The sequence below is a fragment of the Paractinoplanes bogorensis genome (genome assembly GCF_018829635.1).
GTDB lineage: Bacteria > Actinomycetota > Actinomycetes > Mycobacteriales > Micromonosporaceae > Actinoplanes > Actinoplanes bogorensis.
The window spans coordinates 341,741-397,780 of sequence record NZ_JAHKKG010000005.1; the positions used below are offsets into that span (position 1 = coordinate 341,741).

The 56,040-nt window shown below is 70.5% G+C and carries 56 protein-coding genes (2 of these 56 only partly in view); 30 read left to right on the forward strand and 26 right to left on the reverse strand.

Annotated features, from left to right (window positions below; genetic code table 11):
• Together KOI35_RS16955 and KOI35_RS16960 are read right to left on the reverse strand one after the other, a co-directional pair.
• Positions 1–185: the 5' portion of a DUF4873 domain-containing protein gene (locus KOI35_RS16955; RefSeq protein WP_308121040.1), read on the reverse strand. The gene continues 133 nt to the left of window position 1, outside the view; the window shows 185 of its 318 coding nt (coding positions 1–185); it begins with the start codon at positions 183–185; its stop codon lies beyond the left edge, outside the window.
• A 192-nt stretch (positions 186–377) separates the two neighbouring features.
• Positions 378–1,055 carry a TetR/AcrR family transcriptional regulator gene (locus tag KOI35_RS16960; protein WP_215788420.1) on the reverse strand — a complete coding sequence of 226 codons (678 nt, stop codon included), beginning with the start codon at positions 1,053–1,055 and terminating at the stop codon, positions 378–380.
• 53 nt (positions 1,056–1,108) lie between these two features.
• On the opposite strand from KOI35_RS16960, the gene KOI35_RS16965 reads away from it, so the two are divergent.
• Positions 1,109–1,987 (forward strand): AurF N-oxygenase family protein, encoded by an 879-nt coding sequence (locus KOI35_RS16965; protein WP_215788421.1) that lies wholly within the window; start codon positions 1,109–1,111, stop codon positions 1,985–1,987.
• Here KOI35_RS16965 and KOI35_RS16970 read toward each other — a convergent pair.
• Entirely contained in the window at positions 1,984–3,090 is a 1,107-nt protein-coding gene (locus KOI35_RS16970; RefSeq protein ID WP_215788422.1) for an alpha/beta hydrolase-fold protein, read from the reverse strand. The genes KOI35_RS16965 and KOI35_RS16970 overlap by 4 nt on opposite strands.
• A 51-nt stretch (positions 3,091–3,141) precedes the next feature.
• Positions 3,142–3,633 (reverse strand): GyrI-like domain-containing protein, encoded by a 492-nt coding sequence (locus KOI35_RS16975; protein ID WP_215788423.1) that lies wholly within the window; start codon positions 3,631–3,633, stop codon positions 3,142–3,144.
• A gap of 209 nt (positions 3,634–3,842) precedes the next feature.
• Here KOI35_RS16975 and KOI35_RS16980 point away from each other — a divergent pair, with 209 nt between their 5' ends.
• From KOI35_RS16980 to KOI35_RS17065, 18 genes are all read left to right on the forward strand, one after another.
• On the forward strand, positions 3,843–4,028 hold the full coding sequence (locus KOI35_RS16980) for a hypothetical protein (protein WP_215788424.1): 186 nt from the start codon (positions 3,843–3,845) through the stop codon (positions 4,026–4,028).
• Positions 4,028–4,216 (forward strand): hypothetical protein, encoded by a 189-nt coding sequence (locus tag KOI35_RS16985; protein ID WP_215788425.1) that lies wholly within the window; start codon positions 4,028–4,030, stop codon positions 4,214–4,216. Before KOI35_RS16980 ends, KOI35_RS16985 begins: the two co-directional genes overlap by 1 nt.
• 78 nt (positions 4,217–4,294) lie before the next feature.
• Positions 4,295–5,404, forward strand: a complete 1,110-nt coding sequence (locus KOI35_RS16990; RefSeq protein ID WP_215788426.1) for a uroporphyrinogen-III synthase — start codon at positions 4,295–4,297, stop codon at positions 5,402–5,404.
• Positions 5,392–6,027, forward strand: a complete 636-nt coding sequence (locus KOI35_RS16995; RefSeq protein WP_215788427.1) for a sirohydrochlorin chelatase — start codon at positions 5,392–5,394, stop codon at positions 6,025–6,027. The genes KOI35_RS16990 and KOI35_RS16995 overlap by 13 nt, the downstream gene beginning before the upstream one ends.
• A 68-nt stretch (positions 6,028–6,095) precedes the next feature.
• Complete coding sequence (locus KOI35_RS17000; protein ID WP_215788428.1) at positions 6,096–8,153, forward strand: molybdopterin oxidoreductase family protein; 2,058 nt, start codon at positions 6,096–6,098, stop codon at positions 8,151–8,153.
• Positions 8,153–10,609 carry a nitrite reductase large subunit NirB gene (nirB, locus tag KOI35_RS17005; RefSeq protein ID WP_215788429.1) on the forward strand — a complete coding sequence of 819 codons (2,457 nt, stop codon included), beginning with the start codon at positions 8,153–8,155 and terminating at the stop codon, positions 10,607–10,609. Before KOI35_RS17000 ends, nirB begins: the two co-directional genes overlap by 1 nt.
• A complete protein-coding gene (locus KOI35_RS17010) occupies positions 10,606–10,905 on the forward strand; it encodes a Rieske (2Fe-2S) protein (RefSeq protein WP_215788430.1) in 300 nt (99 codons plus the stop codon). Before nirB ends, KOI35_RS17010 begins: the two co-directional genes overlap by 4 nt.
• Positions 10,902–12,221, forward strand: coding sequence for a nitrate/nitrite transporter (locus tag KOI35_RS17015; RefSeq protein WP_215788431.1), 1,320 nt, complete (start codon positions 10,902–10,904; stop codon positions 12,219–12,221). Before KOI35_RS17010 ends, KOI35_RS17015 begins: the two co-directional genes overlap by 4 nt.
• A 113-nt stretch (positions 12,222–12,334) precedes the next feature.
• The gene (locus KOI35_RS17020) at positions 12,335–14,521 is read left to right on the forward strand and encodes a sensor histidine kinase (RefSeq protein ID WP_215788432.1); all 2,187 of its coding nucleotides are present in this window, start codon (positions 12,335–12,337) and stop codon (positions 14,519–14,521) included.
• Positions 14,518–14,943, forward strand: coding sequence for a roadblock/LC7 domain-containing protein (locus KOI35_RS17025; protein WP_215788433.1), 426 nt, complete (start codon positions 14,518–14,520; stop codon positions 14,941–14,943). The genes KOI35_RS17020 and KOI35_RS17025 overlap by 4 nt, the downstream gene beginning before the upstream one ends.
• Entirely contained in the window at positions 14,940–15,362 is a 423-nt protein-coding gene (locus KOI35_RS17030; protein ID WP_215788434.1) for a DUF742 domain-containing protein, read from the forward strand. Before KOI35_RS17025 ends, KOI35_RS17030 begins: the two co-directional genes overlap by 4 nt.
• Positions 15,346–15,942: a GTP-binding protein gene (locus tag KOI35_RS17035; RefSeq protein WP_215788435.1), complete on the forward strand. Its 597-nt coding sequence runs from the start codon at positions 15,346–15,348 to the stop codon at positions 15,940–15,942. The genes KOI35_RS17030 and KOI35_RS17035 overlap by 17 nt, the downstream gene beginning before the upstream one ends.
• Positions 15,936–16,898: an ABC transporter substrate-binding protein gene (locus KOI35_RS17040; RefSeq protein WP_215788436.1), complete on the forward strand. Its 963-nt coding sequence runs from the start codon at positions 15,936–15,938 to the stop codon at positions 16,896–16,898. The genes KOI35_RS17035 and KOI35_RS17040 overlap by 7 nt, the downstream gene beginning before the upstream one ends.
• A gap of 11 nt (positions 16,899–16,909) precedes the next feature.
• The gene (locus KOI35_RS17045; RefSeq protein WP_215788437.1) at positions 16,910–18,301 is read left to right on the forward strand and encodes a pyridoxal phosphate-dependent decarboxylase family protein; all 1,392 of its coding nucleotides are present in this window, start codon (positions 16,910–16,912) and stop codon (positions 18,299–18,301) included.
• A complete protein-coding gene (locus KOI35_RS17050; RefSeq protein WP_215788438.1) occupies positions 18,283–18,807 on the forward strand; it encodes an AAA family ATPase in 525 nt (174 codons plus the stop codon). Before KOI35_RS17045 ends, KOI35_RS17050 begins: the two co-directional genes overlap by 19 nt.
• The gene (locus tag KOI35_RS17055) at positions 18,801–19,541 is read left to right on the forward strand and encodes a DEAD/DEAH box helicase family protein (protein ID WP_215788439.1); all 741 of its coding nucleotides are present in this window, start codon (positions 18,801–18,803) and stop codon (positions 19,539–19,541) included. The genes KOI35_RS17050 and KOI35_RS17055 overlap by 7 nt, the downstream gene beginning before the upstream one ends.
• A 107-nt stretch (positions 19,542–19,648) precedes the next feature.
• Positions 19,649–20,008 carry a hypothetical protein gene (locus KOI35_RS17060; protein ID WP_215788440.1) on the forward strand — a complete coding sequence of 120 codons (360 nt, stop codon included), beginning with the start codon at positions 19,649–19,651 and terminating at the stop codon, positions 20,006–20,008.
• A 255-nt stretch (positions 20,009–20,263) separates the two neighbouring features.
• Positions 20,264–20,452 (forward strand): hypothetical protein, encoded by a 189-nt coding sequence (locus KOI35_RS17065; protein ID WP_215788441.1) that lies wholly within the window; start codon positions 20,264–20,266, stop codon positions 20,450–20,452.
• A 42-nt stretch (positions 20,453–20,494) separates the two neighbouring features.
• Here the strand turns inward: KOI35_RS17065 and KOI35_RS17070 are convergent, their stop codons facing one another.
• Complete coding sequence (locus KOI35_RS17070) at positions 20,495–20,926, reverse strand: MmcQ/YjbR family DNA-binding protein (protein WP_215788442.1); 432 nt, start codon at positions 20,924–20,926, stop codon at positions 20,495–20,497.
• 80 nt (positions 20,927–21,006) lie between these two features.
• Here KOI35_RS17070 and KOI35_RS17075 point away from each other — a divergent pair, with 80 nt between their 5' ends.
• Entirely contained in the window at positions 21,007–21,513 is a 507-nt protein-coding gene (locus tag KOI35_RS17075; protein WP_215788443.1) for a hypothetical protein, read from the forward strand.
• A 23-nt stretch (positions 21,514–21,536) separates the two neighbouring features.
• Here KOI35_RS17075 and KOI35_RS17080 read toward each other — a convergent pair whose 3' ends face one another.
• The gene (locus KOI35_RS17080; protein WP_246613247.1) at positions 21,537–22,490 is read right to left on the reverse strand and encodes a beta-ketoacyl-ACP synthase 3; all 954 of its coding nucleotides are present in this window, start codon (positions 22,488–22,490) and stop codon (positions 21,537–21,539) included.
• A 68-nt stretch (positions 22,491–22,558) separates the two neighbouring features.
• Positions 22,559–24,784: a putative bifunctional diguanylate cyclase/phosphodiesterase gene (locus tag KOI35_RS48945; protein ID WP_215788444.1), complete on the reverse strand. Its 2,226-nt coding sequence runs from the start codon at positions 24,782–24,784 to the stop codon at positions 22,559–22,561.
• Between the two features lie 170 nt (positions 24,785–24,954).
• On the opposite strand from KOI35_RS48945, the gene KOI35_RS17090 reads away from it, so the two are divergent.
• Entirely contained in the window at positions 24,955–25,446 is a 492-nt protein-coding gene (locus KOI35_RS17090) for an anthrone oxygenase family protein (protein WP_246613248.1), read from the forward strand.
• On the opposite strand, the gene KOI35_RS17095 is transcribed toward KOI35_RS17090, so the two are convergent.
• From KOI35_RS17095 to KOI35_RS17110, 4 genes are all read right to left on the reverse strand, one after another.
• Positions 25,443–26,066 (reverse strand): response regulator, encoded by a 624-nt coding sequence (locus KOI35_RS17095; RefSeq protein ID WP_215788445.1) that lies wholly within the window; start codon positions 26,064–26,066, stop codon positions 25,443–25,445. The genes KOI35_RS17090 and KOI35_RS17095 overlap by 4 nt on opposite strands.
• Positions 26,063–27,223: a GAF domain-containing sensor histidine kinase gene (locus tag KOI35_RS48950; RefSeq protein ID WP_215788446.1), complete on the reverse strand. Its 1,161-nt coding sequence runs from the start codon at positions 27,221–27,223 to the stop codon at positions 26,063–26,065. Before KOI35_RS48950 ends, KOI35_RS17095 begins: the two co-directional genes overlap by 4 nt.
• Positions 27,213–27,584, reverse strand: a complete 372-nt coding sequence (locus KOI35_RS17105) for a hypothetical protein (protein WP_215788447.1) — start codon at positions 27,582–27,584, stop codon at positions 27,213–27,215. Before KOI35_RS17105 ends, KOI35_RS48950 begins: the two co-directional genes overlap by 11 nt.
• 115 nt (positions 27,585–27,699) lie before the next feature.
• Positions 27,700–28,137, reverse strand: coding sequence for a hypothetical protein (locus KOI35_RS17110; RefSeq protein ID WP_215788448.1), 438 nt, complete (start codon positions 28,135–28,137; stop codon positions 27,700–27,702).
• Between the two features lie 183 nt (positions 28,138–28,320).
• Between KOI35_RS17110 and KOI35_RS17115 the strand changes: the two genes are divergently transcribed.
• Positions 28,321–28,710 carry a DUF6855 family protein gene (locus KOI35_RS17115; protein WP_246613249.1) on the forward strand — a complete coding sequence of 130 codons (390 nt, stop codon included), beginning with the start codon at positions 28,321–28,323 and terminating at the stop codon, positions 28,708–28,710.
• Between the two features lie 50 nt (positions 28,711–28,760).
• On the opposite strand, the gene KOI35_RS17120 is transcribed toward KOI35_RS17115, so the two are convergent.
• Positions 28,761–31,685: a 3-keto-alpha-glucoside-1,2-lyase-like domain-containing protein gene (locus tag KOI35_RS17120; RefSeq protein ID WP_215788449.1), complete on the reverse strand. Its 2,925-nt coding sequence runs from the start codon at positions 31,683–31,685 to the stop codon at positions 28,761–28,763.
• 180 nt (positions 31,686–31,865) lie between these two features.
• Between KOI35_RS17120 and KOI35_RS17125 the strand changes: the two genes are divergently transcribed.
• Positions 31,866–32,834: a hypothetical protein gene (locus KOI35_RS17125; protein WP_215788450.1), complete on the forward strand. Its 969-nt coding sequence runs from the start codon at positions 31,866–31,868 to the stop codon at positions 32,832–32,834.
• A gap of 4 nt (positions 32,835–32,838) precedes the next feature.
• Here KOI35_RS17125 and KOI35_RS17130 read toward each other — a convergent pair whose 3' ends face one another.
• Positions 32,839–34,737, reverse strand: coding sequence for a Na+/H+ antiporter NhaA (locus KOI35_RS17130; protein WP_308121041.1), 1,899 nt, complete (start codon positions 34,735–34,737; stop codon positions 32,839–32,841).
• A 179-nt stretch (positions 34,738–34,916) separates the two neighbouring features.
• On the opposite strand from KOI35_RS17130, the gene KOI35_RS17135 reads away from it, so the two are divergent.
• Positions 34,917–36,014, forward strand: a complete 1,098-nt coding sequence (locus KOI35_RS17135) for a diguanylate cyclase domain-containing protein (RefSeq protein ID WP_215788451.1) — start codon at positions 34,917–34,919, stop codon at positions 36,012–36,014.
• 18 nt (positions 36,015–36,032) lie between these two features.
• Here the strand turns inward: KOI35_RS17135 and KOI35_RS17140 are convergent, their stop codons facing one another.
• Positions 36,033–36,344: a hypothetical protein gene (locus tag KOI35_RS17140; RefSeq protein ID WP_215788452.1), complete on the reverse strand. Its 312-nt coding sequence runs from the start codon at positions 36,342–36,344 to the stop codon at positions 36,033–36,035.
• Positions 36,345–36,510: 166 nt separating this feature from the next.
• Between KOI35_RS17140 and KOI35_RS17145 the strand changes: the two genes are divergently transcribed.
• Positions 36,511–39,147 carry an AfsR/SARP family transcriptional regulator gene (locus KOI35_RS17145; RefSeq protein ID WP_215788453.1) on the forward strand — a complete coding sequence of 879 codons (2,637 nt, stop codon included), beginning with the start codon at positions 36,511–36,513 and terminating at the stop codon, positions 39,145–39,147.
• Between the two features lie 155 nt (positions 39,148–39,302).
• Here KOI35_RS17145 and KOI35_RS17150 read toward each other — a convergent pair whose 3' ends face one another.
• Positions 39,303–39,743 (reverse strand): hypothetical protein, encoded by a 441-nt coding sequence (locus KOI35_RS17150; RefSeq protein ID WP_215788454.1) that lies wholly within the window; start codon positions 39,741–39,743, stop codon positions 39,303–39,305.
• A gap of 129 nt (positions 39,744–39,872) precedes the next feature.
• Positions 39,873–40,529, reverse strand: coding sequence for a TetR/AcrR family transcriptional regulator C-terminal domain-containing protein (locus tag KOI35_RS17155; protein ID WP_215788455.1), 657 nt, complete (start codon positions 40,527–40,529; stop codon positions 39,873–39,875).
• A gap of 53 nt (positions 40,530–40,582) precedes the next feature.
• Here KOI35_RS17155 and KOI35_RS17160 point away from each other — a divergent pair, with 53 nt between their 5' ends.
• Positions 40,583–41,251 carry a DUF4386 domain-containing protein gene (locus KOI35_RS17160; protein ID WP_215788456.1) on the forward strand — a complete coding sequence of 223 codons (669 nt, stop codon included), beginning with the start codon at positions 40,583–40,585 and terminating at the stop codon, positions 41,249–41,251.
• Here the strand turns inward: KOI35_RS17160 and KOI35_RS17165 are convergent.
• Positions 41,194–41,802 (reverse strand): DUF4232 domain-containing protein, encoded by a 609-nt coding sequence (locus tag KOI35_RS17165; protein WP_215788457.1) that lies wholly within the window; start codon positions 41,800–41,802, stop codon positions 41,194–41,196. The two genes, KOI35_RS17160 and KOI35_RS17165, sit on opposite strands and share 58 nt — an antisense overlap.
• Positions 41,803–41,867: 65 nt before the next feature.
• Here KOI35_RS17165 and KOI35_RS17170 point away from each other — a divergent pair, with 65 nt between their 5' ends.
• A complete protein-coding gene (locus KOI35_RS17170; protein WP_215788458.1) occupies positions 41,868–42,638 on the forward strand; it encodes a hypothetical protein in 771 nt (256 codons plus the stop codon).
• A gap of 122 nt (positions 42,639–42,760) precedes the next feature.
• Here the strand turns inward: KOI35_RS17170 and KOI35_RS17175 are convergent, their stop codons facing one another.
• A complete protein-coding gene (locus KOI35_RS17175) occupies positions 42,761–42,946 on the reverse strand; it encodes a hypothetical protein (protein ID WP_215788459.1) in 186 nt (61 codons plus the stop codon).
• The gene (locus KOI35_RS17180) at positions 42,940–43,095 is read right to left on the reverse strand and encodes a hypothetical protein (protein WP_215788460.1); all 156 of its coding nucleotides are present in this window, start codon (positions 43,093–43,095) and stop codon (positions 42,940–42,942) included. The genes KOI35_RS17175 and KOI35_RS17180 overlap by 7 nt, the downstream gene beginning before the upstream one ends.
• Positions 43,096–43,118: 23 nt before the next feature.
• Here KOI35_RS17180 and KOI35_RS17185 point away from each other — a divergent pair, with 23 nt between their 5' ends.
• Positions 43,119–44,681, forward strand: coding sequence for a dolichyl-phosphate-mannose--protein mannosyltransferase (locus KOI35_RS17185; RefSeq protein WP_215788461.1), 1,563 nt, complete (start codon positions 43,119–43,121; stop codon positions 44,679–44,681).
• Between the two features lie 191 nt (positions 44,682–44,872).
• Positions 44,873–45,835, forward strand: coding sequence for an AraC-like ligand-binding domain-containing protein (locus KOI35_RS17190; protein WP_215788462.1), 963 nt, complete (start codon positions 44,873–44,875; stop codon positions 45,833–45,835).
• A 77-nt stretch (positions 45,836–45,912) separates the two neighbouring features.
• On the opposite strand, the gene KOI35_RS17195 is transcribed toward KOI35_RS17190, so the two are convergent.
• The gene (locus tag KOI35_RS17195) at positions 45,913–47,700 is read right to left on the reverse strand and encodes a carbohydrate-binding module family 20 domain-containing protein (protein WP_215788463.1); all 1,788 of its coding nucleotides are present in this window, start codon (positions 47,698–47,700) and stop codon (positions 45,913–45,915) included.
• A 9-nt stretch (positions 47,701–47,709) separates the two neighbouring features.
• Entirely contained in the window at positions 47,710–50,061 is a 2,352-nt protein-coding gene (locus tag KOI35_RS17200; protein ID WP_215788464.1) for an alpha-amylase family glycosyl hydrolase, read from the reverse strand.
• A gap of 277 nt (positions 50,062–50,338) precedes the next feature.
• Here KOI35_RS17200 and KOI35_RS17205 point away from each other — a divergent pair, with 277 nt between their 5' ends.
• Positions 50,339–50,815 (forward strand): Rv0361 family membrane protein, encoded by a 477-nt coding sequence (locus KOI35_RS17205; RefSeq protein ID WP_215788465.1) that lies wholly within the window; start codon positions 50,339–50,341, stop codon positions 50,813–50,815.
• 3 nt (positions 50,816–50,818) lie between these two features.
• Here the strand turns inward: KOI35_RS17205 and KOI35_RS17210 are convergent, their stop codons facing one another.
• From KOI35_RS17210 to KOI35_RS17230, 5 genes are all read right to left on the reverse strand, one after another.
• Entirely contained in the window at positions 50,819–51,400 is a 582-nt protein-coding gene (locus tag KOI35_RS17210; RefSeq protein WP_215788466.1) for a helix-turn-helix domain-containing protein, read from the reverse strand.
• Between the two features lie 84 nt (positions 51,401–51,484).
• A complete protein-coding gene (locus tag KOI35_RS17215; protein WP_215788467.1) occupies positions 51,485–52,480 on the reverse strand; it encodes a hypothetical protein in 996 nt (331 codons plus the stop codon).
• A 73-nt stretch (positions 52,481–52,553) separates the two neighbouring features.
• Entirely contained in the window at positions 52,554–53,459 is a 906-nt protein-coding gene (locus KOI35_RS17220; protein WP_215788468.1) for a GNAT family N-acetyltransferase, read from the reverse strand.
• A 106-nt stretch (positions 53,460–53,565) separates the two neighbouring features.
• A complete protein-coding gene (locus KOI35_RS17225) occupies positions 53,566–54,111 on the reverse strand; it encodes a hypothetical protein (protein ID WP_215788469.1) in 546 nt (181 codons plus the stop codon).
• On the reverse strand, positions 54,108–56,040 hold the 3' portion of the coding sequence (locus KOI35_RS17230; RefSeq protein WP_215788470.1) for a galactose oxidase early set domain-containing protein. It continues 167 nt past the right edge of the window; the window shows 1,933 of its 2,100 coding nt (coding positions 168–2,100); the start codon falls outside the window, past its right edge; the stop codon is at positions 54,108–54,110. The genes KOI35_RS17225 and KOI35_RS17230 overlap by 4 nt, the downstream gene beginning before the upstream one ends.

Below are 56,040 nucleotides of genomic sequence, written 5' to 3' on the forward strand. Positions count from 1 at the left end.
GCCGCACGCGTTCCGCCGGTCACCAGCTCGCTCAGCACCGGATCGGGCGACGTGCGGCCGGCCCACCGGAACCGGCCCTCGATCGGCTCGAAACGCGCCCACATGCGAACCTCGACGGCGTGCCGGTCGTCCCCGATCACCAGGACCGCCGCCCCGCGATACTCCTCGTCGCCGATGTCGTCCACGCTGCCTCCTTCACACAGGGTCCCGCTTGGCATCGATGGGTTTGCCTTGGGGCGTGACCACTCACGCACGTCGCCGCGGCGCGATGAGCGTTCTGGACGCGCCAGCGGCCAGCTCATCGTGTCGTGGTCCCCGCGGGAGCGACGGTCTGCACCCACCACCCCGCCGGGACAAAAAGCTCTTGATCTGACCATCTACGTCCCTTCGGAACGGAACGCCGCCAGCCCACCGGGAATATCGGCCGCGATCTGGATGCCCGCCACGCCGCCCCACAGGAACGTCGTCAGGTAATCGCCCAGCGCCTCCCGGCTGATCGGCTGCTGCTGCCGCAGCCACCAGTCGCCGACGGCCTGCACGTAACCCACCACCCCGTACGCCCACGGCAGCGCGGCCCCCGAGTCGAGCCCCCGCGCCCGCAGCCGGTCGCCGAAGATCCGGGCCAGGCCGCTGGCGACGGTGTCGACGACGTCGGCGACCACGTCGCGGCCCCGGGTGACGTCGGGCTGGTGGACGACGAACTGGTACAGGTTGGTGTCGGCGGCGATGTGGGCCAGGTAGGCGTCGATGGCGGCCCCGATCGCGGCGCGTTCCTCGCGGACGGCGGCCACGGCGGGAACGATCGCGTCGAGCACCAGGGTGCCGGATCGCTGCCCGACGGCCAGCCACAACTCGGACTTGTCGGCGAAGTAGCGGTAGAGCACCGGCTTGCTGACCCCGGCGTGCGCGGCGATGGCGTCCATGCCCACGTCGGGGCCGTGCCGGCGGATGGCCTCGATGGCGGCGTCGGTGAGTTCGGCCCGGCGCTGTTCGCGGTGACCGGCCCAGCGTCCGCGCCGCCCATCGGTATTGACCGCTGTCTCGCCGTTTTGCATAGTACTAGAAGTAACTGTTACCGCCGGTAACGTCAAGCCTCGGGAGGGCACTCGTGTCTGATGGCGACCGCACCGCGACCCGCCTCCTGCAGTCCTCGGCCTCGCATTCCTACGATCCGGCGATCGAGATCGACTGGGATGCCGCACTTTCGGCGGGCAAGTATTTCGTGCCGCCGCACCGCTCGTCCCTCTACGGCACGACGATCTGGGACGGGCTCAGCGAGGAGCAGCGGATCACCCTGACCCGGCACGAGGCGGCCAGCATCGCCGGGCTGGGCATCTGGTTCGAGACGATCCTCATGCAGCTTCTGATCCGCTCCTACTACGGGCAGGACCCGACGACGGCCCACGCCCAGTACGGGCTGACCGAGGTCGCCGACGAGTGCCGGCACTCGGTGATGTTCGGCAAGATGATCGAGAAGCTGGGCACGCCGGTCTATCGGCCCGACGGCGTCAACGCGGCCCTGGGCAAGTGGATCGGCGCGACCGCGACCGGGCCGCGGATGTTCGCCGCGATCCTGATCTGCGAGGAGATCCTGGACACGCTGCAGCGCGAGGCGATGGCCTCCGAGCAGGTCGAGCCGCTGGTCCGGATGGTGTCGCGGATCCACGTGGTCGAGGAGGCGCGGCACGTCCGGTACGCCCGCGAGGAACTGGCCCGGCAGGTACGCGCGGCCGGCCCGCGCCGGTTGATGCTCGACAAACTGGTGATCGGGCGGGCCGCCTACCTGTGCGGGACCCGGCTGATCCATCCGGCCGTGTACAAGTCGATCGGCGTACGCCCGTCCGACGGGTGGCGCGCGGCCCGGGCCAACCCGCACTTCCGCGAGACGATCCGGTGGGCCGGGGAGCGGGTGGTGGCGTACCTGGGCGAACTCGATCTGATCGACGGCCCGGGCAAGCCGTTGTGGAAGCGGTCGGGCCTGCTCTAGGCGTTCAGGGCGATCAGCGCCCCGGGGAAGTCGTAGCGCCAGTTCACATAGTCGTGCCCGCCCGGATATTCGACGTAGGCCGGTTCGCAGCCGCGCGAGCGCAGGGCTGCGCGCATCTCGCGGACCGAGTCGAGCTGCGACGGCGCGCCACCCGGCCCGGGCATCGTCTCCATGCGGCCCACGTCGAGGAACCAGCCGACCTCCGGGGTGGCGTGGACGGCGGCGTCGCGGATCACCTGACCCGGGGTGCCGTCGCCGGGTTCGGGCCACCAGAAGCTGCCGGACTGGGCGATCACCCCGCGGAACAGGTCGGGCCGCCGCAGACCGAGGTGGGCCGCGACCAGGCCACCGCGCGACGACCCGGCGACAAGATGACGGCCTTTCCAGCGTGTGACCAGGTCACCGATGAGCCGCTCGACGTCCGGTCCGGGTGTCAGGTCGCGCAGGCGGTTCTCCTCCCGGCCGCGGACGAAGAGCGCGGCACAGGGCGGGATCCGCCGCTCGGCGATCAGATTGTCGAGCACGGTCGGGATCCGCATCAGCGTCTGCCCGAGGTAACCGTCGAGAACAACCAGCAGATCTTCACTTCTTTCCCCGTACGGGGTATAGACCGTCACCTGGCCTTCCTTCGTCAGACGCCCGGCCGGCACTCCGGGGCGCGGCACGGTCCACGGCGAGCGCGGCGCACCCGGCAGCCGCAACTCGGACGCCCAGCTGCTCTCATCGGTCGGATCGTCCGGGTCGGCCTCGAAGTGCACGGTCAGCGGGTTGTCCCGGTCGAGCTGGGCCGGGCCGTGGTCGTCCGGGGTGGCGGGCAGATCCTCCGTGTCGTCCAGCACCAGGCCGTAGATCGTGCGCAGATCGGACGGGAACACCTCGGACCCGTGCCAGATGTCGGTCCCCGGGATGCGGGTCAGCGGCACGTCGATGTTCCACCAGGCCCGCACACGATTCGCCTGGCCCCGCCACAGAAAGGTGACCAGCGTCCGGCCGTCGTCCCAGGGCTCGATCAGCGGGGTGCCGGCCGCGGTCAGCTCCGCCCACAGCCGGTCGGCGTCGCCGCGGGCAGACGCGAGAAGGCCGTCGACGCGAGGACTACGCATGACGGCCACCCTCCCACACTTTCCGGGTCCGGTCCGCTGTGGACGGCTGATTCAACGTTCGAGGCGGATGCCGATCTCGATCTGCCAGCGCGTCTTCATGCGCTCGGTTCGCGGATCGGTCAGATACATCTCGTAACGCGCCCCGAACCGGTCGCCCGCCGGATTCTCGTCGACGTCCATCCGGCGGTCTCCGGCGCGGATCCAGTTCAGCAGCTCGCCGCTGCCCCGCCGCGTGTTTCCGATGAACCGCAGAGTCGCGTAGTCGCCGGCCGGCAGGACGCCCGCGGTCACTCGCCCGTCGCCGTCCAGCGGCTTGTCCAGCAGGACGCCGACCTCGATCTCCATGTCGCTCTCCATGGCGACCACGTGCAGGCGCAGGAAGGTCTCGCCATGGGAAATACCGCGGTCGTCGAGCCAGGCGTACAGCTCCTTCATCAGCTGGTCGCGCACCGCGAACATGCCCCGGAAACCGGTGACCAGCCGGATGCCGGCCGTGTGCCGCTCAGGGTGGCGGACCACCGAGGGGCCGTCGAGGATATTCACGCGGGCATATTAACAATCCACGAATGGTCACCACTCCATCGCGGAGCGTGATTCTGTGACTTGCAATATTGCCTGGTTGTCGACTTGACCTGGGACTTTAGGAAAACGGGGTCGGCGAATCGGCCGGTGGGAAAAGAGGGGCCGGCGTGTGAGATTGGTTCGCGGTGTCGGCGCTCGAACGCGCGGCAGAAGCGTTCGAGGAGGACGGCATGGACAGCGCGGACTTCGCCCTGCGGGCGTACGACGAAGGCCGCGCCGACGGTGTCGCCGGGCGCAAGGACCTCGCGCGGACCGGCGACGCCGACTACCGGGTGGGTCTCAACGACGGGCAGCTGGCCGCGTTCGAGGCCGAGCTGATCGCCGCGATCCGCAAGGCGATGGACGACAAGCGCTGATGGATGACGAGATCCTCGCGTACGACACCGGGCGGGCCGACGGCATAGCGGGCCGGCGCGATCACCTGCGGGCCGGGCACCCGGCCACCGGCGCCGACTACCGGATGGGCTTCCTGGACGGCCGGATCGAGGTGTTCCACCTGCTGGCCGCCGTCCGCCGGATCGTGGACGAGCACGACGGCCGCTAGCCGGAAGTGACGTCGGCTTATCGGCCCGGAAACACGACGACGACCTCGCCGAAACCCGCCGTGGGAACCCTGACCGGCATGACCGAGGGTGTGCTGACGGGTTTCACCGTCGCCGTGACCGCCGAGCGGCGCCGCGACGAGATGGCCGCGCTGCTCGCCCGCCGGGGAGCCCGGGTGGTCACCGCGTCGGCGATCACGATCGTCCCGCTCGCCGACGACGACGCCCTGCACGCCGCCACCTCGGCCTGCATCGGCCTGGCACCCGACCTGGTCGTGGCCACCACCGGGTTCGGCTTCCGGGGCTGGCTGGAGGCGGCCGAGGGCTGGGGCCAGGGCGACGAGCTGCGCGCGGTTCTGGGCCGGGCCCGCATCATCGCCCGCGGGCCCAAGCCGTGCGGGGCGATCCGGGCCGCCGGGCTCACCGAGGAGTGGGCCGCCCCGACCGAGTCGTCCGACGAGATCCTCGAGCGGCTGCTGGCCGAGGGCATCGCCGGCCTGCGCGTCGTGGTGCAGGAGCACGGCGAGCCGCAGGCCGAGTTCGTGGCCGCCCTGCGCGGTGCGGGCGCGGCGGTGGTCGAGGTGCCGGTCTACCGGTGGGTACTTCCCCACGATCTTTCCCCCGTACGCCGTCTGGCCGACCAGATCGTCTCCGGTCAGATCGACGCGGTGACGTTCACCAGCGCCCCGGCCGCGAAGGCGTTCCTGAGCGTGGCCGGCACGGCCCAGCCCGGCGTGCTCGACCGGCTCGCCTCGGGGCAGGTCCTGGCCGCCTGCGTCGGTCCGGTCACCGCGGGCCCGCTGACCGGTCGCGGGATCCCGGTCGTGATGCCCGAGCGCTACCGGCTGGGCGCGCTGATCCGGACGGTGACCGACGAGTTGCCCCGCCGGGCGGTACGGCTGCGGGTGGCCGGCACGACCCTCGAGTTGCGCGGCCACGCCGTCCTGATCGACGGCGTCGCGCATTCCCTGGCCCCGGCGGCGATGGCCATCCTGGCCTCCCTCGCGGTCCGGCCCGGTGTGGTCGTCAGCAAGGACCAGCTGATCGCCGCCCTGCCCCGGGGCAACGACGGCCACGCGGTCGACGTGGCCGTGGCCCGGCTGCGCACCGCCCTCGGTTCCAGCCGGCACATCGAGACCGTCATCAAGCGGGGTTACCGGCTTCGACTGGACGACGAATGCCCACGCTGATCGCCGTCGCCCACGGCACCCGCAGCCCGGCCGGTCAGGCGCAGATCCGCGACCTGGTCGCCCGGGTCGCGGCCCGCGGCATCGACGTCCGCCTCGGTTACGTCGACGTGCAACAGCCGAGGGTCGCCGACGTCGTCCGGGCCGTTCCCGACGCTGTCGTGGTCCCGCTGCTGTTGTCGGCCGGCCACCACGTCCGCGTCGATATCGCCGACGCTGTCGCCGGCACCGGCATCCCGGTCACCGCGCCTCTCGGCCCCGACGACGTGCTGCTGGAGAGCCTGATCCGGCACCTCCCGCCGGACGCCGACGCCGTGGTGCTGGCCGCCGCCGGCTCGTCCGACCCGCTGTGGCGGGCCGACGTGGAGTCGCTGGCCGTCCGGCTGGGAGCGAGCGTGGGCTATGTCTCCGGGCCCGGCCCGCGGGTGGCCGACGTCGCGGCCGATCGGCGGCGGCAGGGCGCGCGGAGCGTCGCGATCGCGGCCTACCTGCTGGCCGACGGCCTGTTCTATCGCAGCCTGCGTAAGGCGGGCGCCGACCACGTGACCCCGCCGCTGTGCCTCGATCCGGCCGTCACCGATCTGGTCGCGCGGCGCTTTCTCACAACGGCCTCCGCTCGTTTGTAGGAATTTCCGTACGCCGATGCAACGGCGACGGCGACGTCGCAAAACAATCGCCGCCAAGCATCTGGGGTGTGACGGCGACCGATACGCATTGCCCCTACTGCGCGTTGCAGTGCGGCATGACCCTGACCCCGGAGAGAAAGCTCGAGCCGCGCGACTTCCCGGTCAACAAGGGCGGGCTCTGCGCCAAGGGTTTCACCGCGGCCGAACTGCTCGACCACCCGGACCGGCTGCTCACCCCGCTCGTGCGCACGGAGCCCGGCGATCGCACCAGCCCGTTCCGCGAGGCGACCTGGGACGAGACCTTCGACCTGATCGTCGAGCAGATCGAGAAGGCCCAGCGGACCTACGGGCGGGACAGTGCCGGCGCGTTCGGCGGCGGCGGTCTCACCAACGAGAAGGCGTACGCGCTGGGAAAGTTCGTCCGGGTCTCGCTGAAGAGCGCGTCGATCGACTACAACGGCCGGTTCTGCATGTCGAGCGCCGCCACCGCGGCCAACCGGACCCTGGGCATCGACCGGGGCCTGCCGTTCCCGCTCGAGGACGTCGCCCGCGCCCGGACCGTGCTGCTGGCCGGCGCGAACCCGGCCGACGCGATGCCGCCGAGCATGCAGTATCTGGACGCGGGCCGCGAGGACGGCGCCCGCCACATCGTCGTCGACCCGCGCCGCACCGCGACGGCCGCCGGCGCCCACCTGCATCTGCAACCGTTGCCCGGCACCGATCTGGCCCTGGCCAACGGCCTGCTGCACATCGCGATCCGCGAGGGCTACGTGGACGAGGACTATGTCCGCGACCGCACCACGGGCTTCGACGCGGTCCGGAGCGCCTGCAACTCGTACTGGCCCGATCGGGTCGAGCGGATGACCGGTGTGCCGGAGAACCGGCTGCGGGAGACCGTGCGCCTGATCGCCACCCAGGGCCCGGCGATGATCCTCACCGCCCGCGGTGCCGAGCAGCACAGCAACGGCACCGATACGGCCCAGGCCTACCTCAACCTGGCGCTGGCCCTCGGACTCGTGGGAAGACCCTTCTCCGGGTACGGGACCATCACCGGCCAGGGCAACGGGCAGGGCGGCCGCGAGCACGGGCAGAAGGCCGACCAACTGCCCGGCTACCGCAAGCTCGACGACCCGGCGGCCCGGGCCCACGTCGCGAGTGTGTGGGGCGTCGACCCGGACGAGCTGCCCGGTCCGGGTAAAAGCGCGTACGAGATGCTCACCGACGACGCCCTGCGGGTGCTGATCGTGCTGGCCAGCAACATCGCGGTGAGCGCGCCGCACAGCAACCACATCCGGCGCAAGCTCCGGGCTCTCGACTTCCTCGTGGTCAGCGACATTTTCCTTTCCGAGACGGCCGAGCTGGCCGACGTCGTGCTCCCGACCGCCCAGTGGGCCGAGGAGGAGGGCACGATGACCAACCTCGAGGGCCGGGTGATCCGCCGTCGCCGCGCGCTGCCACCGCCGCCCGGCGTGCGGACAGACCTGGAGATGCTGGCCGAGCTGTCCCGCCGCCTCGGCCGCGAGGAGTCCAGCGACCCGCGCACGGTCTTCGAGGAGCTGCGCCGGGCCAGCGCCGGCGGGATCGCCGACTACGCCGGAATCACGTACGAGCGGATCGAGAAGGAGGACGGCGTCTTCTGGCCCTGCCCCACCGAGGACCACCCCGGCACGCCTCGGCTCTTCGAGCACAGTTTTCCCACGAAGGACGGCCGCGCCGCCATGCGAGCCGTGGTCCACCGCGACCCGGCCGAGATGCCCGACCAGGCTTTCCCGTACGTGCTCACGACCGGCCGCAACATGCAGCAGTACCAGAGCGGCAACCAGACCCGGCGGGTCAGGACGCTCACGGCGGCGCTGCCCGAGGCCCGCGCCGAGATCCACCCCGACCTGGCCCGCCGGCACGGCATCGCCGACGGCGACCTGGTCGAGCTGCGCAGCCGCCGGGGCACCGCGGTGCTGCGGGCCCGGCTCACCGACGGGATCCGCCCGGACACCGTCTTCGCCCCCTTCCACTGGCCCGGCGCCAACGCGCTGACCGATCCGGCGCTGGACCCGCATTCCCGGATGCCCGCGTTCAAGGCGTGCGCGGTCGCCATCACCCGGCACGAGAGAGGAGCGGAGACCTGATGCCCCGCAATCTGGTGGTCATCGGCAACGGCATGGCCGGCGCCCGCACGGTCGAGGAGATCCTGGCCCGCGGCGGCGACTTCGCCATCACGATGTTCGGCGACGAGCCGTACGGCAACTACAACCGGATCATGCTCTCCAACGTCCTGGCCGGCGTGGAGGACGAGTCCGGCATCTTCCTCAACGACCTTTCCTGGTACGCCGACCACGGCATCACGCTGCACACCGGCACCCGGATCGAGCGCATCGACCGGTTCGCCCAGCGGGTATATGCGGCCGACGGCACCGAGGCCGGGTACGACAAGCTGATCATCGCCACCGGCAGCCGGGCGTTCGTGCCGCCGATCGCCGGGATCCACCGGCCCGGACGCGGCTATCACCAGGGCGTGTTCGCGTTCCGCACGCTCGACGACACCCGGGCGATGATCCGGTACGCCCGCGAGCACGAGCGCGCCGTGGTGATCGGCGGCGGCCTGCTGGGTCTCGAGGCCGCCCGGGGGCTGCAGAACCACCTGTCCCACGTCACCCTGGTCCACTCCGCCGGACACCTGATGAACGCGCAGCTCAACGAGGTCGCCGGCGGCATGCTCAAGCAGAGCGTCGAGTCCCGGCTCGGCATCGAGGTTGTCGTCAACGGCCGTACCACCGAGATCCTCGGGAAGCAGGCGGTGACCGGCGTGAAGCTGGACGACGGCCGGGTCATTCCGTGCGACGTGGTCGTGGTGGCGGCGGGCATCCGGGCCAACGCCGAGATGGCCGCGGCAAGCGGGCTGGTCGTGGAGCGGGGCATCGTCGTCGACGACCAGATGCGGGCGCAGGACGAGGACGACATCTACGCGGTGGGGGAGTGCGCCCAGCATCGTGGTGAGACCTACGGTCTGGTCGCCCCGCTCTGGGATCAGGCCAAAGTCCTCGCCGATCACCTGACCGGCGCGAACCCGCTCGCGGAGTATCAGGGCTCGCAGGTCGCGACGAAGCTCAAAGTGGCCGGGGTCGACGTGGCCTCGATGGGACTCAAGGAACCGGAACGCGACGACGACGAGTCGCTCACCTTCACCGAACCGGGGAAGGGCGTCTACAAGAACGTCATCATCCGCGACGGGCGGCTGGTCGGTGCCACGCTGATCGGCGACGTCAGCAAGGTCGCCTTCCTCATGCAGGCCTTCGACCGGGGCCTGGCGCTGCCCGAGGAGCGGGCCGGGCTGATGTTCGACCTGGGCGGTCCGACGGGCGAGGCCAAGGTCGAGGACATGCCGGACGACGAGCAGGTCTGCAACTGCAACGGTGTCAGCAAGGGCGCGATCTGCGCCACGGTGAAGTCCGGCTGCCGGACCGTATCCGGAGTCATGGACCGGACCCGGGCCGGTAAGGGCTGCGGGACCTGCAAGCCGATCGTGCAGCGGATCGTCGAGTGGGCGGCGGGCGGCGACGTCGAGGAGGATCCGGCGGCGTCGTACTACGTGCCGGGGATCGCGATGCCCAAGCCGGAACTGATGAACGCGATCCGGCAGCACGGGCTCCGGTCGGTGTCGTCGGTCTTCGCCACGCTCGGGGGCGAGGAGGATGCCAGGAGCAAGATGGGCCTGGCCTCCCTGCTCAAGATGATGTGGGGCGGCGACTACGTCGACGAACGCGACGCCCGGTTCATCAACGACCGGGTGCACGCCAACATTCAGCGCGACGGCACGTTCTCGGTGGTGCCGCAGATGAGGGGCGGCGTCACCACCCCGGCTCAGCTCAGACGGATCGCCGAAGTGGCCGAGAGACACGACGTGCCGATGGTGAAACTGACCGGCGGCCAGCGCATCGACCTGCTCGGGGTGCCCAAGGAGAAACTGCCACAGATCTGGGCCGACCTCGACATGCCGTCCGGATGGGCGTACGGGAAGAGCTTCCGCACCGTCAAGACGTGCGTCGGGTCGGACTTCTGCCGATTCGGGGTCGGCGACTCGACCGCGCTGGGGATCGCGATCGAGGAGCGGTTCCAGGGCATCGAGGGGCCCGGGAAGATGAAGCTCGCGGTCACCGGCTGCCCGCGTAACTGCGCCGAGGCGTACGTGAAGGATCTCGGGGTCGTCGCTATCGACGGCGGCAAGTGGGAGATCTATGTCGGCGGTGCGGCCGGCGCCCACGTGCGCAAGGGAGACCTGCTGGCCACGGTCGACAGCGCGGCCGAGGTGATCGTGCTGACCGGCCGGTTCCTGCAGTACTACCGCGAGAACGCGAACTGGCTGGAACGGACCTACGCGTTCGTGCCCCGGGTCGGGATCGGACGCGTACGGGAAATCGTGGTCGACGACAAGGACGGCGTCGCAGCCGCCCTGGACGCGGCCATGGACGCCTCGGTCGCCGCCTACCGTGACCCGTGGAAGGACCGCGACGAACCGGCGACCCCGGGCCAGTTCCGGACGTCGCTGCCGCTGACCGTGCTGCCGCAGGTGCCGGTGCGGGCATGAGGCCGATCGGTTCGATTCACGAGATCCCGCCCGGTGAGGGCCGCACCTACGCCGTGGACGGGCGCATGATCGCCGTCTTCCGGCTGCGCGACGGCTCGGTCCGCGCTACGCAGGCCGTCTGCCCGCATCGCGGCGGCCCCCTCGCGGACGGCCAGATCGACCTCCGGCAGGTCATCTGCCCGCTGCACCTCAACGCCTGGGACCTCACCACCGGCTGCTCGCTGAGCGGCCAGCCCGACCTGACCGTCTATCCCGTGCGCATCGACGACAACGAGATCCTCCTGGGGGACGAATGACCGCCACGCTACCCGCCACGACCGCAATCCGGGGAAAGTGGATCGACGACTGGCGGCCCGAGGACCGCGAGTTCTGGGACACCACCGGCGGCCCGATCGCCCGGCGCAACCTGATCTTCTCGATCACCTCCGAGCACATCGGCTTCTCGGTGTGGTCGCTGTGGTCGGTGCTGGTGCTGTTCCTCGGCCCCGAGTACGGCATCGACCCGGCCGGCAAGTTCCTCCTCACCGCCGTGCCCACCCTGGTCGGGGCGGTGCTGCGGATCCCGTACAGCTTCGCCGTGGCCCGGTTCGGCGGCCGCAATTGGACCGTCTTCAGCGCCGCGCTCCTGCTCGTCCCGTCAGTGGCGGCCGCCTTTTTGATCCGGCCCGGCGTCGACTTCCCGACGCTGCTGATCATCGCGGCGGTGGCCGGGGTCGGTGGTGGCAACTTCGCCTCGTCCATGACCAACATCAACGCGTTCTATCCGGACCGGCTCAAGGGCTGGGCGCTCGGCGTCAACGCGGGCGGCGGCAACCTCGGCGTGGCCGCGGTGCAACTCGTCGGCCTGTTCGTGCTGGCCGTCTTCGGCGCGGGCCACCCCGGCATCGTCGCCGGCATCTACATCCCGCTGATCGTGCTGGCCGCCTTGGGCTCGGCGTTGTCCATGGACAACCTGTCGCAGGCCCGCAACGAGAAGCGGGGCATGCGTGACGCCGTCCGCGAGCCGCACACCTGGGTGATGTCGCTGCTCTACATCGGCACATTCGGCTCGTTCATCGGCTTCGGGTTCGCGTTCGGCCAGGTGCTGCAGGTGCAGTTCGCCGACGTGTTCAGCACGCCGGTCAAGGCCGCCTACCTGACCTTCCTCGGGCCGCTGCTGGGCTCGCTGATCCGCCCGGTCGGTGGGGCAATGGCCGACCGGCTCGGCGGCGCCAAGGTCACCTTCGTCACCTTCATCGCCATGGCCGCCGGTGCTGCCGTCGTGCTGCTGGCCGCGCAGACGAGGTCGCTGCCGCTGTACCTCGTCGGGTTCATCGCGCTGTTCGCGTTCAGCGGGATCGGCAACGGGTCGACGTACAAGATGATCCCGGCCATCTTCAAGCGCCGGCACCCGGGCGACGAGCACGAGGCCCGGCGGCTGTCCGGCGCGGTGATCGGGATCGCGGGCGCGATCGGGGCGCTCGGCGGCGTGCTGGTCAACCTGGCGTTCCGGCAGTCGTTCCTGTCCACCGGGGAGGCGGACGCGGCGTACATCGCGTTCATCGCCTTCTACGCGCTCTGCGTGGGCGTCACGTGGGCGGTCTACCTGCGCCGCGCAGATCAGTACGTCTGAGTTCCTCTTTCGGGTTGTCTTGGCCTCCGGGCGTGGACTACTACTCACCCCCGTCGATAGCGTTCCGACGCCGTTCGAACACGGCCTGTCGAGATCGACTGGGGTGAGTTCCCGTGACCACCATTCGCCGCCGCGTGGCGCGGACGCTCGCACTGCCGGTGGTCGCCGCACTGCTGCTGCTGGCCGTGGTCGTCGCCATCGAGGCGGCCGGCTACCGCCGGGCCGTCAGCTCGGCCGGGGCCGTCACCCGGGCCCTCGCCGTGCAGGATCTGGTGCAGGAACTGCAGAACGAGCGCGGTCTGGCGGCCGGTCTGCTCGGCGGCAACGCGAGTTTCCGGGCCGAGCTGGGGCCGGCCCGGGCCCGCGTCGACGACCGCCGGGCCCGGGTCGCGGCCGGCCCGGAGTTGCAGGCGCTGCCCGGTGTGCGTACCGGAACCGACACCGGCACCATCACCCGGGCCGACGCGTTCGCGTTCTACACCGGCCGGATCACCGACCTGAACCGTCTCGACACCGGCCTCGGCAGCTCCGGCGACGACGAGCTGCGCCGCGGCCAGGCCGTGCTGCAGGCGCTCGGTGACGCCAAGGAGGCCCTGGCCCAGGAACGCGCCTTCCTCAACGGCGTCTTCTCGGCGGGTGGCTTCCGGACCGGCGAGTTTCTGCAGTTCGTGACCATGCGGGCGGCCAAGGACACGGCCCTGGCCGGGTTCGTGCGCTATGCCACCGGCGACCAGCGCGCGTCGGCCGACTACGTGTTCGGCACCGGCGCCGGGCAGATCGTCCGCTACTTCGAGGGGGTCGCGCTGGCCTCCGGCGACGGCCGGGACCTGCAGGTCAACCCGCAGTCGTGGTGGTCGGCGCTGACGACCGTGCTGGACGACCTGCTGCGCCTGGAGCAGCACGTCGGCTCGGTGATCAGAGCCCGCGCGCTGCTGCTGCGTGACCAGGCGGCCCGGCGGATGGGCGGGCTCGGCGCCCTGGTGCTGTTGTGCCTGGCCGGGGCGGCCTGTCTGGCCGTCGCCGGGTCCCGGTCGATCGCGCGTCCCCTGGCCCGGCTGGCCACCCAGGCCGACGAGCTGGCGATCAAGAGCCTTCCCGATGCCGTACGCCGGGTGGCCGCCGGCGACCACGAAACCGGCCCGCCGCCCGTCGTCCCGCCGTCCGACGCCACGGCCGAGGTGCGCTCGCTGGCCGGCGCGCTCGACCGGGTCCAGGCCACCGCGTACGCCCTGGCCACCGAGCAGGCGCAACTGCGGCACGGCACCACCGAATCCCTCGCCGACCTGGGCCGCCGCCACCAGAACCTGCTCCGCCGCCAGCTGGCCCTGATCACCCGGCTCGAACGGGAGGAGACCGACCCGGCCGGGCTGGCCGACCTGTTCGAGCTCGACCACCTGGCCACCCGCATGCGCCGCAACGCCGAGAGCCTGCTCGTGCTGGTCGGGGCGACCGGTCCGCGTACGTGGTCGGAGCCGGTGCCGGTCGAGGACGTCATCCGGGCCGCCGTGTCCGAGGTGGAGGAGTACCGCCGGGTCACACTGCGCCGGGTCGACGAGACGAGGCTGACCGGGGCCGGGGCGACGGCGGTGGCGCACCTGCTGGCCGAGCTGGTCGAGAACGGTCTGGCCTTCTCGGCCCCCGAGGTCGACGTCGAGATCCAGGGCCGGCTGGTCGGGGAGCAGTACCTGATCGCCGTGGTCGACCAGGGGATCGGGATGACCGCGACCGACCTGGCCGAGGCCAACCGGCGGTTGCGCGGGGAGGCCGACTTCCTGACCGCGCCGGCCCGCTACCTCGGGCACTACGTGGTCGGCCGGCTGGCCCGCGACCTGGGCGCCGAGGTGGTGCTCACACCGTCGCCGGTGACCGGGGTGACGGCCCGGGTGGTGCTGCCGGCGTCCCTGGTCGCCGAGGCGCCCGCGCTGGCCGGTCCCGCGTTCCCGGGCGCGCCCGGATCCGCGCTGCCGGTGGCGGCCGAGCCCGCGCTTCCGGTTGCCGGGCCGGTCACCCGGGACGAGGAGCGTCTGCGCCCCGCCTCGGTCGAGTATCTGACCGCCCCGGCGTTGCCTCAGCAGCGCCCGGCGCCGATTGCCGAGACCGACTCCTCCCGTACGCCCAATGGCCTGCCCCGCCGGCCGCCCCGCACCCCGCGCGTGACCCGGCTCCACCCGGTGCCGGCTCCACCGCCCGGCGACGAGCTGGCGGACGATCCCGAAGAGGTGCGGTCGCGGCTCGACGCGTTCCGCGGAGGCGTGGCCCGGGGTGCGGACACTCTCGAGCAGGAGGATTCTCACCGATGAGCGTGCAGGCCACCGCCGACCGGCACCAGTTCAACTGGCTGCTCGGCAATTTCGTCCAGCACACCGACGGCGTACGGGACGCTGTGGCCGTTTCTTCGGACGGGCTGCTGATCGCGGCCTCGGACGGTCTGGACCGCGGCGACGCCGACCACCTCGCGGCGATCGTGTCCAGCCTGGCCAGCGTGGCCCGCAGCGCGTCCCGGCGCTACGACTTCGAGGCCCTGAAACTGATCATGATCGAGATGCGGCGCGGGTTCCTGCTCGTGTCGGTGATGGGCGGCGGCAGCTGCCTGGGGGTGGTGGCCGGCGCCGAGAGCGACATCGGCCTGGTCGGCTATGAGATCTCGCGGCTGGCCGAGCGGTTCGGCGCCCTGCTCACCCCGGCCCTGATCGCCGACTCCCGGCGCCACCTCCGGCCATGAGGGGCAACTCCCGCTGGGGGCCCGATCCGCGGATGATCCCGCCCTCGTCGCCGGTCCCACCGCCGGAAGCGCCGGTGGCGGACGCGGTGGGCGGGGACGAGGTGTTCCTGCGGCCGTTCATGGTCACCGGCGGGCGGACCACGCCCCGGCACGCCGGGCTGCGGGTCGAGACCCTGTTGCACGCCACCCCGGACGCGCTGGTGGCGCCGCTGCGGTTCGAGGCGCGGCGGATCGTCGAGCTGTGCCGGGAGCCGAAGGCCGTGGCCGATGTCGCGGTGGCGCTGCGGCAGCCGCTCGGCGTGGTGCGGGTGCTGGCCGACGATCTGGTCGACGAGGGGCACCTGCGCATCGAGGACCAGCTCGGCGAGCTCCCGCTCGCGTTGATCGAGAGGATCGTGGACCGTGTCAGCGCGCTCTGAGCCGGTGCTGTCGCCGGTGGCCGTCAAGATCGTGATCAGCGGCGGGTTCGGGGTCGGCAAGACCACCTTCGTCGGGGCCATCAGCGAGATCGAGCCGCTGGTGACCGAGGCCGAGCTCACCGAGCGGTCGGTGGGGATCGACGACACCACGGCCGTACGGGGAAAGACCACGACGACCGTGGCCCTGGACTTCGGTCGCATCACGCTGGACGACGAACTGCTGCTCTATCTGTTCGGGACGCCGGGGCAGGACCGGTTCGCGTTCCTGTGGGACGACCTGGTCGACGGGGCGCTGGGCGCGATCGTGCTGCTCGACACGCGCCGGCTCGAGGACTGTTTCGCGGCGGTCGACTATTTCGAGGACCACGACATCCCGTTCCTGGTCGGGGTGAACGCGTTCGACCACACGCGGCGGTTCGCGCTGGACGAGGTGCGCGACGCGCTCGGCATCGACCCGCGGGTGCCGGTGATCGAGTGCGACGCGCGCCGCCGCGACTCGGTGAAGGGGGTGCTGATGGCCCTGACCGAGGAGGTGCTGACCCGGCGACTCGCGCGGGCGTCGGCGGGGTCGGCATGGTGACGGCCTGGTGGCGTACGGGAAACGCGGTCTTGATCTTGGCTCTGCTGGCCGGATGTGGAGCCACGCCGGCCGCGATCGTCCCGGCACCGGGCGTGTCCCGGGCCGCCTCCTGCGGAACCGTGCGGATCGCGGTGAACCCCTGGTCGGGCTATGCGGCCGACGTCGCGGTCGTCGCCTACCTTCTTCGCCAGGAACTCGGCTGCACCGTCGTCACCCGCGACCTGACGGAAGACGCGTCGTGGCAGGGGCTGGCCCGCGGCGACCTCGACGTGATCCTGGAGAACTGGGGGCACGACGATCTCAAGAAGCGTTACATCGACGACCAGCGGGTCGCGGTCGAACTCGGGCTGACCGGCAACCGGGGCGTGATCGGCTGGTACGTGCCGCCGTGGCTGGCCGCCGCGCATCCGGACATCACCGACTGGCGGAATCTGAACAGGTACGCGGAATTGTTCCGCACTCCGGCTTCCGGACGACGCGGCCAGTTTCTCGCCGGTGATCCGTCCTTCGTGACCAACGACGCCGCCCTCATCCGCAATCTCAAGCTCGATTACACGGTCGTGTACGCGGGCAGCGAGGACGCGCTGATCGCCACGTTCCGCCGGGCCGAGCTGGAGAAGAAGCCGCTGATCGGCTACTTCTACGCGCCGCAGTGGCTGCTGTCCGAGATCGGGCTGGTGCACGTGCCGCTGCCCCGCTACACGCCCGGGTGCGACAGCGATCCCAAGAAGGTCGCCTGCGACTACCAGCCGTACGACCTCGACAAGATCGCGCGGAAGGCCTTCGCCGAGTCGGGCAGCCCCGCGGCCGAGGTGATCAAGCGCTTCTCGTGGACCAACGAGGACCAGAACGCGGTGGCCCGCGACCTCACCGTCGGTAAGCAGACGCCGGACCAGGCCGCGCGGCGCTGGCTCGACGCGAACCGGCCGGTCTGGCAGGAGTGGCTTCCGCGGTAGATGCTGCTCGCATGGACCTTCTCTCTCAGGTACATGCGGCGGCCGGACCGTATCTGCAGTCGCTCTCCTCCCGGCACGTGCTCGATGCTGATGCCCAGTCGCTGCTGGACGAGCTCGGCGGGCCGCTGCCGGAGAAGGGCGCGGACCCGGCCGAGGTGATCGAGCGTCTGCTGCGAATCGGGACGGCGGCCGGCACCGCGTCGTCCGGGCCGCGGTTCTTCCACTTCGTGACCGGGGGAGTGACCCCGGCGGCGCTCGCGGCCGACTGGACCGCGGCGCTGCTCGACCAGAACGCCTTCTCCAAGGTGTCGTCGCCGTTCGCGCACGAGGTCGAGACGGTCGCCCTGCGCTGGCTGTGCGAGCTGTTCGGGCTGCCCTCGACGTGGGGCGGGGCGCTGGTGGGGAGCGCGACCTACGCCAACTTCACCTCGCTCGGCGTGGCCACGCACTGGTGGGGCGCACGGCACGGGGTGGACACGGCTGAGGACGGCCTGGCCGGTCTGCCGCGGATGCCGGTGCTCTCCTCCGGCTACGTGCACGCCAGCGCCCGCAAGGCGTTGCAGATGCTCGGGCACGGCCGTTCGCAGGTGAGCGTGCACGCCCGCGACGGCGTCGGCCGGGTCGACCTGGACCGCATGCGGCAGCACCTGGCCTCTCTGAACGGTGCACCGGCGGTGATCATCGCCAACGCCGGTGAGGTCAACGCCGGCGACTTCGATCCGATTGCCGACCTGGCCGACCTGGCTGAGGAATTCGGGGCGTGGTTGCACGTGGACGGGGCGTTCGGGCTGTTCGCGGCGCTGTCACCGCGTACGGCGGGACTGGTCGACGGCATCGAGCGGGCCGACTCGATCGCGGCCGACGGGCACAAGTGGCTCAACGTCCCGTACGAGAGCGGCTTCGCCCTGATCCGCGAACCGGCCCGGCTGGGTGCCGCGTTCGGCATGCCCGGCGCGGCCTACCTGCCCGGCCCCGGCGACCCGGGCGCGGGCTACGGGCTGCTGGGCCCGGAGTCGTCCCGCCGGGCCCGGGCGTTGCCGATCTGGGCGACCCTTTCCGCGTACGGGAAAGAAGGTCACCGCACCATGGTCGAGCACCACCTCGATCTGGCCCGGCACCTGGCCGCTCGCATCGACGACGCGCCTCGGCTGGAGCGCCTGGCCGACGTGCCGTTGTGCATCGTCTGCTTCCGCGCCGTGCCGGCGGGCGTTTCCGACCTGGACGACTTCAACCGCCGCCTGGGCGCGGCCCTCATCTCGGACGGGCGTGTGTACGCGGGCACGACGGTCTACGACGGGAAGGTCGCGCTCCGCCCGGCGATCGTCAACTGGCGCACCACGGCCGCCGACATCGACTTCTTCGTGGACGTGATCGAGGAGCTGGTGTGGCGCGCCACATCCTGACCGGCACGCCCGGCTCCGGGAAGACAGCCATCCTGCGGCGCCTGGAACTTTTCGGCCATGCGGTCGTCGAGGAGGCCGCGACCGATGTGATCGCCCTGTCCCAGGCGACCGGAACCGAGGAGCCGTGGCGTGATGCGTCGTTCCTCGACCGCATTGTCTCGCTGCAACGACGGCGGTCGTCCGCCACCGGCCCGGGCCTGACCTTCTTCGACCGGTCGCCGGTGTGCACGCTGGCGCTGTGCCGTCATTTGGGGCTGTCGGCGCCGGCCACTCTCGTGGCCGAGGTGGACCGGGCGCGTGACTTCTATTCGCCGGCGGTGTTCTTCGTGCGGAACCTGGGCTTCGTGCGGCCGACGGCGGCCCGGCGGATCAATTTCGAGGAGTCGCTGGCGTTCGAGCGCATCCACGAGGAGGTCTATCGGGAGGCCGGCTTCACTCTGATCGAAGTGCCGGCCGGGCCGCTCGAGACCCGGGCCGCGCTCATCCGGGAGGCCGCCGCATGCTGATGTTCTGGGTCGGCGGCACACCCGGTTCCGGCAAGACCACGATCGTCCGGCGGCTGGCCCACGAACTCGACCTGGCGCTGCACCCGATCGACGCCTACACCTACGACCACTACGAACGGCTCGGCCCGCTCGGCCCCACCCTGGACGAGATGCTGGCCGCAGGCCCGGCGGTCGCGGCGGAGGGCTTCGAACGCGAGTCGGCGCTGCGCCTGCCGACCGTGATGGCCGACGTCCGGGTCGCCCAGGTCGCGGGCGTGCCGACACTTGTCGAAGGCCCGCAACTCCACCCGCGCGCCGCGGCAGCGTGGTCGCCGGTCGGGGCGATCTGGCTGCTCACCACCGCCGAACGCACCCGGGCGGCCCGGCGCGCACGACTCGTGGCGGGGGACGCTGCCGCCCGGGCCCGGGTCGAGGCCCTGGTCGAGCGCGACCAGCTGATCGGGGAGCGGCTCCGGTCGGCCGCCTCGGAGACGGGGGGCCGGGTTGCCGAGGTCCCGACCGACGTCAACTGGGACGACGTAGGGGGAGTGGTACGGGCGGCCGTCACCAGCGCCACGGCGCCCTTCGAGCGGCTCAGGCCCGGGTCCGAACTGGCGGCCCGACGCCGCCACGAGAACAACGTCGTGCGACGGCAGATCGCAGCCCACGAACGCCACATCGGGGTAGCGTTGCCGCCTTTCCCGTACGCCTGCGAGTGCGGCCGGAGCGGTTGTACGGACACGACCGCCGGGTAACGGTCCTTCAAAACCTGCCTCCGGCGGCGGTCACCGGCGGGCTCGGAACAGGCGGCCGGTGCCCGGGGTTACGCTGGCTTCTCAGGAAACCGACGATGAGGCTATAGATGATCAACGTGCAGGAGTTCGCCCGGCGACTGAGCATTCTTGGAGTCGGGACGTTCACCAGCGACGACGTCGTGGACCTGGCGACTGCTGCGGAGGTGCGCATCAGCGCTGACCTCGAGATCGACGCCACGCTGGCTCAGCGCCTGCTCGACCAGATCTCACCCCCGCTGCCGGTCACCGGGGCGCAGATCGCGGCGTCGCAATGGCCACCACCCCAGTCCTCCCGGCCGGCCGCGCCGTCGGTGTCGTTCTCCAGTCCCGGTGCTGTCGACGGCCCGTCCGACCAGCCGAGCCGGCCCCGCCGTTCCGGACCCGCACGCGGCCCTCGGCGCCCCGGCTCCCGACGACCCGGCCGCTGAATCTCGCACGCGCGCACGCCAGGCCAGGGGTCGAGCGGTGCGTGCGGCCCGGTCGAGCGCGGCCAGTTCGTCGGGTGAGGGCGCCGGCGGGATCGACCATCGCGGCGGCAGTCTCGGCCGTCGCGGTTGGCGGTCGCATCGGACTCCTGCACGCACTCCTTCCGGCTCAACCCTGCCCGTCACCCGAAGAGGCGGCTCGCCCCGACTGCATGCTCTGTCCGTCAGTACCGGGCGAGACGCAGTTGGAGGGCTTCCATGATTCAGGTGATCTTTCTCTTTCTTCTTGTTGAAATTCCGATCGACCTCGCTCACCTTGTCCACCGCCTTGTTCGCGGAAAGGATTACCGGCGAGCCGGCCGCGGACTGTACTGGTGCGCGGGCGTGATGCTGATCATTCTGGGCAGCTTCCTGTTCGCGGGCGTCGCGGCACTCCGCAATTCGTGAGCTTTCCCCACCGCGCCGAGTTTTCGACATCGGCGGAGCAGATCAATTCCTCGGGGGGCCGTCCAGTATTTGGGCGACGACGTCGGCCACCAAATGCTTCGGAGCCATTTCGCAGTAGCTGTCGGCGACCAGCTCGGCGAGTTCGGCCCAGTCGGTGTGCTCGCCCAGGACGGCGCCCACGACGTTGTGGCCCCAGTCGGCCTTGAAGTACGGAAATCCGTTGCCGGTCAGGGCGAGCAGGTCTTCGACGGGAGCACGGAACGTCATCACGATCGGCCCTTCGCCGTCGGTCACGTACGGGGCGTACACCGGGTAGCGGTCGGGATCGGGTGAGTACACGTGCACGAAGGTTCGCGTACGAATGCGCCAGCGCATGCCGATCCAGGCCGGCTCCTCGTACGCCTCGGGCAGCACCGCGCAGATCGATCGCAGCCGGTCAAGAACGGCCGGCGGCACGTCTCCAGGACTCGACATGCCGCCGACAGTAGCCGGAGAGCCGCCGGCCCACATCCTTCCGCGCGAACCATCTGCGGCCGACGTGCCACCATGTGTGCATGTCGGGGCCGGTCAGTTCTCTCGCTCAGGTGCCGTTGTCCGACGTGCTTCCGAGCAGCTGTGTCGATGCGGAACCCGAACTGCGACGGCTGGCCGGCGATCTCGAGAGCCATCCCGCGGCCGCCGGCCGAATTCGGTGGCACTGGTATCCCGAGCACAAAACGCCGCCCGGAACTTCGCGGGCGGGTGTCTGCCTCATCGTCTGCGACGCGGCGATCACGGTGTTCGATCAGGACCACGACTCGCTCGAGCTGACCCTGACCGTCGGCTGGTGCCCGGAACTCACCGTGAGCGCCGCCGTGGAAGTGGCCTGCTGGTGCTCCAGCGACCACAACATCCACGAGGTCCGTGGGAGCAGCCGGCCGGCGACGAACGGAGCCGCATTGGTGAACGGCTTTGCCGCCGGTGCGGCGATGCTGACGCGAGTTCTGGATTCCGGTCAGTTCGACCCGCGCCGGTGGCGGGTCGAGGCAGGTCTGCCGGACGCTGCGCCGAAAGCACAGTGACACCGGCGGCACGTCTCGGGGGGTCAGGGCAGAATGATCACCTGGGCTGCGTACGAAAGGCCGGCCCCGAAACCGACGAGCAGAGCCGGACCCGAGGTGCCGGGCAGCGCGGCCATGGCCTGGGGAATGGAGGCCGCCCCGGTGTTGCCGTTCGTGGTGATGTCGGTGGCTATCCGCACCTGTGGGCCCAGTTCCAGCGTCTTGGCGGTGGACGTGATGATGCGCAGGTTGGCCTGGTGGGGGATGAAGGCGGCGAGATCGCCCGCCGAGATGCCGGCCGCGTCCAGGGCTCGGCCGGCCGCGTCGGGGACGACGGCGGTCGCCCAGCGGAAGACCTCGGGACCGGCCATGCGCAGGATGCCTGCCTCGTCGTAGCGCAGCAACTCGCTTCCGGAGCCGTCGGCGCCCCACACCACCGGACCGATGTCGCACGTCGGCGAGGGACCGACGACCACCGCGCCCGCGCCGTCGCCGAAGAGGAACGCTGTGCCGCGGTCGCGTTCGTCGACGATGTCGAGCATGCGCTCGGCGCCGACCAGGACCACGTAGCCGGCCGCGCCGCTGCGGACGAGGGCGTCGGCGGTCGCCAGCGCGTACGGGAAACCGGCGCAGGCCGCTCCCAGATCCATCGCGGCCGCCTCGGTGGCTCCCAGCGCGTCGGCCACCAGGGGTGCGGCCGTGGTCGCGCGGCCTCGGTGCGACATCGTCGCCACCAGGACGGCCGAGACCTCGGCGGGATCGACACCCGCGCCGGCCAGGGCCTTGGAGGCGGCCGCCGTGGCCATCATGACCAGGTCTTCGTCGGGTGCGGCGCGCCGGCGCGACTCGATGCCGCAGCGGCGGCGGATCCATTCGTCGCTCGAGTCGATCAGGGCGGCAATCGGTTCGTTGCCCACCTCGGTCCGCGGGCGGTACGAGGCGACGCTGAGGATACGCGATCCGGGGTGACCGGCGCGGCGCTGCAGAAGGTGGGCCATGGTCGGCAATCCAAGCATGCCCGGCTGGACGCGCTCCGTGACGAACATTCCCCGCCGGTAACCAAGGCTCAGGCGGCGGCCGGCAGGGCCTCCCACTGCGGCGACTCGGCGATCATCCCGGTGATGGCGTCGGCGTCGACCGGCTCGGTGTAGTGGTAGCCCTGGGCCGCGTCGCAGCCCAGTTCGCGCAGTTTGGTCAGGGTGGCCTCGTCCTCGACGCCCTCGGCGATCGCCCGCAGCTTCAGCGAGTGGGCCAGCGCGATCATCGCCCGGACCACGCCCTCGCGCGACTCGTCGCCGGCGATCCCGGAGACGAAGCTGCGGTCGATCTTCAGCGCGTCCCAGTGCCGGTCGGCCAGGCGGGACACCGACGAGTAACCGGTGCCGAAGTCGTCCACGGCCACCGCCACACCGTGGGCGCGCAGGTCGGCCAGCGTCCCGGTCATCACGGTGTCGTCGACCAGGGCGGTCTCGGTCACCTCGAGGATCAGGGACGACGGCGGGGCGTCGTGCTCCCTCAGGGTGTCCAGCACGACCGGGATGAGCCGGGGGTCGCTCAACTGGCGCGGAGACACGTTGACGGCCACCGGCGGGCGCCAGCCGAACTCGGCCGCCCAGGCGTCCTGCTGGGTCAGCACCTGGTGCAGCACCAGCTCGAACAGCTGCCCGATGACCCCGTGGGTCTCGGCGTGCGGCACGAACTCGTCGGGGGTCAGCAGCCCGCGCGTCGGGTGCCGCCAGCGGACGAGGGCCTCCAGCGCGTACAGGCGGCCGGTCTTCAGGTCGATCTCGGGGTGGTAGACGCATTCCAGCTCGCCGTTGGCCAGGGCGTGCCGCAGCTCGGTGTCCAGGCGCAGGCGGGCACCGGCCTCGGCCGCGTACCGGTCGTCGAACCGCTCGGCCCGGCCCCGGCCGGCCGTCTTGGCCCGGTACATCGCGGTGTCGGCGTCGCGCAGCAGTTCGTCCGGGTCGGCCTTGTAGTCGTCGGTGGTGCGGACGCCGACCGACACGGACGGGAAGAGTTCCACGCCGTCGATGACGATCGGCTCGGTGAACGTGGTGACCAGCCGTTCGGCGACCACGTCGGTGTCGGCGTCGGTGGCCTCGGGCATCAGGATGACGAACTCGTCGCCGCCGAGCCGGGCCACCACGTCGCGGCCGTCGCGCACCGATCCGGCTATCCGCTCGGCGATCGTGACCAGCATCGTGTCGCCCGCCGCGTGGCCCATGCTGTCGTTGACGTCCTTGAACCGGTCGAGGTCGCAGAACAGCAGGGCGACCTTGCTGCTGCCGTCGGCGGGCAGCTCGGCCAGGGCGAACGTGAGCCGCCGGAGCAGCTCGGTGCGGTTGGGCAGCCCGGTCAGCGCGTCCTGGGTGGCGCGGCGGCCCATGTCGCGCAGCGGCCGGCGGATGCGGATGGCGGCCAGGGTGGCCGAGATCAGCACGGCCACGCCGACGAGCTGGTCGGCACCGTCGGCGGTGATCGCGGCGTACGCGTCCAGGGTCAGCACACCGGCGATGACCAGCAGGTAGCGGCGTACGCTGAGAATGTTGGTGGAGACGTGCAACGGCACGTTGAGCTGCGGCATCTGCGGGTGCAGGGCGGCCGCGCCGAGCAGCAGGGGCATGAGCATCCAGCCCAGGTCCATCCAGCCGCCGCCGACGTACGTGCCGTTGAGGCTCGCCGTCGCGTAGTAGGCGTCCGGGATGAACCAGGCCACCATGCCGGCCACCAGCAGCCGGGCCGGGGCGCGCCGCATCTCCATGCTCAGGCCCGCCCGCAGCGCCCCGAACAGCACGATCAGCGTGCCGACCGGGGTGACCACGGCGACCAGTACGGCCAGCGTGGTGCCGCCGTCCTGGAGCGTCGGGCTGATGAAGTGGATCCAGTACTGCAGGGCGAGCGGCACGGTCAGCACGCCCGCCTCGAGCATGCTGTCACGGCCGGCGTGATGGCTCAGGCGGACGACGGCCGCCGCCGCGAGCAGGTGCGCGGCGATGTAGAGGACGTCGGCCACCGAGGGGAACGGTGCCTCGGCGTGGAACAGGTCGTAGCCGGCGAAGATGATGTCACCGGCGGCCGACAGCGAAAGCGCGGCGGCCAGCATGGTCCAGGCCGACCGGTTGCGCGGCTTGCCCCGGGCCAGGCCGATCCACGCCGCCACGGCGCCGCTCGTGTTGACCGCGGGGAAGATCCAGCTGGTGACCTGGTTCTGCGGCAGCATGATGTACGCCGACGCGACCACGGTGCCGGCCAGCAGGAACCAGAGCCATAACCGGCTTGTCCGGGGCACGACGCCATGATCACCTGGCAGTGCGGGGGGCATGGCGGCTCCAACTCGGTCTCGCAGGCATCCTGCGAGGGTGGAGATCGGCGCCGGGGAGCCGTACTTAAGATTTACGCGTATGGGCGGTGGATTCTCAGCGATGTCGAGCCGGGCCCGACCCCGGTTGACTTGTCAGCATGTTCGCACTCCGAGTGACCGCGCTGATCGCGGCGACCATGACCACCGGGCTGATGGCCGGCGTCTTCGGCCTCTACCAGCACACCGTGATGGTGGGGCTGGGCCGCACCGACGACCGCACCTTCATCGGGGCCTTCCAGTCGATGGACCGGGCCATCATCAACCCCTGGTTCATGCTCAGCTTCGGCGGCGCCCTGATCTTCACCGCCGTCGCGGCGTTCCTCAGCCCGGGCCGGCGGATCCTGCCCTGGGTGCTGGCCGCGCTGGTGCTCTACATCATCGTCTTCGCGATCACGGTCGCGGTGAACGTCCCGATGAACGACGCCCTCAAGGCGGCCGGCGACCCGGCCACGATGACCGACCCGGCCGCCGTCCGAGCCGCGTTCGACGAGGCCCGCTGGAGCGCCTTCAACCTCATCCGCACCATCGCCACCACGCTCGCGTTCGGCTGCCTGTGCTGGGCCCTGGTCGCCCGCGGGGAGCTGGGTTAAAGGCCTTCGTCGCGGGCGCGGGCGATCGCCTCGGCGCGGCTGCGCACGTGCAGCTTGGCGAAGACGTTGCTCACGTAGTTGCGCACCGTCTTGGAACTCAGATGCAACTCGGCCGCGATCGCGTCGTTGGACCGGCCCCGCGACATCAGGTGCAGCACGTTGCGCTCGCTCGGGGTCAGGCCGGGGAACGGTTCGGCCGGCCGGCCCGCGAAGAAGGCGGCGATCCGGCCGGCGACGGCGGCGCTGAAGATGGCCTCGCCGTTGCCCACGGCCAGGATCGCCCGGGCCATCTCCTCGTCGTCGGTGTCCTTGAGCACGTAGCCGCGGGCGCCGGCGCGCAGGGCCGCGAACACCGAGTCGTCGTCCTCGAACATGGTGACGACCAGGATGTACGGCGCGTCCGGCTCGGCGGTCAGGCGGCGGATCGCGGTCAGGCCGTCGCCGCCCGGCATGTGCAGGTCGAGCAGGATCAGCCGGGGCCGCAGCTCCCGGGCCAGCCGCACCGCCTCGTTCCCGTCGGTCGCCTCCCCGACCAGCTCGACCTCGGGCAGCGTGGTCAGCAGGGCCCGCAGACCCTTGCGGAACATCGGGTGGTCGTCGGCGATCAAGGTCGTGATCATGCGGCCCCCGTCGGCAGGACGACGGCCACCCGGGTGCCACCGGCCGGTCCGGCGCCGATGTCGAGCGTGCCGCCCAGCTCGGTGCTCCGCTCGCGCATCGACTGGTGACCCACTCCCGCAAGATAGTCGTCGGGCAGGCCCCGGCCGTCATCGGTGACGACGAGGGTCACCTCGCCCCCGGCCACCGTCAGCTCGACCGTGCACCGGGCGGCGCCGGCGTGCCGGGCGGCGTTGTGCAGGGCCTCGGCCGCGATCCGGTAGAGGGCGACCTCCACGGCGGCCGGCAGGGCGGGCATCGGGTCGGGCGCTGAGACCGTACGGGACAGGGTGTCGTCCGACCGCAGGTTGCGCAGTGCGTCGACCAGCCCGAACTCGTCGAGCATGGGCGGGCGCAACTCGTACACCAGGCGGCGGATGTCGGCCGTGGCCTGCCGCGCGTCCGCCCGCAGCTCGGCCACCATCGCCGCGGTCTCGCCGTCGACCGACCGCTGCAGCACGCCGAGCCGCAGCGCCAGCGACGCCAGCGTGGGCGCGAGCCCGTCATGCAGATCGCGGCGGATCCGGCGACGCTCCTCCTCGCGCGCCGTCACCAGCTGCTCGCGCGACTGCTGGGCATAGAGGGTCATCGCCACCTGCCGGGCCAGATCCTCGAGCAGCCGGACATCGGCCGCGGACAGGCGATCCCGGCGGCGGCGCGCGCTGACCCGCAGAATGCCCAGCTCGTGCCCGTCGAAGGTGAGCGGGATGGCCACGATCGAAGAACCTTCCGGAGCTTTCCCGTACGCGGTGACGACCCGCCCGTCCGCAGCCACGAACTCGGCATACGGCAGGGCCATCGTGTCCGCGAGTGCCGCGGCCACGCTCGGCAGCAACTGCCGTGAGACATGTCCGGCCACCTCGTACGCGTTGTCCCGCTGCCCGAACGCCAGCTGGTGCACGCCCCGGTCGAGGAACGCCGACACCGGCGCCCAGGTGGCCGCCACGACGGCGATCGCGATCGCGTGCGACCACCAGGGGATCTCGTCGAGCGAACCGATCGGGCGCTGCGGCCACGTGGTGGCGACCGCGGTCAGGCCGGCCACCACGAAGGCGTACCAGATCAGCAGAAACGGATACAGCAGCTGGTAGAGCCGCCGGGCGGCAGGGTCAGACCGCACTGACCACCCGTTCGCGCCAGAGGCAGAGCGAGATCACCACGATGTGGTGCACGAGCATCACCGAGGCGAACGCCAGCGCCGGCCCACCCTCGTCGAACAGCAGCGAGGTCACCGCCTGCACGATCCAGAACGCGTTGACCGCGATCAGCAGCACCACGCCCCACTTCTGCTGACGCCAGGCCCCGTACGCCGCCACGAGCGCGAGCACGTCCGAGGTGAAGCTGCCGAGCACGAGCGCGAACGGGCCGTGGCTGCCGTCCGCGCCCGCGATCAGGCCCGGCAGGTCGTATGCGACGACGCCGATGATCGCCACCAGCACGGACAGAGCGGCCGCGATCCGAAGCGCGGTCGAGCGGGTCATGCGTCCCATGGAAAGCCTCCCGATGAGCGGTTGTCGAGGCTTTCACGCTAGAAATTCCCGCTCCCGCCCACACGGGCCCGGTGTCCCGACCTGCTGGGACAATCCGTTGGGACGGTCACCGGCACGTGAAGGTGGGCGACTCCGACCAGGCCCCCGTCGAGCCGTTCACCTTGACGTGCATCAGTCCGCGGATGGAATGCCCGCGGATGCAGGCGAACCGCTCGGACTGGTTGGTCATGCCCGAGCCGGTGGGCCAGGTCTGGGTGAACCACGTGCCGCCGTAGGTGACGCTGCCCGCGGTGGAGTCGCGGAGCGCGAACTGGTAGGACACGCTGACCGGGCTGCCGTGGTCGTTGAGCCGGGCACCATCGACCAGCACCTGGCCCGCGCTGCTCGTGACGTGCTGGCACCCCTTGTACTTGATGCTGACCGAAACGATCTTGTATGCGCCGGCACACCCGGACACCGACGCCGCCCCGGCCGGGTTCACCATCGCGGTGCTCGCCACGGTGCCGACCGCGACGGCCAGTGCGGCAATGCTCTTCCTGTTCATGTCCATCTCCCCGTATCGACCACATTCATCGAGCTGAATTCTCGGCCTGGCGGCCCGGCCCGCGCTGCCCGTGTCGACTATGCGATAGAGCAACCACCGGGGTGACTCCAGCGTTTACCGCAGTCCGGACCGCCGTCGCGTCGTACGGTTCGTGGTGGCGCCGCACCGGCAGAGGGAGCGATCATGGCCGCTGGAACACAGGACGACCCCTGGCACTTGCGTACGCCACCGGGATCCTCGCGATACACGATGTACCGCGATCCTGACGCCCTCGTCTGCCAGGTCGGCACCACACGGCTGACCTACCGGCTCAGCGCCGTCGAAGACCTCCACGCCTGGCTGCGACAGCAGGCCGACTGGGTGCCGCTCGGCGCCGCCGACGAGAACAAGCCGGCCGCCGACGGGACGGTCGAGGCGTGGGGCCGTTCCCCGGACAACCCGGTCGGCGGCTGGTACGGCCTCCGCAAGGGCTACCGCGGCCGGTTCGGCATGTATCTGCCGCCGCTGCTGGAGGAGCTCGGCCTGGCCGAACTGACCCATGACGCCCGCAACAACCGGACGCGCGCCCGCTGACCGGCGGGCCACGAGGCGGCCGGCCATCGCGGCCGGCCGCCCCGGACGTGCTAGAGCGCCGGCTCGATCCAGATGTTGCGGTACTGGACCTTGTTGCCGTGGTCCTGCAGGCGGATCGAACCGGTGGCCGGGCCCTCGGGGATGTTGCCGCCGGTGCCGTTCGGGATCTCGATGTCGTCGTGGACCTTCTGGCCGTTCCAGACGACCGTGATGCGGGCGTTCGCGGTCTTGGCGCCGGCCTCGTCGTAGCGGGCCGCCCGGAACTGGATGTCGTACGTCTGCCAGGTCTCGGGTGCGGTGGCCGCGTTCACGTCGGGTGCCTTGACCGTGTAGATCGCGCCCGCCTCGTTGTTCGCGAGCGTCGTGTCCCCGTACGAGTCGAGGATCTGCAGCTCGTAGCGCTCCTGCTGGTAGACGCCGGAGTTGCCGCGGTTCTGGCCGGTCACGTCGGGCGGCAGCAGCGGCACCTTGAACTCGACGTGCAGCGTGTAGTCGCCGAACGCTTCAAGGGTGCGCAAGTCACCACAGCAGACCTCGGTAGAGCCGTCCCCGGAGACGGGCCACTGCGGGCGCCGGCCGTCCGTGTGCTGCCAGTTGTCGAGACCATGGCCGTCGAACAGGACGATGCGGGAACCCGGCGTGCGGACGCTGAGCAGGTCCAGGTTGACGTGTCCGGTGTCGGTGGCGTCGACCCGGAACTGGATCGCGTTGACGCCCTTCTTCAGTTTCAGGTTCTCGGTCACCGTGGCCCACTCCTCCCACGTCACCGTGGACGGCAGCTCGACCTGGCGGATCTTCTTGGCGTTGACATAGACGCTGACCGTCTTGGTGCCGCTGAACGGGTTGGGCCCGTTGGAGTAGCGCAGGCCGACCGCGTAGTCGCCCGCCTTGTCGACCGTGACGTGCGACGTCGTAGAGGCGTTCAGGGCGCCCATTCCGGCCACGAACCCGATGCCCGAGTAGCCCCGGTGGTCGGTGGCCAGGGCCGCGGCGCCCTCGCGGTAGCCCTCCTCGGCCTCGTAGAAGACCTGTTGCGTACGCGGGCCGGGCAGTTCGTTCATGGTGTACCAGGCTTCGGTGCTCCACAGTGCCTCACCGTCGCGGGCGGTGAACGGCCGCGGTGAGCGCAGGTGCACGACCCGGTCCTTGCGCAGCCCGGGGACCGTGAGCGTCACCGTCTTACGGTCGCCCGACACCTTGGCCGACGTGACCGTGAGGGTCTCCTTGTCGACCTCGGGCCCGCCGTACTGGGCGGTCGGGACGTAGCGCCACTGCTCGACGGAATAGGCCGGAAGATCACCCACGGGCTTGGTGTACTCGATCTTGAAGCCGCCCTGGACCGCCTTCATGCTCTTCATGTCGAACACGTTTTTACCGTTCGGGGTGAGCTTCTGCAGGCCGAACCGCAGCTTGCCCTCCTGCCCCCAGTTGCCGTCGGCGCCGAGCCCGCCGACATAGATCGCGCCGTCCGGCCCGAGCGACACCCGGTTGATGCCGGCCTCGAGGCCCTGCGTGTGCCGGAACACCGCGCCCTGCTCGACGCCGTGGACCGTGTCGAGGTACGCCCGCTGCAACCCGCCGTACGTCACGTCACCGATCACGAACTGGCCCTTGAAGGGTCCGCTCTTGAGCAGGACCGGCGTGCTGGGGGAGTTGGCGATCTGGTTCTGCGGCATCCACAGCACCGGCCGGGTCACCGGGTTGGCGTCGAACTTGCCGTCCGGGTTGGTGTAGTGGTTGAAGAACGCGTCCTCCTCGATCTTCACGAGCTTGGACGAGGGCAGCCAGCCACCCTGGTTGTCGGTCACGTAGAGGTCACCGTCGGGACCCCAGCCGAGCCCGTTCGGCGTACGCAGTCCGCCGGCCACGGTCGTCACCTTGCCGGACTTGCGGTTGACCACGATCGACGTGCCGCGCCCGTTGACCGGCTGCGGGTCGGTGGTCGCGCCGCCCAGGTTGATCGACACCGACAGGTTCAGATAGAAGTTGCCGCCCTTGTAGAGCAGCCCGAACGCGAACTCGTGGAAGTTCCCGCCGAACGGCCACGTCGCGACCGTGCGCTTCGCGTCGAGCACGTCGTCGCCGTCGGTGTCCTTGAGCTCGGTCAGCTCGTGCTTCTGCGACACGTAGACGAGCCCGTCGACGACGGCGATGCCCATCGGTTCCTTGAGGCCACCGGCGATTTTCTTGTACGTGACCGGCCCGGCCCCCGTGACACCCGACAGCAGATAGACCTCACCCTTGACCTGGTCCGACCCGCCCCACGTGCTGAGCACCATCTTGCCGTCGGGCCGCCACGCGATGCCGGTGACCTGGGGCTCGAAGCCCGGCGGGCGGAGGTTCGTGAGGTCGTAGCCCGGGTTCACCGCGGTCAGCGGCAGCCCGTCACCGGGGGTGTCGGTGCCCGAGGTGCACTCCTTCTGGCCGGGTGCGGTGACCCGGACGACTCCGGCGTCGGTGCTCAGCGCCTCGGTGGGCACAACCGCGAAGTCACCCGCTCCCGGCGGTCGCCACGACAGGGTCAAACGCTGTCCGCCCGTACGGTCGAAGTGCTCGACCCGCAGCCGGTGCACCCCGGCCGTCAGCTCGACCGTTCCCTCGCCGGGCGGCTCGACGTCGTGCAGCCCGTCGTGGTCGATCACCAGCTGGTCGTCCAGGAAGAGCTTGGAACCGTCGTCGCTGACCAGCCGGAACGTGTATGCCCCGGCGGCCGGCGCGGTCAGGTTGGCCAGCGCGTGCGTGACGAAGTTGTCGTTCAGTCCGAACTGGTCGGTGGTGGACCAGTCGACGTTCGGCATCAGCTTGTCCACATTGGGGGTCTGGCCGGGCTTGAGCTCGCAGACCTTGCTCATCGGCACGCCGATGTCGTACGTCCGGAGGGTGACCCCCGGCTCCTGGGGCGGATCGGCGGCGTAGGCGGCGCTCGGCGCGGCCAGCGGGCCTAGGAGGAGGGCGGCCACGAGCAGTCGTTTCATCGGCGCTCCCGGGTTACCGGCGGAATTCAGGGCTGTGAATATCCTGGGGCTTCCGCCCGTCGGCGTCCATGACTTTCGATGTCTCTTCCCAAACTTTCTTTGCCGACGGCAAAAGTCCTTAGGGTTGCTTTAACCCTCAACTAACACCCGGTTAGGCGGGAAGGCGCGACAGTTCGGCCCATGTCAATCAAGCGCTTCGCCGCGGCCCTCGCCGCCCTCGCGGTCGTCCCCCTGGCCGTGGTCGCCTCGGCGCCCGCCGCCCAGGCCGCCAGCTCCAAGTTCTGCACCGGGGGCAGCTACAGCGTCCTCGGCAAGACCGGCACCAAGGACCGCTTCCGCGGCACGGTCGCCGCGCCCGCCGGCCGGTTCACCGTGCAGGGCAAATACACCCGCTTCACCGTCGACCCGGCCACGTTCGCCCTGTACGACTACGCGTTCACCGGCGCCGCCAACACCGGGGACATGACCGGTGGCCGTACGGTGGGAATCTATGCCAGTAAGGTCCCGGATCACCGCGGCCTGACCCTGACCAGTGCGATCAGCCTCGAGCTGCGCGACGAGGACATGGTCATCTCGCGCACCGGCCCGAACGGGCTGAGCATGAAGATCCAGGCCAAGGACTGCGCCCAGGGCGGCATCTTCCAGATGGAACCGGCCCGTGGCGACGGCACGGCCACCCGGATCACGCACACGCTGGCCGCCGGCTCGACGTTCTACTACGACAACCCGAACTTCCGGGCCCGGCTCGGCCAGTGGCTCGGTTCCGGCTGCACCTCGGTCGAGACCGGCCCGGCGGGCCAGTTCTGCGTCCGGGTCACGCCCCGCGTCAACATCGGCAGCGATGCCGCCCCCAAGCTCGTGCTGCGGGACAGTGCCCAGGTCGCCACGCGGGTGCTCGAGCCGGCCTGCGGACCCGACTTCACCAACACGCTCGGCCTGAGCGAGACCCGCGACCACTGCGGTGACCGCAGCGTCTGGGACGTGGCCAGCGGTGGCCGGATGGGCATGGTCACCGGCGAGGACGCGACCGAGGTGGCCAACCCGCCGACCACCTGCACCAGCGACTGTCAGGCCGGGAACCAGGTGAACGGCCGCCTCGCCGTCCTCGGTTTCCCGGCCCCGGTGCCCGCCGGCAGCCGTCTGCAGTAAACGACTACGTGCGCTTGGAGGCGATCTTGGCCCGTACGCGGGCAGTCCGGATCGCCTCCTTCAGCGTGTGCACGTCGTACGCCCCGTAGTGCCGCCGCCCGTTGATGAAGAACGTCGGCGTTCCCGAGACGCCGCTGAGATCGGCCGACTCCTCGTCCGAGTTGATGTGCTCCTTGCACGTCGGTTCCACCATGTCGGCGTGGAACCGCTCCTGGTCGAGGCCGATCTCCCCGGCATAGCGGATGAGGTCCATGATCCGCAGGTGGTCCTGGTGCTCGAACAGCAGGTCGTGCATCTCCCAGAACTTGCCCTGCAGCCCGGCCGCCTCGGCCGCCTGCGCCGCCAGCTGGGCCTGCGGATGCACGTCGGTCAGCGGCAGGTGCCGCCACACGAAGAGCAGATCGTCGTCGGTCATCAGCTCGCGGACCACCGGCTCGGCGCGGTTGCAGTAGGGGCACTGGAAGTCGCCGTACTCGACCAGCGTCACCGACGCGTCGATCGGCCCGCGGGTGTGGTCGCGGTCGGGGTCGACGTCGGGGATCAGGTCGATGATGTCGTCGACGTCGCCCAGCAGCGCCACCGCCTTGCGCGGCTTGGGCAGCATCTGGGTCACCCGGAAGACGGCCCAGGTGACCAGGGTCGCGGCCGGGATGGCGAGCAGCAGGCCCAGCTTGGCCTCGGCCAGCTCGTCGCCGGAGAAGGCCAGGTTGGCGATCAGGAACGACACCGTGAAGCCCATCCCGGCGATCGTGCCCACGCCCAGCACCGACGCCCAGCCCACCGCGGGCCGGACCCGCCCGCCGCTCATCCACGTGATCAGCGCCGAGGTGCCGGTGATCGCGACCGGCTTGCCGACCACGTAGGCCACGAAGACACCGATCGTGACCGGCGACATCAGCGCGATCCCGAGGAACTTCATGTCGATCGAGATGCCCGCGTTGGCCAGGCCGAACAGCGGCACGATGAGGTACGTCGACAGGCCTGACCACGTACGGGTCAACCGGTCGTTGGGGGAGAGCGAGCGCAGCAGCCCGAGCCGGGCGAAGCGGGCCAGCTCGGCCGTGGGCTGCTCGCGGAACGAGCGGAACAGGTCGCTGGCCTGCTCCAGGTTCTCCCGGGCCGGGGTGTAGGCCACGGTGGCCAGGCCGATCGCCAGTCCGGAGACCACCGGGTCGATCCCGCTCTCCAGCATCGCGCCCCAGATGACCAGGCAGAACGGCAGGTACCAGTAGCCGCTGCGCACGCCCAGGCGCACCATCACCAGCGTGACGGCGAAGAACCCGACGGCCAGCAGCAGCGGCGCGATCCGGATCTCGTCGGTGTAGGCGACCGCGATCACGATCAGCGCGACGACGTCGTCGACCACCGAGACCGAGACCAGGAACAGCCGCGCCTGTACGGGGATGTGCCGCCCCACCAGTGCGAGCAGGCCCAGCGCGAGCGCGGTGTCGGTGCTCATCGCCGCACCCCAGCCGACCGCGCCCGCGCCGCCGTGGTTGATCGCCAGGAAGATGCCGACCGGCAGCGCCATGCCCGCGACGCCGGCCGCCGCCGGGAGCAGGAACCGCCGCCGGTCGCGCAGGTCGCCGAGGTCGAACTCGCGCCGCGCCTCCAGCCCGACCACCAGGAAGAACAGCGTCATCAGCCCGCTGTTGACCCATTCCCGCAGGTCGAGGTGGATGCCGGCGCCGCCCAGGTCGATGCTCAGCTCGGTGTGCCAGAACGACTCATAGCTGCCGTCGGCCAGGTTCGCCCACAGCAGCGCGGCGACGATGGCCGCGACCAGCACCCCGGCGCTGCCCGCCTCGGTGGTCAGGAAGTCGCGGAGCGGGGCGACCTTGTGCGTCCACCGGGTCGTACCGGTGTCGGCGCCGGCCTCGGTCAGCTCGGGAGCGTCACTCACGGGAGAACCCAACCACTCCGCGCGCCCGCTTTCCACTGCTTGTGACCAGCGCCTACCAGGAGCGCTTGCCCGTACGGAAGGGAATGGGCTGAACGGTGCGCGCGAAGTGGCTCGTGATCTGGATAAGATCCGGTGTTCAGGTGCGTGGCATGGACGCCGCGACCGCTTGGGGAGGCGGCTTGACCAGCATCGAGGATCTGTCGTCACAGCTGTCCGACGCCCTCGCACAGCTCGACGGTCTGCGTACCCTGCACGAGGTCAGCAAGGCGGTGCACGCCAGCCTCGACCTCACCACGACGATGGACGCGGTGGTCCACGGCGTCACCCGGGCCTCCGGCTTCGAGGTCGCGGTGATCAACGTGCTGCAGCCCGACGGCGACTTCACGGTCGTGTCGGCCGACGGCACCGACGAGATCCGGCGCTCGCTGCTCGGCACCCGCACCACCCTGGCCATCTGGGACGAGCTGTTCGGCAAGGCCGAGCGCTGGGGATCGCTCTACTTCATCGACCACGGCCACGACATGCCCGACGCGATGATCACCTGGACGTCGGACACGCTGCCCGTGCCGACCGACCCCGAGGGCTGGCACCCCGACGACATGCTCCTGGCGCCGCTGACCGCCCCCACCGGCGAACTCGTCGGAGTGCTCAGCGTCGACCTGCCCCTCGACGGGCGGCGGCCCGGGCCCGTACAGCGGGAAATGCTCGAACTCTTCGCCCAGCACGCGTCGATGGCCGTGCATCACGCGAGGTTGCACCACGAGCTGGCCGAGAGCCGGGCCCGGCTGGCCCACGCGGCCACCCACGACCCGCTGACCGGCCTGGCCAACCGGGCCCTGCTGCGGGCCTTCACCGACGAGCTGGCCGCCCGCCCCGAGACCCCGGTCGGCGTGATGGTGATCGACCTCGACGACTTCAAGGCGATCAACGACGCGGGCGGGCACGACGCCGGCGACGAGGTGCTGCGTACCGTGGCCGAGCGGATGACCGCCCTGATCCGCCCGGGTGACCTGCTGGCCCGGGCCGGCGGCGACGAGTTCATCGTGGTGGTGGCGGGCGGCGACGTCGACAAGGTGCTGCGCGACACCGCCGCCCGCATTCACGACGCCCTGACCGAGACCATCGAGACCCGCACCGGCACCGTCAAGATCGGCGCCAGCGTCGGTCACGCCGCCGGTGCTCCCGCCACCGGCTTCGCACACCTGGCGGCGGCCGCCGACGCCGACATGTACCGCACCAAGCAACGCCACCGGGCCGAACGCCCGTGGGTCGCCTGAGCGGTCACCGGCCGTACGTCAGAGCGCTCGTTCCTCGACCGACGCCGAGCGGGTGCCGAAGTCGCACGGCGTCCGGGTCTCCGTGGTGACGTCACCGCCGCGCTGCGTGATCCACTCGGAGTAGACGTTCGGCAGCCACTTGCAGTGGGCAATCACCCGCCACTTCCGGTTGACGTTGGCGCACCGCCCCGTGGCGTACTTCCCGCTCACCCAGGCCGAGCAGCCGCCCCAGTCGGCGGCCTGGGCGGCGGGCGCCGGCCCGCCCACGGTCAGGCCGGCCGCCACCAGAACCGCCGCCGAGACCGAGCCGATCCAACGTGTCCTTCGCAAGTGGAACCCCTTTCGAGTTGGTTGTTGACTCCTCGCGGTCGCCGGGCTTCCCCCGTTCCACGTCCGGCGACCGGTCAAGCGCTCCGAGCATCGCCGCGGCCTGTTGTGCGCGACGTTGCCGCGTTGTTGCCGCTCGCTACGCTGACGGTCGTCGATAGGAGGCGCGGTGGAGTTCCGGTTGCTCGGTCCCGTCGACATCGTGGTGGACGGCCATCGGCTCGACGTCGGCCGGCCGCAACAGCGCGCGGTGCTGGCCGTCCTGCTGGTCGAGGCCGGACGCCAGGTCACCGCGGAGTCCCTCGTGGACAGGGTGTGGGGCGAGGCGCCGGCCCCCGGTGCGCGCCGCGCGCTGCACGCGCACCTGACCCGCATCCGCCGGCTGCTCGAGTCGTCCGGCGCGCCGGTACCGCTGATCCACCGGCCCGGCGGTTACCGGCTCGAGGTCGATCCGGCCGCCGTCGACCTCCACCGGTTCCGGCGGGCCGCGGCGGACCCCGGCCGGGCCGAGCCGATGCGCGCCGCGCTCGCACTGTGGCGGGGCACGCCCCTGGCCGGGTTGCCGGGCGACTGGGCGGCCCGGATGCGCCGCTCGTGGGAACGGGAACGGGTGGACGCCACCGTCGCCTGGGCCGCGGCCGAGCTGCGGACCGGCGACCCCGGCCGCACCGTCGGGCCGCTGACCGACCTCGCCGCCGAGCATCCGCTGATCGAACCGCTGGCCGCCGCCCTGTTGCGGGCGCTCCAGGCCACCGGCCGTTCCGCCGTCGCCCTCGAGCACTACGCCGTACTGCGGGAACTCCTGGCCGACCAGCTCGGCTCCGACCCGAGCGCCGAGGTGGAGGCCGTCCACCGGGAGCTCCTGCGCGGCGGCGGCACGGCTTCGCCCGTACGGGGAACGCGCCCCGCTCAGCTGCCGCCCGCCCCCGGCGGTTTCGTCGGCCGGGTCGCCGAGCTGGCCCGGCTCGGCTCCGCCGCAGGCCCGGTCGCCGCCGTCTGGGGCACCGCCGGCGTGGGCAAGACGGCCCTGGCCGTGCACTGGGCCCGGACGGTCCGCGACCGGTTCCCCGACGGACAGCTCTACGTCAACCTGCGCGGCTTCGACCCCCACGACGAGGTCGCCTCCACGGCCGAGGTGGTGCACGGCTTCCTCGAGGCCCTCGGCGTACGCCCGCCGCAGGTGCCCGCGGGCCTCGACGCGAAAATCGGCCTGTACCGGAGCCTGCTCGACGGCCGGCGGATCCTCGTCGTGCTCGACAACGCCCGCGACGCCGAGCAGGTCCGCCCGCTGCTCCCGGCCGACGCCGGCTGCCTGGCCGTGGTGACCAGCCGGATCGACCTCACCGGCCTGGTGATCTCGGCCGGAGCCACCGGTGTGCCACTCGACGCCTTCACCGACGCCGAGGCCCGGGCGCTCCTCCGCGACCGGCTGGGCACCGTACGCACCGAGGCCGAACCCGCCGCGGTGAGCGCGCTCATCACCACCTGCGCCCACCTGCCGCTCGCCCTGGCCGTGGTCGCGGCCCGCGCCGTGGCCCGGCCGCGGCAGCCGCTCACCGCGTTCGCGGAGCAGCTCGGCGACTCCGCGCTCGGTGCCCTCGCCGGCGGCGACCCGCGGACCGACGTGCGTTCGGTGTTCTCCTGGTCCTACCGCGCCCTCGGCTCCGGCGCGGCCCGGATGTTCCGGCAACTCGGCCTGCACCCCGGCCCGGAACTGGGTCCCGGCGCCGCGGCCAGCCTGGCCGGCGCCACTCCGGCGGTCACCGCGGCCCTGATGGCCGACCTGTCCGCCGCCAACCTGGTCGCCGAACGGCCGCAGGGCGGCTGGGCCCTGCACGACCTGCTGCGGTCGTACGCGACCAGTCTCGACACCTCCGCCGACCGTGGCGCCGCCATCCGCCGGATGCTCGACCACTACGTGCACGTCGCGAACGCCGGCGCCACACTCCTGAACCCGCGGCGCGCCGCCATCGAGCCGGTGCCACCCGACCCCGCCGCAGTGGTGACCCCACCGGCCGACGCCGACGCGGCCCGCGACTGGTTCGCCGCCGAGCAGCACACCCTCAAGCAGGCGGTGACGTTCGCCGCCGCCGAGGGCTTCGAGACGCACGCCTGGCAGCTGGCCCGCAGCATGACCACCTACCTGAACTACCTCGGTCGCTGGGCCGACCTGGCCGACGTGCACACCACCGGCCTGTCCGCCGCCCGCCGCACCGGCGACCGCCAGGGCCAGATCCACACCCTGCGCGACCTGGGCCTGGCCTGCGCCCGCCAGGGCCGCCCGGAGCAGGCCCACGCGCACTTCACCGAGAGCGTCGAGCTGTGCGCCGCTCTCGGTGACGACGAGAAGTGGGGCCACTCCCACCTCGACCTGGCCGAGCTGCTGGGCGGTCAGGACCGTTACCTCGAGGCGATCCACCACATCAAGCAGGCCGCAACCGTCCACCCGGCCGCCGACGGCGGCAACATCGCCGGGATGCTCGGCTGGTGCTACGCCCAGATCGGCGACTACGACCAGGCGTTGCACAACTGCCGCGAGGCGGTGCGACTGTCCGAGAGCCACGGCGACCGGTGGACCCGGGCCGGTGCCTGGGACAGCCTCGGCCACATCCACCACCAGCTCGGCGACTACCGGGAGGCGCTGACCAGCTATACGAACTCGCTGACCCTGATCCGCGAGGTCGGCGACCGCTACCGGGAGGCCGAGGCCCTCGACCACATCGCCGACTCCTACCAGGCCGCCGGCGACTCGGATGCCGCCGCCGACGCCCGCCGCCAGGCGGCCGCGATCCGGCAGGCCCGGTAGCCGGAACGGGTCAACGGTTTCGCCGACCCTTCCGGTCGCATTCGGTCATTCGCATCATGAGCCGTGGATCCGGTTTCCCCGAATTTCATCGCCGGCCTCGCGGTCGAATCGACCGGCAGGGCTATCGCCGGCGCAAGAATCGAGGACCGGCGCCCTCAGACGGCCTTGCAGTCCTCCGCGGTGGTGCCGGTGGCGAGTTCCGTGCCGTCGGCGGAGAGCACGCTCACCGCGGCCACGCCGTGGGTCGAGGCCTCGTTGGCGGCGTTCTGGCAGAGGCTCGCGGCCAGGTCGCCCTCGCCGGCGCCGAGCGACGTGGCGACCACCGCCTTGTCGCAGGCCGGGACGTCGACCGAGGTCACCGCGCTCATGCCGGTCAGCGAGGCCTCGATCTCGGCCTGTGCGGCCCCGCAGTCGCCGGCTGGAGCGGCGGCGTCGTTCGTCACCGGATCGGTCGTCGCGGTGCCGGCCGGGGCGTTGTCCGATCCGCCGCCGGCGGCGTCGCCGGAATTGCCGCACGCGCCCGAGAGGCCGAGCAGAACGGCGAGACCGGCGGTGGCGATGAACCGGTGGACGTGCCTGAAAGAATCGCGTCGCATGAGCCGAACAATGGCATCCCGAAACGGGCTCCGCAATAGTCTTCCCGACTGGTTTCGGCGTTAAGTGTTTCTTTAGCGGAGCCGGATAGAATGGTTCCGGAAATTGCACGCGCGGTCCGGCTGTCCGGTTCAGTGAGCGTTCTGGCGGAGCCGTTCCAGGCCGTCGAGCAGCAGGTCCAGAGTAAACTCGAACTCGGTCTGGCTGTCGCACCAGCCCAGCGTGGGATCGCCCGCGTCGTGGATCTCGGACGCGACCATCGCGGTGATGTGCGGCAGGGCGGCGGCCATCGCCTCCAGGTCGGCGTCGGTCTTGTCGCCGCCCGCGTCCGGACTGAAGACCTCTTGCACGAAGCCGAGCGGCATGCTGCCGAACGCGTGCAGCGCCCGGTGGGCCAGGTGGTAGGAGAAGCCGCCCGCGACCAGCGTGGCCAGGATGCCGTCGTAGTAGGCGAACACCGACGGCGGGACCGAGCGGCCGGCCGCGATCAGCCCGGGCGCCCACGGGTGGCGCAGCATCACCGCGCGGGCGGCCAGGAACTGCCCGCGCAGCCGGGCCCGCCAGTCGTCCACATCGGGCGGTGTGCCGAGGAATTCGGCCAGCACCGTCTCGACGACCCCGTCGAGCAGGGCCTGCTTCGCGGGCAGGTGGTGGTAGAGCGACATCGCCTCCACCCCGAGGTCGGCCGCCAGCCGCCGCATCGTCAACGCGGCGATGCCCTCCCGGTCGGCCAGCGCCACGGCCGCGGTCAGCACGCGGTCGCGGCTCAGCGGAGTCCTTGTTGCCACCGGCCGACCTTACAACGTATGGTGAGCCTTACAACGTAAGGTTGGAGGGTGTCATGATCCGTACGGCCCGCGTCACCGGGCTCCTCTATCTCGGGCTCGCCGTGTGCGGTGGGCTCGGCTTCCTGCTCGTCCGGCCGCAACTGTTCGATGCCGGCGACCCCGCGGCGACGCTGGCCAACCTGGTCGCGCACGAGTCGCTGGCCCGGGCCGGCGTCGTCCTCGAACTGCTCACCGTGCTCACTCAGGCGCTGGCCGCGGTCTGGTTCTTCCGGCTGTTCCGCGCGGCGTCCCCGGTCGCGGCGGGCGAGATCGCCGCGTTCGGCCTGGCCAACGCGTTCGCCATCCTGACCAGTGCGGCCCTGCTGGGCACCGCGCTGTCGGTCGCCGAGAGCCCGTACGGCGATGCGGCCGCCACGGTCCAGACCCTCTATCTGGCGAGCGGGCAACTCTGGAGTGCCGGCGGCATCTTCTTCGGCCTGTGGCTGATCCCGATGGGGTGGTGCGTGCTGCGCTCGGCGATGCCACGCGCCCTGGGCTGGACGCTCATCGGCGGCGGCGCCGGCTACGTGCTGAACGCCTTCCTGCTGTACGTCCTCCCGGACGCGGGCACGGTCCTCGACGTGCTCGTCGTCCCGGCCACCGTGGGCGAGTTCTGGATGATCGGCTACCTGCTGATCCGCGGAGCCGGCCGCACCCGCGAAGTGGCGCTCGCGGCGGCGTGAGGCACGGCGCGCCACGGGCTCACGGCGAAACTGCCGGTGCTGCCCAGATCGAGCCCGGCCTCCGGGGTGAGGACGACGGCCGGGCGGCCGGGCTGCGGGGCCACCTCGAGCCGGGTGGCGGTCACGGGCGATTTCCGTACGTCGTCGTAGGTGTTGCGCCACACGACGGCTGTCTGGGCCCGCTCGCCCGGCTGCAGCACGATCGGCTCGGGCGCGCGGTCGTGACCGGGCATGCCGGGGGCGATCGAGCCGGTGCCCCGGATCATCGTGACGTCGAGCGGTTCTCCGCGCGCGGACAGCGCCCGGATCTCCGGATAACCGTCGAGGGTGTACGGCGTACCGGAGCAATTGGTCAGATAGAGGCCCTGTGCGGCCAGGCTCATGGCCGCGTTGACGGTGCCGAGTTCCAGGAGCGGGCACGCCGGTGCGGCGGAGGAGGCGGAAGCGGTCGGCGATGGATCGGAGCGGGTGGCGCCGTCCGCGTACGAGAGCGGTGGGGAACAGCCGGCCAGCACCAGTGCCGCCAAGGCCGGCCACGCACGTCTGGTCATCGCGGCGAACGATAGCGGGCCGGTGCACGCTGCGCTCGAGGGCGCGAACCCCTAAGGTGGGCCGCGTGTTGCTCAAAGCGGAGCCCATGCGTGTCCTCGGCGATCCCGACGAGCCCCGGCTGACGTTCTCCGACGAGGAGAGCGAGACCAGCCGTGAGCGTTTCCTGCTCGTCGACGGCAAACCCGCGTTCGAGTTGTCCTTCTGGTGCGGCACGTGCCAGATCCTGTTCCAGCGGCAGCAGGGCTCGACCGAGACGTTCTCGGCCGAGGGCGACGATCCGGTCGAGGCGTTCGGCGGGCTGCTGCCGCGCGGCGACTATCAGCCGCTGCTGCTCGAGATCCGGCCGCGGCTGGTGCAGCCGAGCGGTCCCGGTGACTACTTCGCCGAGGAACAGGTGGCGACCTGGGGGCTGGAGTCGTTCTGGGGTCTGCCGGTCTATCCGCGGACGCCGTATTACCGCACCTTCGAGACCGCCGTCGACCCCGACGCGCACCTGTACGAGTTCGTCGTCCCGATGGTGCCGCCGTCGTGGAACGAGCGGGCCCAGGTCGACAAGTACATCGCCGAGCCCGGGGCGGACCCGATCGTCGCCGTCTCGGTCCTCGACGTCAGCCGGCCCGCCTCCGACGACGTCAGCGACTACTACACCCACTGGGCGCTGACCCACTTCCTGCTCGACGGCCACCACCGGCTGCAGGCGGCGGCCGAGACAGATTTTCCCGTACGCCTCCTGTCCCTGCTCGCCGTCGACTTCGGCACCGCGGCGCAATCGTTGGTGGCCCGCATCCCCGGTTTGCGAGCCCAGGACCCGCAGCCCCGCACCCCGGCCGCCTGAGCTGGTCCTCTCAGCGCCGGGGCCGCGTTGATCGCGTGGGTTCCGGCCGCGCTCACCGTGCTGGCGCCTGCTCGCCCGCGCGGCCGTCCGGCGCGCCCTCGACCGGGTCACCGGGGTGGTGCTCATCGGCCTCGGCGTTCGCCTCGCGGTGACCGCTGCCCGCTGACGTCTGTTTCAGTGGAGGCGAGGCGGTCGACCGTGCGGGCGATCAGGTAAAGGGTGACGGCGTTCAGGCAGTGCCACAGCCAGTGCGTGCCGAGGGGCAGGGTCGCGCACAGCGGCTCGTCGAGGGTGCGGGCGGTCAGCACAGGCCGACCACGCCGAGCAGGACCGGGAGCGGCCGGATACCACCGCGGGCCAGCAGGAGGACGGCGGCGATCAGGAACGCGGCGTTGGACACGGCGTTGAGTGGTTCGCCCCCAAGGCCTGGTCCGAGGCGTTCGCAGTAGGCGTCCACCGGCCGGACGCTAACGGGCCTCGATGAACGGTAGGCGGCACCACTACGATCGCGGAGTGACAACGGCCACCCTGGAGAACGAGCCGGCGACGAAACCCGGCGTTCCGGACATCGTCCGTCGGCGCCTGCGGACGCTCGACGACTGGCTCAACCCCTACTCGTGGCTGGTCACCGGCCTGATCGTGGTGATCGCGGCGCTGCTGCGGTTCCCGGGGCTGACCGACCGCAAGGGCTACATCTTCGACGAGGTGTACTACCCGACCGACGCGTGGGACATGCTGCAGCACGGCGTCGAGTGGGACGAGAAGACCAACGGCCCGGCGTACGTGGTGCACCCACCGCTCGGGAAATGGCTGATCGCGGCGGGCGAGGCGGTGTTCGGCAACAACGAGCTCGGCTGGCGCGTGCCGACCGCGGTCGCGGGCACGCTCATGATCCTGATCCTGGTCCGGGTGGCCTACCGGCTCTTCCACTCGGTGCTGCTCGCGGGCACGGCCGGGCTGCTGATGGCGCTCGACGGCTTCCAGCTGGTGCTGTCGCGGACGTCGCTGCTCGACATCTTCCTCGGCCTGTTCGTGCTGGCCACGTTCGCGGCGCTGGTGCTCGACCGCGACCACTACCGGCGGCGGCTGAGACGCTCGCTCGAAGCGACCGGCGAGGCGAACCTGCGGATCGTGCCGTGGTGGCTGCTCGTCTCGGGGGTGCTGTTCGGGCTGGCCTGCGGCGTGAAGTGGAGCGCGCTGTTCTTCCTGCCGTTCTTCGGGGGCCTCGCGGTGGTCTGGCGATGGCAGGCGCGCCGCTCGGCCGGAGTCGCGCGGCCGATCATGTCGGGGCTGCCCGGCGACATCGGCTGGGGGATCGCGAGTGTCGTCCTGACCGTGGTGTTCTACCTGGCCACGTGGACCGGGTGGTTCGTCACCGACACCGGCTACTTCCGGCACTACCGCGAGGCGAACGGGCTGAGCGAGCCGCCGGTGCTGGGCGCGCTGCTCAACCTGTGGCACTACCACCAGGAGGCGTACGGGTTCCACAGCGGCCTGACCAGCTCACACCCGTACCAGTCGTGGCCGTGGCAGTGGCTGCTGCTGGGCCGGCCGGTCGCCTTCGACTGGGGCACCCCGAGCGGCTGTGGCGCTCCCAGCTGCGCCAAGGAGATCCTGCTGCTGGGCACGCCGATCCTGTGGTGGTCGTTCCTGCCCGCGCTGGCCGGCCTGGTCTTCTTCGGCCTGGCCCGGCGCGACTGGCGGGCCTGGGCGATCTTCGTGCCGGTGGTGGCCGGGCTGCTGCCGTGGTTCTACTACGCGGTCAAGGACAGCCGCACGATGTTCGTCTTCTACGTGATGCCCGCGCTGCCGTTCCTGATCCTCGCGGTCGTCTACGTGCTCGGCGCGATCATGACACCACCCGAGGGCGTGACCCAGGGCCAGGGGAGAACGGACCGGCAGCTGGTCGGGGCGGTGGTCGTGGGGGCGTACGTGGCCCTGGTCGCCCTGTGCTTCGCGTACTTCTTCCCGATCTTCGTCAACCACACCATCCCGTACGAGGACTGGTCGGCCCGGATGTGGTTGGGCAGTCGCTGGATCTAGATTCCTTTTCCCGTACGCGGCACGGGGTGCCCCGGCTCGTGACCGCCAGGGCCGCCACCCCCCGTTGAATCGGGACACCCCGTGTGTGTCCAGTGTGCTCGTTCGGCGCCGAAAGGTCCTTAGCGCTCAGCGCACTGGGGTGCGCATCGAGCGCACCGATTCATGTCGATCCCGTATGCCATCCTGGATTGATGCGGACGGTGTTCGACAGCACCGGTCTCGCCGCCCCCGACCGGCTGGCGGCGTGGGAGAGCGTGACCGCGCAGTCGCTGATCCCGACCGAGATCGGCAGTCCGGAGCCGCTGGCCTTCGCGGCCCGGCTCGGCTTCGTCGAGCTGGGCGAGGCCCAGGTCTCGGCCATCTCCTACACATCGCTGTCGTCGCGCCGCTCACCCCGGCTGATCCGGGCCGCCGACCCCGAGCACTACCAGGTCGCCCTGGTCCGGGCCGGCCGGCAGGGCATCGACCAGAACCGGGCCAGCGCCCTCGTCGGCTGCGGCGACTTCGTGATCATCGACAGTTCCCAGCAGTTCGAGGCGGTCACCGCGGGCACGTCCGAGTCGGTCATCCTGCAGTTCCCGAAACGCCTGCTCCCGCTGCCACCGGCGCAGATCGCCCGGCTCAGCGCGGTGTCGATGCCCGGCGGGGCGGGTTTCGGGCGGTTGCTGGCCCAGTTCCTGACCACCCTGGCCGAAGACCACGACGACTACACCGTGCGCGACACGGAACGCCTGGGCCGCACCGCGGTCGACCTGACCACGGCGATGCTGGCCCATCACCTCGAACGGGACGAGCCGCCGCTGCGCTCGCCGTCGCACCTGCTCTACCTGCGAATAGTGGCGTTCGTCGACGACAACCTGCACCAGCCCGGCCTGCGCCCGGATGCGATCGCGGCGGTGCACGGGATCTCGTTGCGCTACCTGCACCGCATCTTCCAGCAGCACCACCACGCGAGCGTCACCGCCCACATCCGGGCGCGTCGCCTCGACCGGGCCCGGCGTGAGCTGATCGATCCGCGCTTCGACCACCACACGGTGGCGTCGATCGCGGCCCGGTGCGGCTTCACCCGGCCGTCCGACTTCAGCCGGGCGTTCCGCCGCCACACCGGCGTCTCGCCGCACCATTACCGGCTCAACGGCCGGCGGCCGGCCTGAGCGGGTGCCCGCTCTGCGTATTGATGCGGTGAGGGGAGGCCCGCACGCGCGAGCCTCCCCTCAGGTATCGGAAGGGGCTACGAGCGCCAGCTGTCGTTGACCGTCAGCGTGCAGGCGGAGCCGGTGTTCAGGGTGCGGTTGGCGCCGGACTCCCAGGCGACTGTCGAGCCGTTCTTCTTCACGTACTTGTACTCGACGGCCGTGTTCGCGGGCAGGTTCACCGTGCCGCGCCAGACCGGGTACGTCGCCGACGACAGGGCCACGCCGCCGCTGGTGTTCCAGTTCGACAGTTCGGAACGGTTGCCGAGCACGAACACGTTCTCGCCCCACACCGTGGTGGTGTTCGACGCGAACGTCACCGCGACCGTGGTGCAACCCGAAGGCGGGGGCGTGGTGGTGCCGCCGCCCGTGGTGCGGGCGTTGATGTGCAGCGCGACCATCCCGTTGGCGGGCACGGTGGCGGTGAACTGGCCCGAGGCGTTGACGGTGTACGTCGTACCGGAGCAGGAATTTGATGTGTAGTCACCGTTGGCCACGTCGCAGTACGTGCCGGCCGGCAGTGACGTGCTGAAGGTGCGGTTGAGCGAACCGCCCCGGTTGAAGACGGCGTACGCGTTGGAGCCGCGCCCGAACGCGATCTGGTTGCTGCCGTTCGACCACCAGTTGGTCAGGCCGGTCCCGTACGACGCGTTGTGGAACCCGACCATGTTGGCCGTCGTGCGCCACCGGTGCTCACACGCCCAGCCGGACGAGCAGTTGACCGCCGTGGTGGTGCCGTTCGAGCTCGCCGGCGGACCCGCCTCGGGATTCGAGAACGTGAAGGACGACATGACCGAGGGCGTCCCGTACGGATAGGCCAGCATGAACGCCTCGGACAGCGCATAGGTCGTGCCGTCCTTGTACGTCAGCTTCGCCCGCCCGTTGCGCTGCGTGTCGTGGTTGTCGATGAACGCCACCGCGTCCCCGCTGGCCAGCAGCATCTGACCCGACGTGTTCTGCAGATTGGACAGGTTGCCGTCACGGAACGCGTTGCCGACCACGTCGCCGTAGCGGAACTCGGTCACGTCGCCGATGCCGGTGTACTCCGACGGCGACGGCTCTCCGGCCCCGCCCTCGATCGTCTCCTGGAAGATGTACGGCGTGCCGTTCAGCCGCGAATAGATGTTCTGCAGGTCGGCCACCGGCATGTGCTTGGCCGCGTCGACCCGGAACCCGTCGACGCCCAGACTGATAAGATCATTGAGATAGGCGACGAGCTTTCCCCGTACGTACTCGGCCTCGGTCTTGAGGTCGGACAGGTCGACCAGCTCGCAGTTCTGGATCTCCCAGCGGTCACCCCAGTTGGCGATGTCGTCGTTGCCGTTGCGGCCGCAGTGGTGGAAGTCGTCGTTACCGAACGGAACGGCCGGGTATGAGTAGTGACTGTAGGTGGAGCCCGCCGACCCGGTGCCCGTCGAAGCGCCGCCGGCCATGTGGTTGATCACCGCGTCGACGTAGATCTTCACGCCGGCCGCGTGGCAGGTGCTGACCATGTTGGCGAACGCCGCCCTGTCGCCGCGCCGGGTCACCAGCTGGTAGCTGACCGGCTGGTAGTCCTGCCACCACGGGTAACCGGCGCCGGGCAGCACGACGTGCTCCTGCGGCGGCGACACCTGGACGCCACCGAAGCCCTTGGGGCCGAGCACGTTGGTGCACTCGGACGCGATCGACGCCCACGGCCATTCGAAGAGGTGGACGATCACGTCCTTGGGGCCGGGGTTGGCGTCCGCCTTGGCGTCGGCCTGCTGGGGACGGCCGACGACCACGACCGCGATCAGCGCCGCCATCAGGCCCACTATCAGCGGGGCGATCCGTCTCATCTTCATTGATGCTCCTTACTTCAGGTACGGGCCGTCGGACCCGACCTTGCCGGGGGCGGAACTGCCGAGGACGTACGCGCGGAGGTTGCCCTTGCCGCTGACATTCGCGACGAGGGTGCCGTTGGTGACGGTCTTGACGTCGCCGGTCACGGCATCCGTATAGGTGCCGTTGGGGATGCCGGTGAACGTCGCGTTGCCCGAGATGGTGACCAGCACGAAGCTGTCCGTGCCGCCGCTGGTGTAACGCCGTTTGAACGCCATGTTCCCGCTGATGCCGTCGGTCGAGTACTGGCCCATCTGCAGGGCCGGGATCGCGCGGCGGATCTGGTTGAGCCGTTGCACATGCTTGACCAGCGGCTTGTTCAGTGTCGTGGCCACCGCACCGGATGCGCTGCTCACGACGCCGTAGTCGGTGGCTGTCACGCTCCCGGCGACGTTGTCGCCGTAGTAGGCCCGGCCGGTGGTCGCCAGGGGGCAGGTCGGTCCGCAGTCGATCCGCTTACCGGCCTGGAACTCGATCTCCGAGCCGTAGTAGAGCGTCGGGACACCACGGAACGTCCACATCAGCGCCATGTTCTCGGCCCAGGCGTCGGTGCCGCCGTCATAGCGTACGGACGACTTGTTGGGCCCGTAGTCGTGCGAGTCGACATAGACCGCGTTGTAGGTCGCGTCGTTGACCGAGTCGTCCGAGTCCTTGCCGTTGTGGAACGCGTTGGAGGCCTCGCCGAAGTTCATGTGCATGCGCATGTCGATGATGTTCATGCCGCTGAACTGGCTGCGGTCGGGCGCGTGATAGGTGTTGCCGTTCAGGAAGGCGTTCGTCGAGGTCGGCTGGTTCGCCGTGCCCTGGGTGTTCTCGTAGTTGTACTGCTCGAGCGCGGCCTGGGTGTCGTCGGCGCTGTAGTCGCGCCGTTCCTTCCAGGTGAAGAACTGGGCCGAGTGGTTGACCGAGCCCCGGTTCCACTTGTCGTGCACGAAGGCGGCGACCTCGCCGAACACGTAGAAGTCGTTGGCCTTGGTGGCGCCGTACTTCTGGGTCAGCTTCTGCTTGATGGCGGGCAGGAAGTGCCGGTTCCAGGTGACGCGCGGGATGTGCACGGCGGTGTCGATGCGGAAACCGTCCACGCCCATCTCGATGTACCGGTTGTAGACGTCGATCAGGTACTGCTGGACGGTCGCGTTCTCGGTGTTGAAATCGGCCAGGTCGTCGGCCAGCCAGCAGGACCGCGAGTCCTCGCCCTCCCAGTTGCCGATCCAGCACTGGTGATAGAGCGACGCCGGGAACATGCCGGACGTGGGGGAGGGCCACTGGCAGTTGTGGATCGTGTAGCCCTCGGGGCTCTTCTGCCCGGTCGGCGTGCCCCAGTTGCGGCAGGTGTTACCGGCCGGTTCCTCGGTGCTCCACAGGTCACCGTTGTACGCCCGGCCCGCGCTGTTCTCGACGAGCGGGTCGTACGTCCGGCCGGCTTCCTTGGCGCTGTACATCCAGTCCCACTGGCCGTCCCGGGCGCCCCACACCGGAGGGACGTACAGGCCTTTCGCGCCCCACCGGGAGCTGTGGTTGTAGACGACGTCCTGATAGATCTTGATGCCCTTGGCGTGGGCCTTGTCGATCAGATCCTGATAGCTCGCTCCGGGTGACTCCAGGCGGGTGTCGACCCGCTGGAAGTCCCAGCCGTGGTAGCCGTGGAAGTCGTAGTCGGACCGGTTCAGCACGACCGGGGTGATCCACAGGGCCGAGAAGCCGAGCCCCTTCACATAGTCGAGCTTGTCGATCAGGCCCTTGAAGTCGCCCCGGAACATCGGGTCGTTGCCGGCCGCGTTGCCTGAGCTGACGTGCTGGCTGCCGCCACGGTTGTTGCTGGTGTCGCCGTCGGCGAACCGCGCCGTCATGACGAAGTAGATGCTCTCCTTGCGCGGGTCGCCGCCGAGCATCTCGCCGCTGGTCGCCGCCGGCGGCGGTGTGGTGGGCGGCGTCGTCGGCGTGGGTGTCGGCGTCGGCTGTGTGTTCGTGCACGGGTCGACGCTCGATACGGCGCCGTTGTTGATGACCACCGTGCCGACGCCGGTGCTGTAGTTGCGGCCCGAGTTGTTGTCCCAGGTGCCGCTGCCGTTGTTGAACGTGATCTGCAGGCCGGTGTCGGCTTGCACTTCTTTCTTGCGCCAGCCGGTGCAGGCTGCATCCATGGCGACGCCGGGCACGGTGGTCCACGAGCCACCGTTCGGGGCGTAGTGGATGTTCACCGTGGACCAGGCGGCCGGTGGCTTGTAATAGACGGTCACCGTGGTGGCCGCGGCGGCGGGGACCACCGGGGCCAGCAGTAACAGAGTGGTGGGGACGGCGAGCAGCCATCGGGGTGGGGGCACGGGTTCCTCCAACGACCTGGGGTTTCTTCCAACGACAGGTTTCGCTGCGTACAGAACCGCGGTACCTCCACTACCAGGGGCGGAACCGGTAGCAGGAGTGTAATCCCGCGTTCACATTGGAACGGACCTTAGCAAGTGCTTGCAGCGACTGGAAGAGTTTGCCGGTATGTTGCAAGCTGATGCAGACAAAGTTATCGATGCATCACGCACCGTGTCTTGATCGGTTCGTTGCCGCCGCGTGGTCGTTTCGCTGCGCTCAGTGGTTAGCGTTCCGATGGTGACCCTGCCCGCGATGTCGCCCGTGTCCGGCCCGCCCCCGCGTCGCGGTTCCGTCCTGACGCCGGTCGGGGCGTCGGTGGCCGTCGTCGCGGCACTGGCCCTGGCCGCGGTGTGCGCGCTGCCGGCCTTCGGCTTCTTCGTCTACTGGTTCCTGGGCCCCGACATCGACGAGGCGCAGGCGGCCGCCGTGACCTACGTCGAGCAGATCGAAAAGGGCGACAAGCTTTCCGCGTACGCGATGGTCTGCACCGAAAGCCGCACCGAGCTGACGGCCGGCGCCTTCGGCGAGCTGGTCGACGCGGCGCCGCAGCCGGTCTCGCACCGGGTCACCAACCGGTTCTTCACCGACGAGGCGGGCAGTTCGGCGCGCGTCGACATCGACCTCACCGACTCCGCCGGCGCCACCCGCCGGCTTGACCTGTCGCTCACCAGCGAGAACGGCAAGTGGCAGGTCTGCGGCGACCCGTTGGTCTGAGGCTCAGGGCCGGTAGCTGGCCCGGATGTGGAAGCGCTCGCCCTGCGGCCCGAGGATGCTCAGCAGCTCGACCGCCCGCTCGTCGGCGTTGCCGAACCAGTGCGGCAGGTGCGTGTCGAACTCGGCCACCTCACCCTCGCTGAGCACGAAGTCCTCGTCACCGAGCACGATCCGCAGGCGGCCGCTGAGCACATAGAGCCAGTGGTAGCCCTGGTGCGACTTCGGGTCGGGCTCGCCGCCGGCCGGGCCCGCGGGCAGCACCATCTTGAGCGCCTGCATCCCGCCCGGCTTGCGGGTCAACGGCACCACGGTCATCCCGTTGTGGTTGGCCGGGCGCAGATGGACACGCGGGTCCATGCCGATCCGGGAGCCGATCAGGTCGTCCACCGGCAGCTGAAAGGCCCGGGCCAGCGGCAGCAACAGTTCGAGGCCAGGCTTACGCAGCCCCGACTCGAGCCGCGACAGCGTGCTGATCGAGATGCCGGTCTCGTCGGCGAGCGCGGTCAGGCTGATGCCACGCCGTGTCCGGATCTCCCGCAGCCGGGGCCCGACAGCAGCCAGCAAGGCCTCGACGTCGTCAGTCACGCCCTCACTCTGCCCGCCCCGCCACGGCCGGTACGAGCAACTTTGCCATTTCCGCAAAACGCGGTTCCAGGCGCGCGGATCTGCCTAAGCCTCGGCGCACAGGATTCGCTGCGCGCCGTCGCTGAGCCAGAAGGTCGTTCCGGCGTGGTCGACGATCCGCATCTTCGTCGCACCGCGGGGAAGGACGGGCTCGACGACTTCGCCCGCCCCTAGATCGAACAGGCGCTGCCGGCCTTTCCACTCGCCGCTCGCGAACACCGGTGTGAGCAGAACGTAGCGCCCCGAAGAGGTGACCTTGCCGTTGATGGCGTGCTTGCCCGGCCGGCGCTTCCATCCCGATTGCCGATAGAGCGGCGGGGTCACCGTCCCGTCCGGCGTGACCCGGGTGATGGTGAAGAAGTCGGCCCCGTACCTGTGCACGCTCGAGGCGTCCGAGCCTTCGACGCAGACCAGGATGCTGCCGCTGTGGCCGGCCGCGTCACCGATGATGCAGCTGTCGACTGATACGTCGGGGCTCTGATTCAGGTGGTCGTCACCGAACCGGTCGACCGGGAACCCGTCCGGGCCGAGCGTCGCGATCCGCGTCCATGCGGCGCTCGTCTCGCCGATGCACAGGAACGCGAGGTAGCGCGGGTTCCCGGTCCCGATCGGCTCGTCGAGCACGACCACGTGCTCGTCCGCGAGTGCTCCCCGGCACGCTCGGCCGAACACGCGCGGCCGCTGTCCGTGCCGGGCGAAGCGATGCAGCACGTCATCGCCGGCGATCGTCCTCTCACGCCGCAACCGCAGATCGGTTCCGTACACCCGCAGCGTGCCCGCATCGGCGATCACGCCGAATGCGCTGTCGTCGAGCAGCACCGGCGCCGGGGTGTCATAGGCGTCGGACGGGTCACCGATCTCGTCGAGCAGCACCGTCCTGACCACCTGATCGGCGATCGACACCAACGCGTACCGGCCACCGCCGTCCCACCACACGACCGCGCAGAACACTCCGTCACCGGACACCAGACACGACCCGGCCCGGATCAGACCGCCCACCTTGTCCGGCAGCGCGAACTCGGCCGTCTTGGTCAGCCTCACGCAGCACCCTCTCGATCGATCATGCCGAAGGCCGTAAGGAGCTGACAGTAGCCCTACGGACGATGGATACCGGCTACGTGGTGGCGGGGTGGGAGGCGACCAGGCGCAGGGCGAAGCGGCGGTAGCCGGCCCCGTCGAAGGTGGTGACCATCGGGGTGTTGGTGCTGTCGGTGTCGGCTCGGATGCTTGTCGCGCCGGATTCGGCCAGCATCCAGGTGATCTCGGCGAGCAGGTCGGCGGCGTAGCCGTGGCCCCGGTGGGACGGGAGCACACCCAGGTAGCCGACCACCGGGCCGCCGTCGTTGGCTGATGGTAGTGCGCAACCGATCAGGGTGCCTGCGTTGTCGTAGGCCAGGCGCCACTGGTCGCGGGGGCCGGGCATCCGGCGGTAGTCGTCCACGTCCTCCTCGGCCTGCGCCCGGGCGCCCTGACGGGCCGTACCCTCGCGGGTGGCTATGTCCAGGCTGCCGAAGGAGATCTGCTCGAAAGCGTCCACGAATGCCTCGTCGGGGGCGGGGCGGAAGGACAAGCGGGTCGAGCGCGGAGGGAGCGGAGTCGAGGGGGTCCACTCGTACCGGAAACGCTCGTTCAAGGTTGTCAGGCCGGCTGCTGCCGCGGCGGCCAGACGGAGCGCGATGGCGGGGTCGTCGCGGTTCGAGGGGATCGTGAAGATGTGGTATCCGGCCGGTGGTGGGACCTGACCGATGAGCCCGGCCCACATCGGGATCGGGTCGGTGATCGATGGAGCTGCCCACAGGAAGTCCAGGGCCAAGGGCCGGTCGCCGGTCGGGAAACCCCACCAGACGGCCAGGCCGGACAGTTCGTCGCCGGTGACGGCGAGCCATGTCCAGGCCGGGCGGTAACTGCCTTTTCTCTGGTACGCGAGGAAGCGGTCCCGCGTCGTGGTGTCGACCGACGGCTGGTCGAAACAGGGCAGGATCAGGTCGAGATCCGCGTCGAGCATGGTGCGGTACAGCAACGAAGCCTCCAGGGGCTGTCGGTGTGCGGGTCCGGGAACACGACGGCCTCCTTTCCAGGGACAAAAACGCGATCCTGCCCCACGTGGGGCAGGATCGCATCCGTATTTACGCGTCGCAGGCGATGCCGTTGCGGTCGGGGTCGAGCTGGTGCCTGTCCTTGCCGTGCACGGTCAGTTTCGTGAAGCCCTGCGCGGCCAGCCACGCGCATTTATCGGTGGCCGAGGCTGGGAACGTCCACGGGACGCACTGGGTGCGCGTGCCGTAGCCGTGGTCGCAGCCGTCGATGTTGGGGGCTATCGACACGGTTGCGGTGGGGGAGGGCCTGGCCGGCAACGGTTTCACCCCGGGCTGGGCGGCGAAGTTCTGCACAAACGGTGCTGGAACGTTGGTGGGCCGGGTGGTGGCCGGGACGGCCCGGGACGACGCCACGCTACGAGCTGACGGGGTGACCGTGGTGGCGGCCTCGGCCACCCCGTCAGGCGGAAGCGACCCGGCGACCGTGGGCGCCGGCGCCGGGACGGGCTGGTTGAGCGGGCCGGCCGCGTCGGTGGCGACCGGCGCTCCCGGGCGCAGGCCCAGGAACACCGTCACGGCCGCCGCCAGGACCAGGACCGCGACAAAGCCCACGGCGAAGAACTTGCGGCCGGTCATCCGACCTTCACCCACTTCGCGACCGAGGGGACCCCGTTGGCACCGACCGCGAAGAGCATGTACCAGCCGGGCGGGGCCAGGTTCGGGTTGGACGTCAGGTTCAGCTTGATCGAGTTGCCGGTGACGGTCATCGGCAGGTCGACGAAGCGCTGATTCGGGTCGCTCGAATGGGTCACCGCGGCGGGGCGGATCAGTTCGGCCTTCACGATCGGGCCGTCGACCGTGATGGTGTTGGCGCTTCCGTACGCCCACTGGTTGTTCGCCATCGACAGGATCTGCGGCCGCGCGCCCTTGAACAGGTACGGCGGCGAGTAGACCGACACGCGCATGTCGAACGTGCCGTCGCCGGGGTTGTTGCCGACCGCCATCACCCGGCCGTCGGGCAGCAGGAACGCCGACGAGTGGTAGCCGCGCGGCACCGGGTCGGTCGCCATGCCGGCCGTGAACGTGTTGGTCACCGGGTCGAACATGGAGGCCTCGTAGACCGGGTCGGCCCGGTTGTGGAGTCCGCCGCCGGTCTCGAAGACCTTGCCGTCGGGCAGCAGCACCGCCGAGACGTACATCTTGCCCTGGGCCGCGGTCTGCGGGACGCCGCCGGTCATGGTGCCGGACGGGATCAGCGGCCCGGCCGTGTAGACCGGTGCCGCCTGCTTGAGGTCGATCAGGTCGGTGAGCCGGTTGGCGTCGGGGTTGCTGTCGATGTTGCCGCCGCCGAGGGTGAGCACCCGCTGGTCCTGGGCGGGCGGCAGCAGCACGCTCATCGACTGGTCGCGCTCGTCCTTCTTCTGCAGGCCGGACACCGGGGTGATCGTGCTGGCGCCGTAGTTGTAGATGGACGCGCCGGTGCCGGGCAGGCCGTTGCCGAAGACGTGGCTGCCGGTGTAGAAGAGCCGGCCGTCCTGCATCAGGATCATCGACGGGTACAGGCCCCAGAAGCTCCAGGTCTGGTTGGCCTCGTTCAGGCCGAGCCAGCGGTTCTGAGCGGCGTTGAAGTACTGCGTGGCGACCATGCCGGACGAGTTCTCGTTGAGGCCGCCGAGCGAGATGACGTCGCCGTTGCCGAGGATCGTCGCCGACGGGTACCACGAGCCCGCCGTCATGTTGTTGACCCGCTGGTAGCTGTTGGTCGCCGGGTCGAAGATGAACGAGTCGGGCAGGCCCTTGTAGCCGACCGTCCCGTCGGCCGACGGGTAGTCCTTGTTGCCGCCCATCACCAGCACGCGGCCGTCGGCCAGTTGCACATGACCGGCGCAGAACAGGTCGGCCGGGGTCGCCACGTTGGTGAACGTGCCGGTCGACGGCCGGTACACCGCCGACTTGAAGGTGCCCGCCGCGAAGTCGTCCAGGTTGTTGCCCGACCCGGCGACCAGCAGCACGTCACCGTTGTGCAGGACAACAGCATGGATTGCCCGTACGGGCGTGTTGAACGGCATCACCGCCCATGTGCCCTTGGTGCAGGCCGCTCCGGCCGTGCACGCCGTTGTACCGGGGGAGGGCTGGGTGACGTCCTCCATCGTGTAGTCGTCGGTGCGCAGGGTTCCGGCGCCGTAGATGGTGACACCCCAGACGATCTGATCAGTTCCGGGCGGCACGACGGGGGTTCGTACGAGGGAACGCTTGTAGGTTGTCGTCGTCGGCAGGGTGGCCAGGTCGGTCCAGTAGACCCAGCCCTGGGCCACGTCGTGGCGGAACAGGGTCATGACCGTGTTGGGCGTGGTGGTGGTGTACCAGACGCCCAGGTCGTACTGGTGGCCCGGCGCGACGTTGGGCGCGCACGACGAGTCCTCGAGCATCATCGCCTTGCGGTCGCCCGGCAGGGTCTGGCCCAGCGTGATCTGCATGGCCTTGGTGCCGGTGTGGGCCGCGGTCGATACGCCGAACGTGTAGGCCGAGTCGCCCCATCCGGATTTCTCCCAGCAGACCGGGAAA

Excerpts from the sequence above, each read along its gene's own strand:
- KOI35_RS16970 (WP_215788422.1), bottom strand. The coding sequence starts at position 3,090 with ATGCGTAGTCCTCGCGTCGACGGCCTTCTCGCGTCTGCCCGCGGCGAC.
- KOI35_RS17030 (WP_215788434.1), top strand. The coding sequence starts at position 14,940 with ATGAGGGGCAACTCCCGCTGGGGGCCCGATCCGCGGATGATCCCGCCC.
- KOI35_RS17165 (WP_215788457.1), bottom strand. The coding sequence starts at position 41,802 with ATGACCAGACGTGCGTGGCCGGCCTTGGCGGCACTGGTGCTGGCCGGC.
- KOI35_RS17065 (WP_215788441.1), top strand. The coding sequence starts at position 20,264 with ATGATTCAGGTGATCTTTCTCTTTCTTCTTGTTGAAATTCCGATCGAC.
- KOI35_RS17095 (WP_215788445.1), bottom strand. The coding sequence starts at position 26,066 with ATGATCACGACCTTGATCGCCGACGACCACCCGATGTTCCGCAAGGGT.
- KOI35_RS17010 (WP_215788430.1), top strand. The coding sequence starts at position 10,606 with ATGAGGCCGATCGGTTCGATTCACGAGATCCCGCCCGGTGAGGGCCGC.
- KOI35_RS17075 (WP_215788443.1), top strand. The coding sequence starts at position 21,007 with ATGTCGGGGCCGGTCAGTTCTCTCGCTCAGGTGCCGTTGTCCGACGTG.
- KOI35_RS17195 (WP_215788463.1), bottom strand. The coding sequence starts at position 47,700 with ATGAAGATGAGACGGATCGCCCCGCTGATAGTGGGCCTGATGGCGGCG.
- KOI35_RS17110 (WP_215788448.1), bottom strand. The coding sequence starts at position 28,137 with ATGAACAGGAAGAGCATTGCCGCACTGGCCGTCGCGGTCGGCACCGTG.
- KOI35_RS17025 (WP_215788433.1), top strand. The coding sequence starts at position 14,518 with ATGAGCGTGCAGGCCACCGCCGACCGGCACCAGTTCAACTGGCTGCTC.
- KOI35_RS16960 (WP_215788420.1), bottom strand. The coding sequence starts at position 1,055 with ATGCAAAACGGCGAGACAGCGGTCAATACCGATGGGCGGCGCGGACGC.
- KOI35_RS17090 (WP_246613248.1), top strand. The coding sequence starts at position 24,955 with ATGTTCGCACTCCGAGTGACCGCGCTGATCGCGGCGACCATGACCACC.
- KOI35_RS17060 (WP_215788440.1), top strand. The coding sequence starts at position 19,649 with ATGATCAACGTGCAGGAGTTCGCCCGGCGACTGAGCATTCTTGGAGTC.
- KOI35_RS17015 (WP_215788431.1), top strand. The coding sequence starts at position 10,902 with ATGACCGCCACGCTACCCGCCACGACCGCAATCCGGGGAAAGTGGATC.
- KOI35_RS17045 (WP_215788437.1), top strand. The coding sequence starts at position 16,910 with ATGGACCTTCTCTCTCAGGTACATGCGGCGGCCGGACCGTATCTGCAG.
- KOI35_RS17070 (WP_215788442.1), bottom strand. The coding sequence starts at position 20,926 with ATGTCGAGTCCTGGAGACGTGCCGCCGGCCGTTCTTGACCGGCTGCGA.
- KOI35_RS17115 (WP_246613249.1), top strand. The coding sequence starts at position 28,321 with ATGGCCGCTGGAACACAGGACGACCCCTGGCACTTGCGTACGCCACCG.
- nirB (WP_215788429.1), top strand. The coding sequence starts at position 8,153 with ATGCCCCGCAATCTGGTGGTCATCGGCAACGGCATGGCCGGCGCCCGC.
- KOI35_RS17040 (WP_215788436.1), top strand. The coding sequence starts at position 15,936 with ATGGTGACGGCCTGGTGGCGTACGGGAAACGCGGTCTTGATCTTGGCT.
- KOI35_RS17160 (WP_215788456.1), top strand. The coding sequence starts at position 40,583 with ATGATCCGTACGGCCCGCGTCACCGGGCTCCTCTATCTCGGGCTCGCC.
- KOI35_RS17125 (WP_215788450.1), top strand. The coding sequence starts at position 31,866 with ATGTCAATCAAGCGCTTCGCCGCGGCCCTCGCCGCCCTCGCGGTCGTC.
- KOI35_RS16990 (WP_215788426.1), top strand. The coding sequence starts at position 4,295 with ATGACCGAGGGTGTGCTGACGGGTTTCACCGTCGCCGTGACCGCCGAG.
- KOI35_RS17150 (WP_215788454.1), bottom strand. The coding sequence starts at position 39,743 with ATGCGACGCGATTCTTTCAGGCACGTCCACCGGTTCATCGCCACCGCC.
- KOI35_RS17055 (WP_215788439.1), top strand. The coding sequence starts at position 18,801 with ATGCTGATGTTCTGGGTCGGCGGCACACCCGGTTCCGGCAAGACCACG.
- KOI35_RS16985 (WP_215788425.1), top strand. The coding sequence starts at position 4,028 with ATGGATGACGAGATCCTCGCGTACGACACCGGGCGGGCCGACGGCATA.
- KOI35_RS17105 (WP_215788447.1), bottom strand. The coding sequence starts at position 27,584 with ATGACCCGCTCGACCGCGCTTCGGATCGCGGCCGCTCTGTCCGTGCTG.
- KOI35_RS16995 (WP_215788427.1), top strand. The coding sequence starts at position 5,392 with ATGCCCACGCTGATCGCCGTCGCCCACGGCACCCGCAGCCCGGCCGGT.
- KOI35_RS17120 (WP_215788449.1), bottom strand. The coding sequence starts at position 31,685 with ATGAAACGACTGCTCGTGGCCGCCCTCCTCCTAGGCCCGCTGGCCGCG.
- KOI35_RS17185 (WP_215788461.1), top strand. The coding sequence starts at position 43,119 with ATGAACGGTAGGCGGCACCACTACGATCGCGGAGTGACAACGGCCACC.
- KOI35_RS17190 (WP_215788462.1), top strand. The coding sequence starts at position 44,873 with ATGCGGACGGTGTTCGACAGCACCGGTCTCGCCGCCCCCGACCGGCTG.
- KOI35_RS17225 (WP_215788469.1), bottom strand. The coding sequence starts at position 54,111 with ATGACCGGCCGCAAGTTCTTCGCCGTGGGCTTTGTCGCGGTCCTGGTC.
- KOI35_RS17080 (WP_246613247.1), bottom strand. The coding sequence starts at position 22,490 with ATGGCCCACCTTCTGCAGCGCCGCGCCGGTCACCCCGGATCGCGTATC.
- KOI35_RS16980 (WP_215788424.1), top strand. The coding sequence starts at position 3,843 with ATGGACAGCGCGGACTTCGCCCTGCGGGCGTACGACGAAGGCCGCGCC.